At 47.0% G+C, this 57671-nt stretch carries 48 protein-coding genes and 1 pseudogene; 23 read left to right on the forward strand and 26 right to left on the reverse strand.

The annotated features are described in order from the left end of the window. Nucleotides 1-636 precede the first annotated feature (636 nt). From epsC to hypF, 14 genes are all read right to left on the reverse strand, one after another. Nucleotides 637-1524: a serine O-acetyltransferase EpsC gene (gene epsC, locus H8S65_RS14325; RefSeq protein ID WP_186930595.1), complete on the reverse strand. Its 888-nt coding sequence runs from the start codon at nt 1522-1524 to the stop codon at nt 637-639. 2 nt (nt 1525-1526) lie between these two features. Beyond that, nucleotides 1527-3728 (reverse strand): Kelch repeat-containing protein, encoded by a 2202-nt coding sequence (locus tag H8S65_RS14330; protein ID WP_186930596.1) that lies wholly within the window; start codon nt 3726-3728, stop codon nt 1527-1529. 12 nt (nt 3729-3740) lie between these two features. Next, complete coding sequence (locus tag H8S65_RS14335) at nt 3741-4688, reverse strand: hypothetical protein (protein ID WP_186930597.1); 948 nt, start codon at nt 4686-4688, stop codon at nt 3741-3743. A gap of 7 nt (nt 4689-4695) precedes the next feature. Then, entirely contained in the window at nt 4696-6480 is a 1785-nt protein-coding gene (locus tag H8S65_RS14340; RefSeq protein WP_186930598.1) for a serine/threonine protein kinase, read from the reverse strand. A 45-nt stretch (nt 6481-6525) separates the two neighbouring features. Next, nucleotides 6526-7329 (reverse strand): PP2C family protein-serine/threonine phosphatase, encoded by an 804-nt coding sequence (locus H8S65_RS14345; protein WP_186930599.1) that lies wholly within the window; start codon nt 7327-7329, stop codon nt 6526-6528. A 14-nt stretch (nt 7330-7343) separates the two neighbouring features. Further along, nucleotides 7344-7859 (reverse strand): FHA domain-containing protein, encoded by a 516-nt coding sequence (locus H8S65_RS14350; RefSeq protein WP_186930600.1) that lies wholly within the window; start codon nt 7857-7859, stop codon nt 7344-7346. Further along, nucleotides 7856-8095, reverse strand: coding sequence for a hypothetical protein (locus H8S65_RS14355; protein ID WP_186930601.1), 240 nt, complete (start codon nt 8093-8095; stop codon nt 7856-7858). Before H8S65_RS14355 ends, H8S65_RS14350 begins: the two co-directional genes overlap by 4 nt. 134 nt (nt 8096-8229) lie before the next feature. After that, nucleotides 8230-8883 (reverse strand): FHA domain-containing protein, encoded by a 654-nt coding sequence (locus tag H8S65_RS14360; protein WP_186930602.1) that lies wholly within the window; start codon nt 8881-8883, stop codon nt 8230-8232. Then, nucleotides 8880-9272 carry a LytTR family DNA-binding domain-containing protein gene (locus tag H8S65_RS14365; RefSeq protein ID WP_186930603.1) on the reverse strand — a complete coding sequence of 131 codons (393 nt, stop codon included), beginning with the start codon at nt 9270-9272 and terminating at the stop codon, nt 8880-8882. The genes H8S65_RS14360 and H8S65_RS14365 overlap by 4 nt, the downstream gene beginning before the upstream one ends. A gap of 157 nt (nt 9273-9429) precedes the next feature. Continuing rightward, the gene (gene ppdK, locus H8S65_RS14370; protein WP_186930604.1) at nt 9430-12150 is read right to left on the reverse strand and encodes a pyruvate, phosphate dikinase; all 2721 of its coding nucleotides are present in this window, start codon (nt 12148-12150) and stop codon (nt 9430-9432) included. Nucleotides 12151-12417: 267 nt separating this feature from the next. Then, a complete protein-coding gene (locus tag H8S65_RS14375) occupies nt 12418-14478 on the reverse strand; it encodes an acetate--CoA ligase family protein (protein ID WP_186930605.1) in 2061 nt (686 codons plus the stop codon). A 79-nt stretch (nt 14479-14557) separates the two neighbouring features. Then, nucleotides 14558-15334, reverse strand: a complete 777-nt coding sequence (hypB, locus tag H8S65_RS14380; protein ID WP_186930606.1) for a hydrogenase nickel incorporation protein HypB — start codon at nt 15332-15334, stop codon at nt 14558-14560. 14 nt (nt 15335-15348) lie between these two features. Beyond that, nucleotides 15349-15690 (reverse strand): hydrogenase maturation nickel metallochaperone HypA, encoded by a 342-nt coding sequence (gene hypA, locus H8S65_RS14385; protein WP_186930607.1) that lies wholly within the window; start codon nt 15688-15690, stop codon nt 15349-15351. A 162-nt stretch (nt 15691-15852) separates the two neighbouring features. Further along, nucleotides 15853-18135: a carbamoyltransferase HypF gene (gene hypF, locus H8S65_RS14390; protein ID WP_186930637.1), complete on the reverse strand. Its 2283-nt coding sequence runs from the start codon at nt 18133-18135 to the stop codon at nt 15853-15855. Nucleotides 18136-18327: 192 nt separating this feature from the next. On the opposite strand from hypF, the gene H8S65_RS14395 reads away from it, so the two are divergent. The 7 genes from H8S65_RS14395 to H8S65_RS14425 all read left to right on the forward strand — a co-directional run bounded on the left by H8S65_RS14395 (nt 18328) and on the right by H8S65_RS14425 (nt 24907). Further along, complete coding sequence (locus H8S65_RS14395; protein ID WP_186930608.1) at nt 18328-18558, forward strand: HypC/HybG/HupF family hydrogenase formation chaperone; 231 nt, start codon at nt 18328-18330, stop codon at nt 18556-18558. Nucleotides 18559-18593: 35 nt separating this feature from the next. Next, the gene (gene hypD / locus H8S65_RS14400; protein WP_186930609.1) at nt 18594-19727 is read left to right on the forward strand and encodes a hydrogenase formation protein HypD; all 1134 of its coding nucleotides are present in this window, start codon (nt 18594-18596) and stop codon (nt 19725-19727) included. Between the two features lie 9 nt (nt 19728-19736). Continuing rightward, nucleotides 19737-20777, forward strand: coding sequence for a hydrogenase expression/formation protein HypE (gene hypE, locus H8S65_RS14405; protein WP_186930610.1), 1041 nt, complete (start codon nt 19737-19739; stop codon nt 20775-20777). Nucleotides 20778-20845: 68 nt separating this feature from the next. Next, a complete protein-coding gene (locus tag H8S65_RS14410) occupies nt 20846-21943 on the forward strand; it encodes a hydrogenase small subunit (protein WP_186930611.1) in 1098 nt (365 codons plus the stop codon). Nucleotides 21944-21990: 47 nt separating this feature from the next. Next, nucleotides 21991-23712, forward strand: a complete 1722-nt coding sequence (locus H8S65_RS14415) for a nickel-dependent hydrogenase large subunit (RefSeq protein WP_186930612.1) — start codon at nt 21991-21993, stop codon at nt 23710-23712. A gap of 12 nt (nt 23713-23724) precedes the next feature. Continuing rightward, a complete protein-coding gene (cybH, locus tag H8S65_RS14420) occupies nt 23725-24465 on the forward strand; it encodes a Ni/Fe-hydrogenase, b-type cytochrome subunit (protein ID WP_186930613.1) in 741 nt (246 codons plus the stop codon). Then, complete coding sequence (locus tag H8S65_RS14425; protein WP_186930614.1) at nt 24458-24907, forward strand: hydrogenase maturation protease; 450 nt, start codon at nt 24458-24460, stop codon at nt 24905-24907. Before cybH ends, H8S65_RS14425 begins: the two co-directional genes overlap by 8 nt. A gap of 183 nt (nt 24908-25090) precedes the next feature. Here H8S65_RS14425 and H8S65_RS14430 read toward each other — a convergent pair whose 3' ends face one another. Beyond that, a complete protein-coding gene (locus H8S65_RS14430) occupies nt 25091-25591 on the reverse strand; it encodes a thioredoxin domain-containing protein (protein ID WP_186930615.1) in 501 nt (166 codons plus the stop codon). 594 nt (nt 25592-26185) lie between these two features. Between H8S65_RS14430 and H8S65_RS14435 the strand changes: the two genes are divergently transcribed. The 4 genes from H8S65_RS14435 to H8S65_RS14450 are packed head-to-tail and all read left to right on the forward strand — an operon-like array spanning nt 26186 to nt 28535. After that, nucleotides 26186-27013: an ABC transporter ATP-binding protein gene (locus tag H8S65_RS14435; RefSeq protein WP_186930616.1), complete on the forward strand. Its 828-nt coding sequence runs from the start codon at nt 26186-26188 to the stop codon at nt 27011-27013. A 13-nt stretch (nt 27014-27026) separates the two neighbouring features. After that, on the forward strand, nt 27027-27758 hold the full coding sequence (locus H8S65_RS14440) for a hypothetical protein (protein WP_186930617.1): 732 nt from the start codon (nt 27027-27029) through the stop codon (nt 27756-27758). Beyond that, complete coding sequence (locus H8S65_RS14445) at nt 27755-28144, forward strand: GntR family transcriptional regulator (RefSeq protein WP_186930618.1); 390 nt, start codon at nt 27755-27757, stop codon at nt 28142-28144. Before H8S65_RS14440 ends, H8S65_RS14445 begins: the two co-directional genes overlap by 4 nt. Then, nucleotides 28131-28535 carry a hypothetical protein gene (locus H8S65_RS14450; RefSeq protein ID WP_186930619.1) on the forward strand — a complete coding sequence of 135 codons (405 nt, stop codon included), beginning with the start codon at nt 28131-28133 and terminating at the stop codon, nt 28533-28535. The genes H8S65_RS14445 and H8S65_RS14450 overlap by 14 nt, the downstream gene beginning before the upstream one ends. 94 nt (nt 28536-28629) lie before the next feature. Here the strand turns inward: H8S65_RS14450 and H8S65_RS14455 are convergent, their stop codons facing one another. After that, nucleotides 28630-29154, reverse strand: coding sequence for a hypothetical protein (locus H8S65_RS14455; RefSeq protein ID WP_186930620.1), 525 nt, complete (start codon nt 29152-29154; stop codon nt 28630-28632). A gap of 375 nt (nt 29155-29529) precedes the next feature. Between H8S65_RS14455 and H8S65_RS14460 the strand changes: the two genes are divergently transcribed. After that, nucleotides 29530-31089, forward strand: a complete 1560-nt coding sequence (locus H8S65_RS14460) for a PAS domain-containing sensor histidine kinase (RefSeq protein WP_186930621.1) — start codon at nt 29530-29532, stop codon at nt 31087-31089. 50 nt (nt 31090-31139) lie between these two features. Then, the gene (locus H8S65_RS14465) at nt 31140-32432 is read left to right on the forward strand and encodes a BamA/TamA family outer membrane protein (RefSeq protein WP_186930622.1); all 1293 of its coding nucleotides are present in this window, start codon (nt 31140-31142) and stop codon (nt 32430-32432) included. A gap of 113 nt (nt 32433-32545) precedes the next feature. Here the strand turns inward: H8S65_RS14465 and H8S65_RS14470 are convergent, their stop codons facing one another. Next, a complete protein-coding gene (locus H8S65_RS14470; RefSeq protein WP_186930638.1) occupies nt 32546-35101 on the reverse strand; it encodes a DUF5686 and carboxypeptidase-like regulatory domain-containing protein in 2556 nt (851 codons plus the stop codon). Nucleotides 35102-35353: 252 nt separating this feature from the next. Between H8S65_RS14470 and thiD the strand changes: the two genes are divergently transcribed. The 4 genes from thiD to thiC are packed head-to-tail and all read left to right on the forward strand — an operon-like array spanning nt 35354 to nt 39245. Then, nucleotides 35354-36193 (forward strand): bifunctional hydroxymethylpyrimidine kinase/phosphomethylpyrimidine kinase, encoded by an 840-nt coding sequence (gene thiD, locus H8S65_RS14475; RefSeq protein ID WP_186930623.1) that lies wholly within the window; start codon nt 35354-35356, stop codon nt 36191-36193. Beyond that, the gene (locus H8S65_RS14480) at nt 36190-36789 is read left to right on the forward strand and encodes a thiamine phosphate synthase (RefSeq protein WP_186930624.1); all 600 of its coding nucleotides are present in this window, start codon (nt 36190-36192) and stop codon (nt 36787-36789) included. The genes thiD and H8S65_RS14480 overlap by 4 nt, the downstream gene beginning before the upstream one ends. Next, a complete protein-coding gene (locus H8S65_RS14485; protein ID WP_186930625.1) occupies nt 36780-37517 on the forward strand; it encodes a thiamine phosphate synthase in 738 nt (245 codons plus the stop codon). Before H8S65_RS14480 ends, H8S65_RS14485 begins: the two co-directional genes overlap by 10 nt. 18 nt (nt 37518-37535) lie before the next feature. Beyond that, complete coding sequence (gene thiC / locus H8S65_RS14490) at nt 37536-39245, forward strand: phosphomethylpyrimidine synthase ThiC (RefSeq protein ID WP_186930626.1); 1710 nt, start codon at nt 37536-37538, stop codon at nt 39243-39245. Nucleotides 39246-39479: 234 nt separating this feature from the next. Here thiC and H8S65_RS14495 read toward each other — a convergent pair. Together H8S65_RS14495 and H8S65_RS14500 are read right to left on the reverse strand one after the other, a co-directional pair. Next, a pseudogene (locus H8S65_RS14495) lies at nt 39480-39557 on the reverse strand (helix-turn-helix domain-containing protein); the annotation flags it as partial. 391 nt (nt 39558-39948) lie between these two features. Further along, complete coding sequence (locus H8S65_RS14500) at nt 39949-40350, reverse strand: lipocalin-like domain-containing protein (RefSeq protein WP_122298162.1); 402 nt, start codon at nt 40348-40350, stop codon at nt 39949-39951. Between the two features lie 102 nt (nt 40351-40452). Between H8S65_RS14500 and H8S65_RS14505 the strand changes: the two genes are divergently transcribed. Then, nucleotides 40453-41565 carry a glycoside hydrolase family 43 protein gene (locus H8S65_RS14505; protein ID WP_186930627.1) on the forward strand — a complete coding sequence of 371 codons (1113 nt, stop codon included), beginning with the start codon at nt 40453-40455 and terminating at the stop codon, nt 41563-41565. 75 nt (nt 41566-41640) lie between these two features. Here H8S65_RS14505 and hisB read toward each other — a convergent pair whose 3' ends face one another. From hisB to H8S65_RS14540, 7 genes are all read right to left on the reverse strand, one after another. Next, on the reverse strand, nt 41641-42768 hold the full coding sequence (gene hisB / locus H8S65_RS14510) for a bifunctional histidinol-phosphatase/imidazoleglycerol-phosphate dehydratase HisB (protein WP_046452678.1): 1128 nt from the start codon (nt 42766-42768) through the stop codon (nt 41641-41643). 5 nt (nt 42769-42773) lie between these two features. After that, nucleotides 42774-43805 carry a histidinol-phosphate transaminase gene (hisC, locus tag H8S65_RS14515; RefSeq protein ID WP_046452679.1) on the reverse strand — a complete coding sequence of 344 codons (1032 nt, stop codon included), beginning with the start codon at nt 43803-43805 and terminating at the stop codon, nt 42774-42776. Further along, nucleotides 43802-45091 (reverse strand): histidinol dehydrogenase, encoded by a 1290-nt coding sequence (hisD, locus tag H8S65_RS14520; protein WP_186930628.1) that lies wholly within the window; start codon nt 45089-45091, stop codon nt 43802-43804. Before hisD ends, hisC begins: the two co-directional genes overlap by 4 nt. 33 nt (nt 45092-45124) lie before the next feature. Beyond that, the gene (hisG, locus tag H8S65_RS14525) at nt 45125-45976 is read right to left on the reverse strand and encodes an ATP phosphoribosyltransferase (protein ID WP_046452681.1); all 852 of its coding nucleotides are present in this window, start codon (nt 45974-45976) and stop codon (nt 45125-45127) included. A 253-nt stretch (nt 45977-46229) separates the two neighbouring features. Further along, complete coding sequence (locus H8S65_RS14530; protein WP_186930629.1) at nt 46230-48776, reverse strand: M1 family aminopeptidase; 2547 nt, start codon at nt 48774-48776, stop codon at nt 46230-46232. A 16-nt stretch (nt 48777-48792) separates the two neighbouring features. Continuing rightward, entirely contained in the window at nt 48793-49248 is a 456-nt protein-coding gene (locus tag H8S65_RS14535; RefSeq protein ID WP_186930630.1) for a DUF4268 domain-containing protein, read from the reverse strand. Continuing rightward, nucleotides 49249-52110 (reverse strand): M16 family metallopeptidase, encoded by a 2862-nt coding sequence (locus H8S65_RS14540; protein WP_186930639.1) that lies wholly within the window; start codon nt 52108-52110, stop codon nt 49249-49251. Nucleotides 52111-52485: 375 nt separating this feature from the next. On the opposite strand from H8S65_RS14540, the gene H8S65_RS14545 reads away from it, so the two are divergent. The 5 genes from H8S65_RS14545 to H8S65_RS14565 all read left to right on the forward strand — a co-directional run bounded on the left by H8S65_RS14545 (nt 52486) and on the right by H8S65_RS14565 (nt 57639). Then, a complete protein-coding gene (locus H8S65_RS14545) occupies nt 52486-52752 on the forward strand; it encodes a cupin domain-containing protein (protein WP_186930631.1) in 267 nt (88 codons plus the stop codon). 19 nt (nt 52753-52771) lie between these two features. Beyond that, nucleotides 52772-53716 carry an aldo/keto reductase gene (locus H8S65_RS14550; RefSeq protein ID WP_046452684.1) on the forward strand — a complete coding sequence of 315 codons (945 nt, stop codon included), beginning with the start codon at nt 52772-52774 and terminating at the stop codon, nt 53714-53716. Nucleotides 53717-53731: 15 nt separating this feature from the next. After that, nucleotides 53732-54742: an amidohydrolase family protein gene (locus H8S65_RS14555; RefSeq protein WP_046452685.1), complete on the forward strand. Its 1011-nt coding sequence runs from the start codon at nt 53732-53734 to the stop codon at nt 54740-54742. A 185-nt stretch (nt 54743-54927) separates the two neighbouring features. Beyond that, nucleotides 54928-56097 (forward strand): mechanosensitive ion channel family protein, encoded by a 1170-nt coding sequence (locus tag H8S65_RS14560; RefSeq protein ID WP_046452686.1) that lies wholly within the window; start codon nt 54928-54930, stop codon nt 56095-56097. A gap of 276 nt (nt 56098-56373) precedes the next feature. Next, nucleotides 56374-57639 carry a mechanosensitive ion channel family protein gene (locus tag H8S65_RS14565; RefSeq protein ID WP_186930632.1) on the forward strand — a complete coding sequence of 422 codons (1266 nt, stop codon included), beginning with the start codon at nt 56374-56376 and terminating at the stop codon, nt 57637-57639. The last annotated feature ends 32 nt before the right edge of the window (nt 57640-57671 follow it).

The following is a 57671-nucleotide window of genomic DNA, read 5'->3' on the forward strand; positions in this document are numbered from 1 at the left end:
ACAAGCCTTTCGGGACAATTAAGCAGAGGTGACAAGCGAGCCAGGGTAACTGAAATAGTATTGACAAGTGAAGTCGTTTAACTACCCAAAAAATGACAAGTGATTTTAGGAATAGACATTGCTTTTATCCTTGTTTCAAAACACCTATGTTTTAATTGCAAAGCATAGACGTTTTGAATTCGAAACATATATCTTTTAAAAAAGGATGCTTTCCGATCATGAAAGGGATAATTATCTGTTTGGAAAAAGGTGCTGACTCCTTCCGGTAAAAGTATGCACCTTTTCACTGACGGGACGGTATCTTTTCCAGTATAGCCTATAGGCTGTAAAATATAGCCCTAAGGGAATATTTTACAGCTCCTGTCCCATAAAAACACATATATAAGTCGTTTTACAAAAATTGCATTCACCTTCACACACTCTGTAACTCATTAAATAACTGCCGGTTGCTGTGAACCCTGTGAAGGCAGTGATGAGTTCTTGTTTTTTCTGTTTCTTTGTAAACCACATTCACAGGGTTCACAGAAAAACGCTGTACATTAGTCATTTACAAACATTGTGAAGGTGAACCATAAAACAAAAAGATTTGTTTTCGAGAGGTATTTCCTCCTTTATGGACAGCTGCATTTGGTTCGGTTATTCACCTTCGACAGCACGCGTCTGCAATACCTTGGAGTTGGGTGGAACGCTATGGGTTAACCAGATGTTGCCGCCGATCACGGAACCGTGGCCGATTGTGATCCTTCCCAAGATAGAGGCATTGGAATAAATCGTAACCTGATCTTCGATGATCGGATGGCGCGGAACGTCCAGAGGCAACCCTTCTTCGTCCAGGGTAAAGTTCTTTGCTCCTAATGTTACGCCTTGATACAGGCGGACATGATTCCCGATAACAGCCGTCTGCCCGATCACGACACCTGTTCCATGATCGATACTGAAATACTCACCTATCTGCGCTCCCGGATGAATGTCTATTCCCGTATCCGAATGAGCCATTTCCGTTATAATACGCGGAATCACAGGCACACCGAGTTTCAGCAGTTCATGAGCTACCCGCTGATAAAGAATAGCATGTATGGCCGGATAGCAGAAAATAATCTCGCTGGGGCTTTTGGCTGCCGGATCGCCATCTAAGATTGCTTTCACATCCGTCGATAATAGGTACTTGATATGCGGAATCTTATTAATGAAAGCGATGGCTATTTCCGAAGCCCGGTCCTTGGAGTCGCAACAACGTTCGACTTCAAAGCACAGGCCGTTATAGATTTGTTCCAGCAACAGGTCATATACCTGCTCCAGATATACGCCTGTATAATATTGTATGGAATCCGTCTGTGCCTCCTGCTCCGTCCCGAAGAAACCGGGGAAAATAACCTTGCGAAGCAGGCTCATGATCTCTCGCAACGCCGTTACCGACGGCGAGGGTTTCTGGTGTAGCGGAATGTATTTATACTCCGCTAAACCTGTAGTCGATAAGAGTTCTACGTTTTTTTGAATCTCTTCTAATATCTTTGTCCTGTTCATGATTAATTATCCCATATCGGATTATACATGATAAATTTGTTGGCATAATAAAGATCCTGCCCCAAAATATAGATTATACCATTCAACATAAACATATGGTAATTGTTCATGCGATAACCCAATAAAGAACGATCCGTCCATTCACGACTTGACAAATTATATTCCCATATCTTCCCGTTATTATCAATCATGAAAAAGCTGTTTCTCTGTTCATCATAGACACCAGATGAGACGCTGCCTATTTTATCAGGAATAGATATCGGATTCCAGATTTTCAAACTATCGGAAGATTCCCAGAAACCGTTTCTTATACCACTTCCGTCTTCTCCCAATCCGGCATAAACCTTATCTCCTACAACTTGGACAATACCACCGCGCTGACGAACCGGAAATTCAGCGATTACTTCCCAAGCCCCATCCGGTGAGGACAGATCGTAGCGCAATATCTTATCCATATTGTTGATTCCATTCGATCCCCCCAGAACATACAAAGAGTCTCGATAGACGAAGCTGACGGAACCGAAACGGCCTTCCGGTAATGAATATTGGGCAGGATCCGACCAATTGTTGTCCAAATTGTATATCTGGCAATTAGTCCCTATTGTTTGTTTGTCGATACCGCCAAGAATATATGCCTGATTTCCATAAACTGTAGCACTCATTTGAGAGTAAGCATTAGGACAATCGGCCATAGAAATCCATTCATCTGACTCTATATTATATCCAAACATCTCTTTGCTGCGTTCGCCACCTAAGTCTCCCCCTACGACATAGATACGATCGTTGAGAGTAAATCCGGCAGAGAATTGCCTATTAGCTCCCGGATAAATATTTTTACTTTCAAAAATATTCGGAGTGGTAAAAGATTTAGTTTCTCCATAACCGGTCAAACCGCTTTCATTTGTAGCATAAGTTCTTGCATAATAGACTGTGGCTCCCTTTAACGAAGGCAATGCATACATGAAAAGCGTATCGTCTACAGCAACATGATTATCCTTGATACTCGGTTCCTTATTGCTTGAAGACCAACAAATACCCCACTCAACAGCAGCACTTTTACCTCCATTCTGCAACTCCCCGCCGATATGAACCGTTCCGTTGCTTTTGATCGAATCTGGAGTGATAGGGAATGTTATGATATTCGGTTTTTCGCTTTTTGTTGAAATCGTAATTTCTTCTTCACTATATACAGTGCCGAACTCATTCACGGCATAGGCGCGTGCATAATATTTCTTAGCCGATTCCAAGCCCCGGATTCTTCCTGTAAAATTGCCGTCATCTGTAATGTTCGTACAAATAACCGTATCGGCCTCTATCGTCGGCTCTTCCTCGACACTCCAGCAAAAACCATAGGCACTGACAGGCGCATCTCCTTCATTAATCAAGAAAGCAGAGAGATCGGCAGTGGTGAAAGTCGTACTATCCTTTATCAAACTCAGTTTGCCTACCAAAGGCTTGCCATCTGTAGTCCGGAAAGAATCTACATTAAAAGCAAACTCGCCAAACTGATTTTTGGCAAAAGCACGAACATAATACCAAGTCTCCGGCTCCAGATTCGTAATCTGGCAGGAGAAAGTATCGACAGTTGCCAGGTCGCTCCCCTCGTATGTGATAATTGAATCTTGATCCGAAGGTTCGATATTTCCGGTTTGCTCTTTTTTCTTGTAGTAGAAACCTAATTTTTCAATGCCGACTCCCTTGTTCTTGACTTTTCCTTTCATCCAGGCGGAAGTTGCTTTTACAGTAGTGCTATCCACGTCCAAAGTCGCAACTTCACCAATGCCGTTTATTGTCGTATACGCTCCTTCTGTTTTTGAAAATGCAGTATCTACAGCATTAATAGCATAGGCATATACATAATATTTTGTACTATCTTCCAAATTGGACATAGTAACTGTAAAATTATGGTTTTCGATTTTATCAGCTTTTGCATATCGCTTGTTGCGCATGTTATCAAGCGGTTCCGTCCCCTCTTGGGTACTCCAACAAACCCCACATTCTTTTACAGGCAGACCGTTTTCTTTCATTATCTGAGCCTTTAAGGTAATCGAAGAAGCATAAGCTTCTCCTTCCATTGAAGTCTCAGAAACCTCCGGAGCCTTTGCATTCTGCAAGCGCGTATCCATATCCGGATCTTCCACACATCCGGAAAGCACCCATAAAAATGAAACAACTGATAAAAAGATTGAGTATATGTATTTCATAAATTATCCTTATTAGAAAAATAGACCGATACCGGCATTCAAATCAACATATTTAAAATTCAGCGTATTGCACCCCGCACTTACAAATACAGGACCGAACTTTACCATTACATCCAGATCAGCAGCCAACCCGCTATAAGAATGATCCAAATTCTTCGCCCAATAGGATTTTTCTATTCTATAATCCGAATTGTCGATCGTGGTATATTCGCATAGCAATTCCCGACTGCCATATCCCAAACCTACGGATGTATATAACCAGGATGTGCATTTAACAACCAAACCAGCCGTTCCGGCATAGCTATTCACCTTCTTCTTGTTCGTGAAATGAAATGGATTATCGGGCGCAGAGCCGACATACTCATCTGTTCCCCGGCATTCACCGTCGTAGTCCTTAAAACCTAAATTGGTTTTAAAACGTACAAACCAACCCAAACGGGACTTCACGCCTCCCACTGTCAAACCATAAGGAGCCTCTATGGAATAGGCATAACCGACAAAAAACTTCATCGGTTCTTTGGGTTTGTCCGGCTTTATTTGATTGGCAGAGGGATAGAAGACAGGTTCCACCGGTTTGCGGAGTGTTTCCAGACGGTCTTGCCAGGACTTTGCCAAAGTTTCATTTTTGGAAGTTCCTATACCCTCGGTATAATAGATTATCAACTGCGAAATAGCTGTCGTATCCTTATTATTAGCCATCAGTTCCAGGCAAGCCCGGCACTTGTTCATCAGACTATGCATCGAAGGGCGCATCCGCTGGTTGGCTAACCAAATCGACGTGAGCTGCCCGATACTGTAAGGGTCGCATTGCACGACACCTTCTTCATACCACATCCTTGCATCGCTATAGTCCAGGCGTTTCATCGCCTCGTCACCTTTTCTGTTATATTCTGTTTTTTGTTGGGCCAACAAACACATCGGCAACACAACAAAAAGAGTCAAAATCCAAAGTCTCTTCATAAACACGTTAATAATACGTTGATCCTTCATTTATCAATACACCATCAGCATTATAGATATCGAACAAGCCATCCTGACGTTCGAAAGCGCGGCCATTTTCGGCAATCCCAACATTGCGGTATTTACATGGAATACGCTCGTTGGCATCCGAATCGATCGCCCCGTATAACATGGTCGATTTCTTTCGTACAATTGTAAAGTTCCCGAAAGTCTTCTTCATCTCATACTGAGCTTTCCTGTCGGCCAAGAGTTTGGCAGCTTCCTTCTCGTCACAAGAGATCAGGAGGCGTACGACTTCTTCCGTCAACTTGGTTTCTTTCGCTTTCGTGAAATCTTTCTTTGCATTCGTAAAGTCAGCTTTTCCCATCTTCTCCTTGCCGGATGCTATTAAAGCGGCATATTCCGCATCAATTTCTTCGGCAGTAGGCTGTGCTGGCTGTATTGTTATTTTATTCTCTTCAGCCGGGACCTGCTTTGTCTCCGGTTGTTTCCGGGGTTCATCAAGAACTACGGGTGTAACCTTTTGCGGAGATTCTTCTTTTTTTACCTCCGGAACGGTTGTTTCCAGAAGGGGTTGTTCAGAATCTTTCTCTTCTTCAACCGGATTAATCAACTCCGTTACATCCGGTTTCGTAGAGGTCTTGTTCCCCTGTACCAGAAAAGCGACAGCAGATCCTATGCAGGCAAATATAGCAATAACCACGGATATCAGCATCCCTTTTCTGTTTTTCTTACGGGGCTGAGAGATAATTTCTTCGTTGTTTACAATCGTACGATCTTCGTCATCCTCATTCTGAGGCGGTTGTTCACTTTGGTGTATGACCGTTGTCTCATCATCCGCTTCCTGCCCGTCTGTGTTTTGCAATCCATTCGCGGGTGTTTCTTCTTCTTCCGCAGGAAGGTCTAATACTGCCATCATTTCGGCTACCGTCTGGAAACGATCGGTCGGAATGATTTGCATTGCCTTGATTATGGCAGCTTCCGTCTTAGGCGATATATCCTTATTCAGTTCAGACGGATTCAGCAAAGGGCGCGTTGCCCGCAAAATAGATTCGGTCGGAATCTTTCCTGTCAACAGGTTATACATGGTAGCGCCCAGCGAATAGATATCCGGGCAGGGAGAAAAACTCTGTGTTCCTTCGTTATCATATTGCTCGATCGAGGCAAAGCCTTTTGACAAGGTAAGCATGGTCGTACTTGTTTCCTGTTGCTCGATGTCGTATCGCTTGCTTACGCCGAAATCGATCAGACGCGCTTTCCCTGACGAGTCGATCAGGATATTGCTGGGTTTGATATCCAAGTGAAGAATGTTCTTTTCGTGTACAAACTGGAGTGCTTCTCCAATCTGGCGAACATACCTGAGAACTTTCGTTTCCGGCAATACGCCTTCCCTGTCCATCATATACTTGAGGGAGCAGCCGGAAATATATTCCATGGCAATATAAGCCGTGTCGTTTTCTTCGAAAACTTCCAGCACATTCACTATATGGGGATGGTGGACTTCAGAAAGTATCTTGGCTTCCTTGATAAGTTTCTCCTTGAATTTATCGAAAAGAACCCTTCCCGTCTCGGAATGTACCTTGACAGCAAAAGATTCTGCTTCCCTGTAACAATAGTCTTTAAAGAAGTATTCTTTTATACAAATAGGCACCTCTGTTTGCACAGTTCCTAACGAGCCCTTCACTTCCGTATACCAGACGCCTTTGTAAGTTATACCAAAGCCGCCCTGACCAATTACATGAGTGATCCGATATTTTCCATTCTGAAGAACATGTCCGTTTGGCAAATTCATAACTATACTATGCGCAATTCTATTAATCTGCCAAAATTACGCTATTTATATAAAAGAATAAAGGAAAGAAAGAATATTTTGCTTAATTCCTGTGGAATCTAACACATTTTGTATAGGTATGATATAAAAAGAAAAGTTATCGCGTGTTTTTCCGCTGCAAGCGGACATGATTGCATTTTTAATCTCTTCCGGGTTGCCTGAATGCTTGAATATATCAGAAAGTTCCTCATTGTTAATACGTTCGAGTACACCGTCCGAACACATAAACAGATAATCACCAGCCTTGATATCGTTCAAAAGCACAACATCGGCCTCCGTCGGGTGGTCTGTCCCCTGGATGGCCCGTATGATTACATTTCGCTGCGGGTGATGCGCAGCCTCTTCACGGGTGATTTTTCCTAATTTCACCAACGAATTGACCAACGAATGGTCTTCGGTCCGGAATAAGATTTCGCCTTTCCGGAAGTGGTAAATCCGGCTGTCTCCCACATGCGCCAAGGTTATGCCGACCGAGCCTACAAAGGTCATTGTCAGAGTAGTAGCCATTCCTTTGGCTTCCGGATGAATTGCCACATAATCATCAAAACGCGCTTCGGTATAACGAATTGCTTTGTTTATAAAACCTGCACTCGGCTCACCTTCACGAAAAGTCGAGAAAAAAGTCTGGAAAGACTCGCAAGCCAACGAACTTGCAATCTCTCCTTTTTCAGCGCCACCGACACCGTCACATACCAAAAATAAGTTCTGATTGGAGTTTGCCGTCTCCGGCAGAGGAAAGATGGAATCTTCATTATTCAATCTGCCTCCTTTTTCGCTGACTGCCCAGGGTTTGCCGATCGTTATATTCATAGCATAGACTATTTTTATTCATTAAACCGGAGAACTGTGCGACCGATAATAATTTCATCATTATTATTGAGTACGACAATCTCTCCATTCTCTAAGTAATTGCTATTATATAACGTATGATTTTTACTATTATTGTCAGAAAGATAATGTTTATAGCCTCCTTTGGCATCTTTTTTCACTTCGATCCGGATATGTTCCCGGCTCATTGATTTATCAGTCGTCACAATACCGATCGTAGCAGTGGATGCATTGGATTTTCGTCCGATAATATAGACACCTTCCTGAAGGGGGAAAGTTTGCTCCGGCGTATCAGCATTTGCAATTACAGAGAGACGTCCGGTCGTCATACGAAGGGGCTGTATCAGAACCGTTTCCGATTCAGATGCGGCACTTCCTTTCTCCATAGACAGTAGAGAGACAGGAATCGGTTGTTTGCACTTCGGGCACTTGAAAGAGGTGATATCGAGGGGAATTTTCCCCTCGTCTACCTTTAACCCAACATGGCAATGTGGACATTTAACGGAAATCATAAAATAAACGATATATCAGATCCGTCAATATCGGTTGAATATGTATCCAGCATGTCTGCATCGGACAACATAACAGTGTCATCAGATAATGTAATAAAATCAGAAACATCAATACTTTCGTCAATCATTACAACATCCGACAAGTCGTTTCCCCCGTCCACATCCACGATAACAGCGTCGGTCAGCATAGCGTCGTCGCTGTCTAAAGTCACGAATGTGTAATCCTCTTCTTGCATAAAATGTTATAATTAAATTTTCTGGAAACAAAAGTAAGGAAACGGATTGACATCCAAACACAAAATAGTTCCTTATAATCAAATGTTTGGGTTTACTGTACGAAAGTATTACTTTTAGTATATGAAACGGAATCCTATTCGCTCACCCATTTAGCCTTACAGGAGGACATCGGGCATTGTTTTCTATTGCGCAATGATTCCCAGGGTATTTCACCTAAAAACGTTCCGCACTTGGGGCAAACATAGTCGATTTTGAATTGATTGGTCAAATCTTGCAGCAGCTGCGGTATCTTGGCCGACTGTTTCGCGCCCAGATAAATACCGACTGTCGGGGCGCAGATCGTGATAAAGAGGCTCAGTCCGAACAATTCCGGACTTCCTTTCCCAAGAAAACCGATCACAACCCCCACTACACCGGGAAGGGCAAACGGAAGAGACTGGAACAATCTGGTTTTAAATTGGTTAGAGGATTGTATCTTAACCTTTGCTTGAATGTAATTATCGTACACCTGCTTCAGTGCTGCAAACTCCTCGCTGTAATCATTGTTGGACTTCAAGGCTTCGGATATGTTCAACACATAATAGTCTCCCAACTTGATCGTATCGCTGGGAGTAACATGTTTCTTAACGATCTGGGAACCATTGACAAATGTCCCGTTTGTCGACCCCAAATCTTCAAGCAGCCAACATCCCCCTTCTTCACGAACCAGCTTTGCATGGTATCGGCTGACATGAGGGTCGTTTACTACAAAATCATTATCGTTTGCTTTTCCAACCTTAATGATCATTCCGTAACAACTTTTGGTTCTTCTGGTTTTAGCATTTCCTTCTCAAGCGTATCTTTCAACACCTTCAAAGGGTCTTTGGATATTACTAATTCTCTCGGTTTCCCGTCATGCGTCAGTAATAATAATTTTTGCTTAGGCAGATTTATCTGTAGGATATGATTTTTATTAATGATATGGCTTTTGCCTACACGCATCAAGATTGCGTTACAGCCTGCCACCTGTTTCTCCAATATTTCTTCAATTTTCCCTATATTAATTGCAAATGTGAATTGAATCCCGTTGGATAATAGTAATTTGGTGTAATTTCTATCTGCTTCAAAATAGAGGATCTGCCCTATTTTAATACGCAATAATTCATCTCTCGTCTTAATTATTAAATATCGCTCCATACGTAAGATATTGTTTATTCGTTCATCATCAGAAAACAAATGTACGCTATTTTGCGGGATCTAAAAAAATATCCGGACAGAAAAATTTATTTTTCACCCGGATATTCAATACAATCTGGCGGAGAAATCCTTCCCCGCCATGTATGAATCCAAATCATTAATCTTCCAAAGCCGCTTGCGCCGCCGCAATGCGTGCGATCGGAACGCGGAACGGTGAACAGGATACATAGTTCAATCCTACTTTGTGGCAGAACTTCACGGAAGAAGGTTCACCGCCATGCTCGCCGCAAATACCGCATTTCAAGTCCGGACGGATAGCACGCCCCTTTTCGGTAGCCATACGGACCAATTGTCCTACTCCATTCTGGTCGAGAACCTGGAACGGATCGACTTTCAGAATCTTCTTTTCCAGGTAAACCGGCAGGAAGGAAGCGATATCGTCGCGAGAGTAACCGAAGGTCATCTGTGTCAGGTCATTTGTCCCGAACGAGAAGAACTCGGCAGAAGAAGCAATACGGTCTGCAGTCAATGCGGCACGCGGGATTTCGATCATCGTACCGACTTTGAAGTCGATGCTGTCTCCCATTTCCTCGAACAATTGTGCAGCTGCTTTGCGGATCACTTTTTCCTGTTCCTTGAATTCGTATAAGATACCCGTCAGCGGAACCATGATTTCAGGTTTTGCTTCGATACCTTCTTTCTTCAGTTCAAGGGCAGCTCCCAATATGGCACGTGTCTGCATTTCCGTGATTTCAGGATATGTATTACCTAAACGGCAACCACGGTGTCCTAACATCGGGTTATGTTCGCAAAGCGATTCCACGCGTTTCTGAATTTCTTTGACCGATACGCCCATTGCTTCCGCCATTTCTTCCTGGCCTTTCATATCATGAGGAACGAACTCGTGCAAAGGAGGATCGAGCAGACGTACGGTTACCGGACAACCGGCCATTGCCTTGAAAATACCTTTGAAGTCTTCTTTCTGGTAAGGCAGGATCTTTGCCAGAGCATTCTTACGTCCTTCCGCATCTTCCGCCAGGATCATTTCACGCATAGCCTTGATCTTTTCACCTTCGAAGAACATATGTTCCGTGCGGCACAAACCAATACCTACGGCTCCAAAATTGCGTGCGATCGTAGCATCGTGCGGAGTATCGGCATTCGTACGGACCTGCAACTTTGTATATTTGTCAGCCAATGCCATCAGTTCGGCAAAATCACCGGACAGTTCAGCAGCCTTTGTTTCAACCTTCCCTACATAAACCGTACCGGTCGTTCCGTTGATAGAAATATAGTCGCCTTCTTTCAGCTTAACGCCATCCACTTCGACAGTCTTATTCTTATAATCGATTTCCAAAGCTCCGGCGCCGGATACGCAACATTTACCCATACCGCGGGCAACAACGGCAGCGTGTGAAGTCATACCGCCGCGGGCAGTCAGGATACCTTCGGCAACAGCCATACCCGCCAAATCTTCAGGAGATGTTTCGATGCGGACCATTACGACTTTCTTGCCGTCAGCATGCCATTTTGCAGCATCATCGGCAAAGAACACGATCTGTCCGGTAGCAGCTCCTGGGGATGCCGGCAAACCTTTCACCCAAACTTTCGCTTGTTTTTCAGCCAATTTATCGAATACCGGGTGAAGCAACTCATCCAATTTATTCGGTTCGATACGTTTCAGAGCCGTTTTCTCGTCAATCATGCCCTGATGCAACAGGTCGATCGCAATTTTAACCATTGCAGCACCGGTACGCTTTCCGTTACGGGTTTGCAGGAACCACAGTTTTCCTTCCTGTACGGTGAATTCCATATCCTGCATATCGTGATAATGGTTTTCCAGTTTCGTTTGCAGTTCGTCCAGTTGTTTATAGATTTCCGGCATGGCTTCTTCCATTGAAGGATATTTGGCTACGCGGTCTTCCTCTGAAATACCGGCACGTTCCGCCCAACGCTGCGAACCGATCTTGGTGATCTGTTGCGGTGTACGGATTCCTGCCACAACGTCTTCCCCTTGTGCATTAATCAGATATTCGCCATTGAACAGGTCTTCGCCATTACCGGCATCACGAGAGAAACATACGCCGGTAGCGGAAGTATCGCCCATATTACCGAACACCATAGCCTGCACGCTGACAGCCGTACCCCATTCGGCAGGAATACCTTCCATCTTACGATAAAGGATGGCGCGTTCGTTCATCCAGCTGTCAAACACGGCACAGATAGCGCCCCAAAGCTGTTCGTATGCAGAAGTCGGAAAATCTTTGCCGGTCTGAGCTTTGACAGCCGCTTTGAATTTAGCAACCAGCGTCTTCAGGTCTTCCACATCCAGCTCATTGTCAAGTTTAACGCCTTTGGCTTCCTTTACCTCTTCGATAATTGCTTCAAACGGATCGATATCTTCCTTGTTGGTCGGTTTCATACCCAGCACGACATCTCCGTACATCTGAACGAAACGGCGATATGAATCCCATGCAAACCGGGGATTGTTTGTCTTACGGCTCAAGCCTTCGACCACTTCATCGTTCAAACCTAAGTTCAGGATTGTGTCCATCATACCCGGCATGGAAGCGCGGGCTCCGGAACGAACGGATACCAATAACGGATTGGCTACATCTCCAAACTTTGAATTCATCAATGTTTCGATATTAGCAATCGCTTTTTCAACATCTGATTTCAACAATTCAACCACTTTGTCTTTTCCTAAATCATAGTATTCGGAACATACTTCTGTGGTAATTGTAAATCCCGGAGGAACCGGGACACCAATCAGATTCATTTCGGCAAGGTTAGCACCTTTACCACCCAGCAGATTTCTCATATCCGCTTTACCTTCGGCTTTTCCATTTCCGAACGTGTAAACTCTTTTTCTTTCCATATTCGACAGTATTTAATTTTAGATTTTAGTTTTGCTATCTCCAGATTGCAATACTGCAAATATATGCTATTTAAAGATCGCATAGATATATATGGTTAAATAATTTTAGATGTTTTACAACTATTTTTGACCATCTATGTTCGGTAAATAACTACATTTGCGTGCGGAAATTTTTAAAGCCTAAAAGAAATAGCCTGCATTCCGAAAGTTTTTTATAAGACTTTCGGAATGCAGGCTATTTAGTATCAAGATGTTATCTGAGATTTATTATTTCTCGATCCGGATACGTGCGTCTACGGCAAACAGTCCGCGCTCGGTTGCAACCAGAGGATTAATGTCCATCTCCTTGATTTCGGAAGCAAAGCGGAGCAGCGTAGACAGGCGGACTATGATATCCGCATATTGCTGTTCATCCACTCCCCGCTGGCCACGCGTACCTTTTATAATAGGATAACCGCGCAGGGAACGGATCATGGAATAAGTCTCGTCATACGACAAAGGAGACAAGCCATAAGACACGTCTTTCAGCACTTCAACAAAAATTCCTCCCAGACCGCAAAGCACGACATGCCCGAAACGGTCTTCATACTTGGCTCCCAAGAACAACTCCTGCCCTTTCAACATCGGCTGTACCATAACGGCTGTCACATCAGGCAAACGCATCATCCGTTCATATTCGAAAATCAGATGTTCTTCACTGCGGATATTCAGGGCGACGCCCCCCATATCGCTCTTATGTATAGGACCGACAACCTTAGCTACAACCGGGAACTTCACTCTCTTGGCAAAAGCTACCAGTTCGTCGCGATCGGTCGACGTGAACTCTTCCACCAACGGTATCTGGGCAGCTTTCAACAAAGTACGGACTTCTTCGGGATTCAAATAGCCGCTGCCCGGCAACCGGTCGATAATACGGCGGACTTCGGGAACATCGACACCATACAACTGGATATCCGTACTCATGGGCCTCGGCGTATTGAGCACACGCGAGAGGGCTGTTCCCAATGTCACTTCATCAGAAAAGTTCACATGTCCTTTCTTCACGAAGCTTTTCACTTCCGGACCCGCCGTTACGATAGAAGGCAATACCGGGAAAATCGGTTTCTTGCACTCTTCCATTTTCTTATGAAGCACTTCGTACGTATCGTATAGTTTTACCAATCCCGGACTGCCGAAGATAACCATCATCAGGTCGATGTCTTCAAAGCGGTTTTCACAGAAATCGATAGCGGTGGCCAGATGTTCGGGAGTACCTGTACCGATGATATCTATCGGATTGCCGACGGCGGCTCCCGGATATAACTTGGACTTTAATTCCGCAGCAAGCGGGCCGTCCAGTTTTGGCACGTTCAGGCGTCCCTTTTCCAAGGCATCCGCCAACATGACGGCAGGTCCTCCGGCGTGTGTGATAATCGCACAATTCTTGCCTTTCACCTCTTTCAAAGTAAAGATACTGGCAACAGTCGTCAATTCCTCACGGCTGAAGCAACGCACGATACCTGCTTTACGGAACAGGGCTTCCACTGCCGAATCCGAACTGGCGATCGCTCCCGTATGCGAAGAAGCGGCACGTTTGCCGACATCCGTACTTCCAGCCTTGATCGCAGCGATATGGCAACCTTTGCGGATCAGAGAAGAAGCATGATACAGGAGTTTATCGGGATTTTTGATCTGCTCGATATAAAGCATCTTTATTTTGGAGTCGAGAACCGGGTCAAAGTTGCGGTCCATATATTCGATCACTTCTTCCACACCGATCTGCTTGGAATTACCGACAGACCAGACGGAAGAAAAACGAAGTCCTTTTGTCAATGCCGATTCGATAATGAAAAGCGCCGTACCGCCTGAACTGGAAACGAAATCGACCCCGTCTGCATGAAATTCCGGGATCGGCTGGGTAAAGACGCCGTGATAGTGCATATTCATCAAACCGATGCAATTCGGGCCGATCAATGAAGCACCGGCTTCGTTAATACTCTTCAGCATCTGTTCTTCCAGTATCGCCCCTTCATGCGTTTCCTCTCCGAAACCGGCCGAAATAACGATGAACGCCTTTACATTTTTCTGTTTGGCAAGCACATCCACCGCTTCCGGGCAGGCCGGACCGGGAATAGAGATGATTGCCAGTTCCGTTTCCGGGATATCGTGCACCGAATGATAGGATTTCAGGCCCTGCACATCGTCTTCTTTGGCATTTACGACATACAGTTCGCCTTTATACTTCCCGTCCAGCAGATTACGGACCAAACGGCCACCCGGTTTATGCACATTATTGGATCCTCCCACCACTACGATGCTCTGAGGATTAATTAATTCTCGGTTAATCATGACATTTTGATTAATTTGGTTCAATGAATGGGAACAAATATAGTTTATTTCTCCGTTTATCCATCAAATCCGGGGTAATTTATTTACATTTTGCACATTCTTCCACCAGCCAATCGCACCAGACATCCATTCCCGTGCCTTTTGTTGCAGACACTTCGAATATTTGCAAGTGATGATTTACCTTCAATGCGTTATTGCGCAGCGTCTCCACATCCGTGTCCAGATAAGGCGCCAGATCGATTTTGTTGATCACGCAGATATCCGCTTCCAGGAAGATATGGGGATATTTCAACGGTTTGTCATCCCCTTCGGTAGTACTGACGATAACGACTTTCTTCGCCTCTCCCAGATCGAACATGGCGGGGCAAACGAGGTTGCCTACATTTTCCACAAACAGGAGGGAACCGTCGGAGGGATTCAGATGCTTGACGGCGTGATTCACCATATCGGCTTCCAGATGGCAACCGGTTCCGGTATTGACCTGGAAAACGGGGACGTCAAGGGCGGCAATGCGGTCGGCATCATTCGAGGTCTGCTGGTCTCCTTCGATGACGCAGATTTGCGAGGGTAATTCGCGAGCCGTACCGGAAGTCAACCGGCGTATCGTCTCTTTCAATAAGGTCGTCTTACCGGAGCCTGGCGAACTCATCAGATTCAGGCAGAAGATATGTTTCGCCTCGAAATAGCCTCTGTTACGTTCGGCCAACAGATTATTGCGCTGGAGAATATCCTGTTCCAGCGTTATTACTTTTCCTTCATCGTGATGATGGTGGTGATGTTCATGTCCGTGTTCGTGATCATGGTCATGATTGTGATCGTGATGATGATGCTCTCCGCATCCGCAAGTTCCACACATAAGCGTTTGTCTTTTTATTTTACAACAATTGATTTGATCCGAAGTTCCCGCCCCTTTGTGATATTTACCAAATAAGAACCACAATTGGGGCATGGAGAAAACAAATTCCCCACAGGAAAGACCGTTTCGCAATCGCTGCACTGTCCTTCCCCGTCTATATAGCGGCGGATGATCTTTGCTTTTTCGAGCAAAGTACCTTTCACTGCACTTTCCATCGCAAACTCCAATGTTTGCAACTCCACTCCAGCAAGACGACCTATCTCGAGTTCCACTTCTTCTATCTGCGAAGAATGATGTTCGCGAGCCTGTTGTTCGGATAGCTGAACAATACTTTGAGCGATCGATAATTCATGCATACCTGTATTTTTTATCATTACTGCCTCCTCCTATTTTCCTTCCAAGGACTTTTTTGTTTCATACCGATGAAAATAAATTTTCATGCCGGAGAAACTTTTGTTTCATGCTGGTGAAACTTTTGTTTCATGCCTGTGGAAAAGGTGGTAATTTATTATCTTTTGTCACATAAACAATTGCTGCGATGCGGCAATCGCCAGTTGCCCGACCGCTACGCCTCCGTCGTTGCAGGGAATACGTCCCGGCACAAACAGAGGAATACCTGCTTCGGCAAACATACGCTGCAACTGTTCCGTCAAACGTCTGTTCTGGAAACAACCGCCGGAGATCACGACTTTGTCCGCTCCGGTCTGCTTCCTGAACCGTTTAGCCATCTCTACCAAGAGCCATGCCAACGTATTGTGGAAGCGGGCGGATAACTCCGTCGCCGGGATTCCGACAGCAAGATCCTCCAATATTCCTTCAAATACGGGACGCATGGAAATAGACTCCCCTTCTATTAAAACAAAATAACGTCTTTGATGTTCATCGGAAGCCAATTGTTCCAACTTGACGGGAGCTTCCGCCTGATGCGTGGAGATATCGCAGACACCCAGCAAGGAGGCAATGGCATCGAACAGCCGGCCTGCACCGGATGTATAGGGCGTATTGATCCCTTTCTCCATCATTTTCAGAAGCATTTGTATCTTCGCTTCTCCTACCCGTTCCTTGAAACCGGCAGGAAAAGGTATCTCGTTTCCATAATAATGCCACAGGTAAGCAACCGCCATGCGCCAAGGCTCGGTCGAAGCCTTATCCCCTCCGGGAAGCGGTACGTATTCCAGATGCGAAAGCCGCTTATATTCCCGGCGGTCACAAAGGAAGACCTCGCCGCCCCAGGCTTTGCCGTCATCTCCTAAGCCCGTTCCATCCAGGACAAGCGCGATTACCGGCTCGTCCAACCCGTATTCCAGCATACAAGCGGCAGCGTGCGCATGATGATGCTGCACGCGCAATAACGGGAGATGAAGATCCGACGCATAGCGTTCCGCCTCACGGGAAGAAAGGTAGTCAGGATGCAGATCGCAGACTAAAAGAGATGGCCGGAAACGGAAAAGATGCTGAAAGCGTTCGAGCGACTCCTTATAGAATCGATATGTCTCCCAATTCTTGAGGTCGCCGATATACTGGCTTTGCAAGATCGTTTCTCCCTTCCCTACGGCAAACGTATTTACCTTTTCGGCTCCGAAAGCTAAGATTCCTTCAACCGGAACATCTGCAAAGAACGGTTCCGGCACATATCCCCGTGAGCGGCGTATCAGGCAAGGTTGATCGCCGCAAACTTGCAGCACCGAATCGTCCACCCGGTTATGGATATCGCGGTTATGATGGAGCAAAAGGGGAATTTTGCCGGCCAGTTGCTTTTCAGCCTCTTCCGGGGTAATGGCTATCGGGTATTCACTGAGATTGCCGCTCGTCATTACCAGTGCAGGCGTGTCTAACCGTTCAAACCAATCGAAATGGATCGGCATATAAGGAAGCATACATCCTAAAGTCTCCATCCCCGGATTGATAGACGGAGCCAATGGCCGACGTTGTTTCAGCAGCACGATCGGACGACGCCAGGAAAGCAAGGATTCTTCTTCCACCTCATTCAAGAATACATACCGGCGTATATTCTCCATATCGCGAAACAGCACGGCAAAAGGTTTGCCATCCCGCTGCTTGATCTCCCGCAGCCGGGAAACCGCCTTTTCATTTTTCGCATCGCAAATCAGGTGATAGCCACCTATTCCTTTCGCGGCAATCACTTCGCCCTCGCGAAGCAAACGGGAAGAAAGGTCGAGCAGTTCCGGATAGTCCGTAACCTTTACCTTATTATATAATGTATAGTAAGACGGTCCGCAATGATTGCAGGCAACAGGCTCAGCATGAAAACGCCGGTCGCTGACAGTCGTGTACTCCTTCCGGCAGGCCGGGCACATCGGGAAAGCCGACATGGTCGTCTGGCCTCTGTCGTAAGGCAGATCACGGATGATGGAAAAGCGAGGTCCGCAATGCGTGCAATTGATAAAAGGGTATTGCAGGCGGTGCGGTTGTGTCTTCCGGTCACGCAAGCATTCGGGGCAAACGGCAATATCGGGCGCAACCTGCGTCACTTCGTCCGATTCCGAATGGCTGGGGGTAATACGAAAGTCTGTGTATGGATTTTTTGCTTCTATCCTTTCCGAAACGGTTATCCGGTGGATGGATGCCACAACCGGATGTTCACGACGTATGCGTTCGATGAAAAGCTCCCGCTGTCCGAGAGTAAGGACGGCCCGGATGCAGACTCCGTTATTCCGGTTGTCCACTTCACCGCATATCCCCATTTCGTTGGCTATCCGATAGATAAACGGGCGGAAACCTACTCCCTGCACTAAACCCTGGACGGTCAGGATCGATATGACAACCTCCTCCTCTTTCATCTTCTTCATTTACGTTTTGACAAATGTAATCCCTTTCACAGGAATACGCAAACAAGGCGGATGGCAATTTTCTATAGCCCTTATAAATTATATCTATCTGAAAGATAAACAGAAATGTGTGATATCATACATTTCTTCAGAACATATTGCCTACTTTTGAAGTTAGATAAATATAACAAAGATTTTACTAATATGTGTCTCGCAATACCTGGAAGAATACTGAGCCTCGATGACTCCATCCCTGAGCTTAAAATGGCTAAAGTGGATTTTAGCGGAATCGTAAAAAATATATGTGTCCAATGGGTCGACGTTTCCATTGGCGACTACGTGTTGGCTCATGCCGGTATGGCCATTTCCGTTGTCAATGCGGAAGAGGCGGAAGAAACGCTGAAAGATTTAAAGCAATTGACAATTGACTGTTAAATGCGGATAAGAGCCAAACTAAATTGTCCATTGTCATGAAATACATAGACGAATACAGAGATAAAGAGCAAGTACAATCGCTCGTCCGGGCTATCCGGCAGGTGGTGACGAGGCCCTGGCATATCATGGAGATATGCGGGGGGCAGACACATGCCATCGCCCGTTATCGCCTGGAAGAGATGTTGCCGGAGGAAGTCAAGCTGTTGCATGGGCCGGGCTGTCCGGTTTGTGTCACGCCGGTCGGAATCATTGACCGCGCGATCGGGCTGGCCAAGCGGCCAGATGTCATACTGGCCTCTTTCGGTGATATGATGCGCGTACCGGGAAGCCGGGAAGACCTGTTACAGGTCAAGGCCAATGGGGCGGATATCCGTATGTTGTATTCACCTTTGGATGCCGTCAGTCTGGCAGCCGGCCATCCTGACAAGAAAGTCATATTCTTCGCGATCGGTTTTGAAACGACCGCTCCCGTACACATGATGGCTTTGAAGGAGGCCGTACGGAGGAAGTTGGAAAATTTCTACCTGCTTACCTCCCTGTTCACTGTGCCGCCTGCCATCGAGGCGATCCTCTCCGATCCTGAATCGCGTGTCGACGGCTTCCTGACAGCGGGGCATGTTTGTGCCATCACCGGAAATGAGGCGTATCATCTCCTCGCTAAGAAATATAAAACACCGATGGTCGTGACAGGATTCGAACCTGCCGACCTGCTTTTAGGCATTTACCGTTGTTTGCTTCAACTGGAAGCAGGTATATATAAGGTAGAGAATGCTTATAAACGCGCCGTACCCGAAGAAGGAAATCCGGCGGCCCGCGCCTTGATGGACGAAACACTGGAACTTTGCGACCAGGAATGGCGAGGCATCGGAGTTATTCCGCAAAGCGGATTACAACTGAAAGAGATATTTGCACGGCAAGACGCTTCACACTTTCTCCCCGTGCCTGAAGCGGTCAGTAATGCCGAGGATGAGTCGGCGTATCAAGTCCGCCCTGACAAAAAACCGTCGAGCATGGGAAGGGGACGGTGCATCGCCGGTGATATTATGCGAGGGACGAAACAAACAAAAGACTGTCCCTTCTTCGGAACGCTCTGCACGCCCGACCACCCGGTCGGCGCGCCGATGGTTTCCTCGGAAGGTGTCTGTGCGGCTTATTATAGATATAAATAGATTCAGAATATGATAACGACAAATTGCCCCATTCCTTTCTCCGGTTCCGACTGCGTGCTATTGGCACACGGTGGCGGCGGACGAATGACACATCAACTGATAAGCAGCATCTTCTATCCTGCTTTCCGCAATCCTCTGTTGGAACAGGATCATGACGGATGCGTCTTTCAGGTAGAGGCCGGACGGATGGCCTGCTCGACCGATTCGTTTGTGGTCGACCCTGTTTTTTTCCCTGGTGGAGATATAGGCGACTTAGCGGTCAATGGGACCGTAAACGACTTAGCTTGCTGCGGCGCCCGTCCGCTTTACCTGACTGCCGGCTTTATCTTGGAAGAGGGATTGCCTCTTGCCGACCTCCGGCGCATCGTCCTGTCGATGAAGGCGGCAGCCGAACGTGCCGGCGTGCAGATCGTCGCCGGCGACACGAAGGTGGTGGAACGGGGCAAATGCGACAAACTCTTCATCAATACAAGCGGTATCGGCGTCGTACCCGAAGGTGTCCGCATTGCCCCCGACAGGGCGCAACCCGGCGACGTGGTCATCTGTAGCGGACCGATCGGCGTACATGGCATCACCATCCTCTCCGCCCGTGAAAGTCTGGGTTTTGAAACAAATCTGAAAAGTGACACAGCTTCGTTAAACAATATGATTGACGGGTTGTTAAAAGATATAGAGGAAGTCCATGTCCTGCGCGATCCGACACGAGGCGGCGTAAGCGGAACGTTGAACGAAATCGCACAGGCAGCCGGTGTGGAAATCGTCCTGGATGAAGCGTCGCTACCCATTCCCGATGCCGTACGCGGCGCTTCGGAGATATTAGGTCTCGATCCGCTCTATATAGCAAACGAAGGATTGGTGCTGGTGATCCTGCCGGAAGAAAAGGCGGAACAGGCACTTGCCATCATGCGGAACTGCCCGGAAGGAAAGAATGCCGCCATCATCGGCCGTATTCCGGAAAAGGGCAATGCTTTGGTTAAAATGAAGACGTTGTATGGTAATTACAGGATTGTCGATATGCTCAGCGGCGAACAGTTGCCGAGGATATGCTGATACAGGTGCCAACCGAGGCTTCGACACCATGCCAACTAATAAATGTTAAAACATTAACAAGTTAAGATATGGAACACAAAAGACCGTCTATCTACGAAGAATGCCTGCAGAAAGGCATCTCCCGCCGGGATTTCCTGAAATTCTGTACCACTGTTGCCGCTCTGATCGGACTCGAATCCAGTGGAGTGGCACAAGTAGTAAAAGCACTGGAAACGAAGCCCCGGCTCCCTGTCATCTGGCTTCACTTGCAGGAATGCACCTGCTGTAGCGAATCGTTCATCCGCTCTTATCATCCCACGGTAGGCAACCTGCTGTTCGATAATATCTCGCTTGACTATACGGAAACGCTGATGGCCGCCTCCGGCTTCCAGGCCGAAGCCTGCAAGGAGGAGACCATGAAGAAGTATTGGGGTGAATACATCCTGATGATCGAAGGTTCTATCCCGACCAAAGACGAGGCGTATTGTTGCGTCGGCGGAAAGAGTGCCATGCAGATCGTCGAGGAGTGTGCCGAAGGGGCGAAAGCGATCATTGCGTGGGGCAACTGCGCCTCTGCCGGTTGCGTGCAGGCTGCCAATCCGAACCCCACCGGGGCAAAAGCCATCCACAAGCTGATCAAAGGGAAGCCGCTGATGAACGTGCAGGGCTGCCCTCCCATCGCCGATGTTATGACAGGCGTGATCGTCTACATGCTGACCTACGACCGTATGCCGCAACTTGACGCCCTCGGACGCCCGAAGATGTTCTATAGCCGCCGCGTGCACGACACGTGTTACCGCCGTGCCAATTTCGATGCCGGCCTGTTTGTCGAAAGTTTCGACGACGAGAACGCCAAACGGGGCTACTGCCTGTATAAGGTCGGCTGTAAAGGGCCGAACACCTATAATGCTTGCGGTATCATCAAATGGAACGAAAGCACCAGCTATCCGATCCAGAGCGGACACCCTTGCCTGGGCTGTAGTGAAGCGGGATTCTGGGATATGAGCCCCTTCTACAAGCGATTGCCCGATGTACACGGTTTCGGTATCGAAGCGACTGCCGACCAGATCGGCCTGGCTGTCGGTGCCGCCACGGTCGCCGGTATCGCCGTGCATGCCGTAGCCACCAACATCCGCAAGAAAGAGTTGATCGACAACGACGAGCCCGAAAGCAAATCGACTGTCTAATCTTCATCTCTTAATTCTTAATTATCAATTATTAATTCAAAAAAGCCATGTCAGAAAGAATAGTAGTAGACCCGCTTACCCGCATAGAAGGCCATCTGCGGATCGAAGCCGATATAGAGAACGGAAAGATTAAAGACGCCTATAGCTCCGGCACGATGGTGCGCGGAATCGAAACGATCGTGAAAGACCGCGACCCGCGTGACGCCTGGGTATTCGTAGGACGTGTATGCGGGGTGTGTACCTCCATCCATTCGCTTTGTTCCGTACGGGCGGTAGAAAACGCGTTCGATATCGTCATCCCGCCTAATGCCGAGATGGTGCGTAATATCATGACTGCCGTGCTGTATATGCACGACCATGTTGTCCATTTCTACCAGTTGCACGCGCTCGACTGGGTGGATGTCGTTTCCGCCCTTAAAGCCGATCCCGCCGAGGCTTCGCTGCTTGCGCAGAAACTCTCTCCCTGGCCAAAAAGCTCCACCGGCTATTTTACGGCACTGAAAGAACGGCTCACGAAGTTCGTGGGAAGCGGACAGTTAGGAATCTTCGCCAACGGGTACTGGGGGCATCCGGCCTATAAGCTGACTCCCGAACAGAACCTGATCGCAGTCGCCCACTATCTCGAAGCCCTCGAATGGCAAAAAGAAATCGTCAAGGTACATGCCGTATTCGGCGGTAAGAACCCGCATCCCAATTATCTGGTAGGCGGCATGCCGTGCAGTATCGACCTGAACGAAGCCAACGCGATCAACACCGAACGCCTGGACCTGGTCAAACAAAAGTTACAAGAGGCAAAGACCTTTATCGACCAGGTGTATATCCCCGACCTGCTGATGATCGCCAATGTCTACAAGGACGAATGGAGCAAGTTAGGCGGCGGTGTGAAGAACTACCTCGCCTATGGCGATTTCCCGATGTACGAATACGGGGAGACGGACAACTACAAGATGCCGCGCGGGATCGTCCTGGACCGCGACCTGTCGAAAGTGCATCCGGTCGATGCCAACTCTCCGGAAGAAATAAAAGAGTATATCTATCACTCCTGGTATAACTATACGCAGGGCGATAAAGCCGGCCTGCACCCGTACGACGGCGAAACGAACCTGAACTATACAGGTCCCCGCCCCCCTTACACGCATCTGAATGTTGAAGACAAATACAGCTGGATCAAGACGCCGCGCTGGAAAGAGGAACCGATGGAAGTCGGCCCGCTCGCCCGTATGATCGTTGCCTATGCCGCCGGCAAGGAGCCGCAAAAATCGCTGATCGACGACACGCTGAAACAACTCGACCTGCCTGCCGAAGCGCTCTTCTCCACCCTCGGACGTACAGCTGCCCGCGGGCTGGAAACGAAGCTCACGGCCGATTGGGCGCTTGAGTTTTACGACCGCCTGATCAAGAACCTCGAAAACGGCGACTCCCGTATGGTCAACCATTATATGTGGGAAAGCGAAGCGTGGCCGAAACATGCCCAAGGCGTCGGCCTGACGGAAGCGCCTCGCGGTGCTTTAGCACACTTTATCGTGATCGAGAACAACAAGGTGAAGAACTACCAGATGGTCGTACCGACTACCTGGAACGCTTCTCCACGTGACGAAATTGGCAAACTGTCCGCTTATGAATCAGCCCTGATCGGTACGCCGATACATGATCCGAAGCAGCCGTTGGAGATTCTCCGTACCATCCACTCGTTCGATCCCTGTCTGGCATGTGCCGTGCACCTGTATGACGAAGAGGGGAAATATGTGCATCAAATGGACACGTTCTAAAAAAGCAGTTCAATGAAAAGTCGTAAGAAACGTTTAAGAGAAGTATATGTATGGGAGCTTCCCGTGCGTATCTATCACTGGCTGAATGCACTTTGTATCGTGATACTCTGCATCACCGGTTTTATCATAGCCGACCCGCCCGCCATCATGACGGAGACGGAGGCAAACTTCAGCTACTGGTTCGGCACGGTACGCTTCATCCATTTCGTGGCGGCGTTCGTGTTCTTTTTCAACTTCGTGTTCCGCTTGTACTGGGGGTTCGTCGGGAACCGATACGCGCGCTGGAACAACTTCATCCCGCTGAAGAAGTCGCAATGGAAGGAGATTCTCGAAGTGATCAAGGTGGATATCCTGATGATTAAGAACAAGCCGGTGGACAGTATCGGGCATAATGCGCTGGCAAGCGTTATTTACTTCGGTACGTTCTGGGCGTTCCTGCTGCAATCCATTACCGGGTTCGGCCTGTATGCCAAGATGAGCGAGTCTGTCTTTCCGCAACTGTTCGCCTGGACTATTCCGTTGATGGGTGGCGACCTGATGGCCCGCGAGATCCATCATTTCCTGATGTGGTTCTTCATCCTTTTCGCCATCGTGCATATTTATCTGGTGTTCTACCATGATTATATCGAGCAGCGCGGTGAAACGTCCTCTATTATCGGTGGCTGGAAGTTCATCGAAGAAGAGATTGCAGACAAGGAAGAGGTAACGGAAAATGCAGAAGTAATCACTAAATCCGCCCGTAAGAATGAATAAGGATATATTGGTATTGGGTGTCGGCAACCTGCTGTTGAAGGACGAAGGAGTCGGCATCCATGTAATACGGGCCCTCGAAAAGGAGGAACTTCCTCCTAACGTCTCCCTGATGGACGGTGGTACGGGTGGCCTGCATCTGATAAGCTGGATACAGGATTATAACCGGATCATCATGGTCGACGCAACGCTCGACCACAATCCTCCGGGAACGATCCGCCTGATCCGTCCCCGCTATGCGACGGACTTTCCGCCCCTGATGAGTGCGCATGAAGTCGGCCTTCGCGACATGATCGAAGCCATGATATTGACGGAGAAGCTGCCGGACATACAACTGATCGTTGTCTCTGCCGAAGACATCAGCGAGGTCGGAATGGAACTGACCCCTGCGGTCGAAGCGGCTGTCCCGGAAGTGGTGGAAATGGTCAAACAAATCATACAATGATTCTATCATAAATGTTCTATTGAGGGACTTACCTGTCACGCGGGACAAAAGGCCTGCCAGGTATCAGTTTACTGTACATGTTTCGTGTGTTTTTAGTTTAGTAATCCAATAAGGAACAAATATGCAAAAAAAAGAGCTGCCCCCTTTGACAGGAACAGCTCTTTTTTGCTAATAATCTAATGATTAACTCTTCTTCAATACCTTAGTCAGCTCTTGCGGGGTTACATTGGCGGCGATAATAACACCCTTGTCGTCGATCAGGAAGTTGCGGAATCCCTTCTGCAGGTTATACTTCCCGAATAGTTCTGACTTTCTGCCAAGTTCTTCATGAAATTGCTTTGTGCCTTCCAGTTTGTCGGCTTTTACCGTTTCGGTAAAAATGGATTCTTTCTCGTCCAAAGAGATCGAATACATCGCAATCTTGTCTGAACTCAACTTGTTGACTTCATTCCATAATTGAACGTTACGGGCCCGCGATTCAGCATCGTAAGCTGCCCAGAAATTCAGCAATGTGTAACGTCCTGAATGATTTTGGAAACTGAAATTGCTTTCGTTTCCTAAAGACTCTATTCTCGGAGCAAGGTCGCCAGGGTTAATACCGACTGTCGGCTTTGCGTTTTTAGTCCCGGCAGACACTGCAAGCAGCGCAACCGCAACAAAGAGAACATAAGCTCTTACTTTCATATCATCATTTTTATGTTAAACTTAATCGGAGCATTATTTTGAAAATTCCTCTCCGACTCCTGATTTTCAGGAAGTAAACAAGGGCTTCACCTTCGCTAAGGAATCGCTTTCTTGTTCTTAACGGTTGCAAATATACGGGCAAAAGCCCTTTTCTGCCAAATGATATAACACTTTTCTGCCAAAAAGCAAGATTTTTTATATGTTTTATTGCACCAATAGAACGAAAACAGTATGTTTTGCAGCATATCATTAATCTTATTTCACATATACTCGTCGATCGACTCAGCCAAAACTTATTGTCTTATTGTCTCTTTTTTCAAAATACCCGGTAGTCTAAATCGAAACTCATACCCATAAAAATCGAATTTATAGGGCATATATTTACAATTGCATGCGCGGATAATATTTATTAATAATTTTATACATATTATAATGCTGATTATCAAGAATGTATAATATAGCCCTTAAAAGAGGGGGATATTGTATTTTTTTTCTTCTTACCCTAAAAATAAATACCTTTTTCTCTTGCTTATTCCATAATTTGCTCTACATTTGCAGTGTACTAATAAACTAATACACTAAAGAAGCAAATCTATGATTACAATTAAAGACGCAAGTCTCAGCTACAAACGCAATAATCCTGTCATCGACAGGATTGACCTGGATATCCAACCGGGTTGCATCTATGGTCTGTTAGGAAAAAACGGCGAAGGAAAGACCACGCTGTTGAACGTCCTGAGCGGACAGCTTTTCCTAAACGAAGGGACATGCCACGTATTCGGTGAAGATCCGGCTAAACGGAATGCAGGATTGCTGCAAAAGCTGTTTCTGTTGCCGGAGGAAATCAATATGCCGGATGTGACGGCCATGCAGTATATCCGGATGTATGCACCTTTCTACCCTACTTTCAGCCATGATATTCTGAAAGCCTGTTTCGAATCGTTTGAAGTCGACTTCTCCGCCCGTCTCAAAAAAATGTCACAAGGCCAGCGGAAAAAGATCGCGATCACATTGGCCCTTGCCGTTCACACCCCGCTCCTGTTGATGGACGAACCGACCAACGGATTGGATATCCCTTCCAAAGATGTGTTCAGGAAGCTATTGGCCTCTTTTACGAACGAGGAACAGACGGTTATCATTTCGACTCATCAGGTGCGTGACCTGGAAAGCCTGATCGATGCGGTTCTTATTCTGGATAATAAAAAAATCATTCTGAATAGCAGATTGAACGAGATCAGCCGTAAACTCTTTTTCCGCCTTACGAACCCTGAAGAAGATGTTTTGTACCGGAACCAGACTCCGTTCGGCCTCATGGGAGTCGGCGAAAATACCGATGGCGAGGAAACTCCTGTTTCACTGGAACTCTTGTTTAATGCAGCAACCCTGCATCCTCAAGAAATTAAAAGAATATTCAACCGATAAATCATTTACAGCCATGAACGATAAAATTAGTTTACAACGAATCAAATTACTGCTGCGTGCAGACTGGATAGAACACAGAACGCAAGTGTCTTTTGTCATCGGCTCTTTCCTTGCGGCCTTTATTGTTTTCTTTCTGATCACTTTGCAAGGAGATGCGACAACAAAAGAATTTATCAGGAAACAGTATTTCTTTTATGGACTGGGCTTATTCGGGTCTTTCATTTATTATTGCCGCTATATCGGGGCGAAGGTGCACGAACCCAAAGGGTTGTTTCTGACTCTTCCTGCCAATACAATGGAGAAATTTAGTGCATTCTTGTTGGAAGGATTCATTTTGATTGCCGTTTTCCATCTTTTGTTATGGCCGGCATTATACGTCATATCTCTGACAGTACCCGGCTATTCCGTCATAAGTTTTTTCGATATAATGAGAACGTTCAAAATCTCTTTGCCGATTATCGCTTTTTTATCTTCACTTGTCTTCCTTTCCTACATTACTTTTCGGAAACATGCTTTTCCGGCGGTCATTCTCGCCTATACATTATTATTAGGAGGCACGATATTTATGATCAAAAAAATTGTGATCGAGGCATTAGGTTCACAACAAGGAGTATTTACGGAAATGACACCAATGTATTATACGGTGAACTTCCTGGTCCGATACCACGTAATCGCTTTTGTGGCAGCAACTCTCGGCATACTTTATATTGCTTATCTCAAACTAAAAGAAAAGGAATTAAGATGAACTATAATACTAATCAATCCATATTTGTCCAGATAGCCGAACGTATTTGCGACCGGGTGTTGAGCGGTGATTACCAGGCAGACGCCCGCATCCCCTCGGTCCGCGAACTGGCTGTTGAAATGGAGGTGAACCCCAATACCGTCATGCGCTCGTACGAACGTTTGCAAGCTAACGGAATCATCTACAATAAAAGAGGCATAGGCTATTTCATCTCGCCCGATGCAGAAAAAGAAATACGACGGATGCGGCATAACCAGTTTGTGGAAGAAGTCCTCCCGTCAGTCTTCAAAGAAATGCACCTGTTGGGTGTCGATCTGGAAGAACTGGCAAACGCTTACAATCAATATTCAACAACAATAAATTCCGATAATCATGAAAAGAAGTAATATATTATTAATCCTGCTTTTTGCTCTCCTGTATGTGATCCCTTTTTTAGTATGGATGTACTTCGTTTATGCCGGAGACAAATCTTATACCGGCATATCCGATAAATACCAAGTAGTCAAAATAGACAACCCGGATCTTACAGCCAATCAGGTAGCCATAGACACTCAAAGGGCATCTGCCTTCCCGAAACGAGAGATGCTGGAAACTTCGAGACGAAGCTACCTGTATTATAAAGGTAATAAACAATATCTGCCCGAAGTCTCTGTCTATGGCGACACGATCCGAATCGGCAAAGCACAGGATGCAAAAGATAAAGACCTTACATTAAACATCCATATGGCCAAACTTAAAACCGTTCTGCTGAACGGACAAGTGATCTGGGAGAAATAAAAATCCAATTGCTAATTATCAAACAACAGCGAAGACTTTCCCTGTCCGATGGGGAAAGTCTTCGCTGTTAATATTCAGTATCGGTCTTTCGGATTTATTTATCACTGTAAGGCGAAGGCATCGGCATACCTTCCTTTATATATTCGTCATATACAACAGTCGGATGATCCTGCGGAGATGTGACATTATATTCTTCTTTGAAGTTATCGCGACGGAAGTTCTTCAGTTTCAGATTTTCCGAACTGTAAGTACGCAAGGTTTGCCTTTTATTCCCGGTTAGGGAACTTTCCACTACTTCCGAATCCAAAATATTCATTTTCGGAGTGAGGGACGGCAAAAGCTTCTGTTCGAGTAAACCGCGATAGGCCCCGATGTATTCACACCATACAGCATTTCCACGCGTAAAAATACGATAGGTATAATTGGACCATGCTGTCCGGATGTGGATTTCATGTTGCCAGATTTCAATACAGGCTTCTGAATCGTAGTTCGGGTCCTTGATCGTTACCCGCTCCAATCCATGCATCTTTTCCAGGATTTTCGTTTGCCATTTGTCTGAATGCATTATTTCAGCAATAATCTCAGGCAATCTTTCCTTAATTTCAAACTGAATCTTCATCTTCGTGTGCCTGCCAGTCAGGACTTCTTAAGGTTGCCAGGTTCTGTTATTAATACAATATCTCTAAATCAACAACAATAAATACACGTGGTTTGTTTACAAAACAATCGTTTTTTGTACATATCTCGTGCATCTTTGTTTCACAATATAATACTATGCCATCATTTCGCGGCAGATTGACCACATATAAACGTCTATTTGTAACTTTCGTAAAGATAATAGTAAAATATCATTTATCAAAGAGAATTCCTTTTTTTTGATGCCCTATTTTTATTTGTAACCCGCATATCGGAATTGGATTTTAAATATTATCTTTGCGATAGATAATAATAACAAATATTTTAGCGTATCAGGGTAAGAGTATAATGTTTGCTTATGGAATTCATACTAATCATAGAGACGATAATCTGTGTCATTCTTCTATTGCTTTTGGTCAGAAGTAACAGAAAGCAGACCTCATATAAAGCCAGGGAAGCTAAAATTATAGATTCCCAGCAATTTTGCCTGAACATATTGGATAATCTCCCTTTTCCCGTATTTGTCAAGGACATCAATGACGATTTCAGATATAAACTTTGGAACAAAGAAGCCGAAAAGAAATCAGGGACAAAGCGGGAAGATATTTTGGGACGCTCCGATTTTGATATATACGGCGAAGAACGCGGTCGCAAGTATCGCCAAATAGATGAGCAACTGGTAAAGAACAAAGTCGAATACCAAGCAGAAGACGATTATATTACGCCTGACGGAACAGTACACAATACGATCGTAAACAAGTCTGTTATAACATTGGGAAATAATCACTGGCTTTTGGTTGTCCGCTGGGATATCACACAGATAAAAGAATATGAGAAAGAACTGATCCAGGCTAAAGAAGAACTGGAAAATGCAATAAAAAACCAAAATCTGGTACTGAACAGCATCAATTTCGGACTCGTGTTTGTCGATAAAAACTATGTCGTCCAATGGGAATCGACAGCCAACTTGCATGAGATCGCCAAAGGAAGGCATTATAGTGCCGGAAAAGTTTGTTATCAGACAGTGATGGGACGTGAAGCACCTTGTTTGCAGTGTGCTTTAAGTAAAGCGATAGAAACAGGGAAACCGGTACGCCACGAGTTAACCGAAAAAGACACGGTTATCGAAATCAGCGCCATCCCGGTTTATGCAAACACCGGAGAAATACAAGGCGGTCTGATGAAGATCGAAGATATCTCGGATAAAAAACGTATCGAGCGTCTGCAATACGAAGTAAAGAAGGCTGATGAAGCCAACCGTTTGAAATCGGCCTTTTTAGCAAATATGAGCCATGAGATCCGTACACCTTTGAATGCTATCATAGGCTTCTCCAACCTACTGATCGAGACAGACGATCCTGAAGAAAAAAAGGAGTTTGTCCATATCATCACCTCTAACAACGAGCTGTTGCTACAACTGATAAACGATATTATCGATATGTCCAAAATAGAATCCGGAACCCTCGATTTCACCTATTCCGACACGGATATCAATCAGTTGCTGGAAGATATTTGTCAGCAAATGAAAATGAGAAACACAAGGCCGGAATCTGTTAAAATCGAATTCGTACAAAGGCAATCCGAATGTATTATCAATACGGATAGTAACCGTATCATGCAAGTCATGATCAATTTCATAACCAATGCCATGAAATTTACCGAACAGGGCAGCATCACCTTCGGTTATGAAAAAACTGAAAAAGACATCTGCTTTTTTGTTAAAGATACTGGAATCGGAATACCGTCAGACAAGAAAGACCAGATATTCGACCGCTTCGTCAAATTGAACACTTTCGCGCAAGGAACAGGGCTTGGACTGTCCATATGCGTCATGATTGTTGAAAAATTCGGAGGTACAATCGGCGTAGATTCCCAGGAAGGTGAAGGGTCGACCTTTTGGTTCCGTTTGCCCCTCTGAAATAAATCCGATTTTTTTTATACTTTTGCCTTCATTAATAGGATTAGTCAATGCTTAAATATTTTGTTGTATTTGCGGGAGCCTCTTTGTTTGCTATTTCTTTGCCGGCAAAGGCTCAGGAGCAACGCGATATTGTTGCGCTCTCCTCTGAAGAAATAACGACTCCTTCAGATACCGTGCCTCGAAAGGAGGCTGTCATCGTAGACGGAGTGAAATTGAACGAAAAGCAGTTGAAACGCTACTACCGTCAATTGCGTAAAGATTCCATCCGGGCTCACAAAAATATATGGTGGTCCGTACTGGGTGGCCCTTCATATACGCCGGAAGCTTCGTTTGGTGTGGGCGGTGCTGTCCTTGCCAGCTTCCGGATGAATAAACAGGACACGATTTCCCAACGCTCTTTCCTGCCTGCCGGTTTGAATTTGTCTATAAACGGGACCATTGTCGTCGCAGGCGCCGGAACGTTTTTCTTCAATGAGAACCGTTTCCGTATCTATATGAATTATGGTTACCGGAACGAACCTTCACACTATTACGGGAAAGGATTTGAAAAGGCGGAGAATCTCGAAAGGGGCGATTCTACTACCCGGTTTCATCGAAGCTATTTTCAATTGTATCCGCGATTTGTATGGGAAGTCCGTCCGCATTTCTATTTAGGCGGCTTGTTTGATCTGAACTACACAAAAGTTTCGGATGTTAATCCGGTAATGAAAAATGATCCCTATTACCAGAAATTCAAAAGCAAAGATTCGGATGAATGCAAATATTTCAACGTCGGTATCGGCGGGCTTATCCAATATGACACTCGCGACGATGTGGCGACACCTACGCGCGGTATGTTGTTAGGAGCCAATTTCAAACTGTTCGGTAAATATTTAGGAGGTGCTTATAACTACGAGATTATCGAGCTTGAATACCGACAATTTAAAAACGTATTCCGTCCGCGTAGTACACTTGCCTGGATCGCCAAAAGTCAAATCGGTTTAGGGGACGTTCCTTTTACGGAACTCCCGACTTTCGGTTCTCCTTTCGACCTTCGCGGTTATTATATGGGCAAGTACCGGGATAAGTCGATGGCTTACGGAATCGTTGAATATCGTCATATGTTCGGCTCCCCGGCTAAATACAAAAGCGGGAACTTCTGGGCAAAATGCGGTTTTGTAGCATGGGTTGGAACCGGAACGATCGGGGAAACTCCTTTTGACTGGAATAAATGGAAACTCAACTTCGGAGCCGGCCTTCGCTTTCAGATGCAGCCGGGAAAGAATTTCAGACTGGATATAGGCAAAGAACCCGGACAGCCGGGCATGCAGGTCTATATGAATATGACAGAGGCTTTTTAAGAAGGAAGATAAATCCAACTTTCTAATAGACATAATTTAGGCACGGATTACAGGAAAGAAAATAAGTTGATCCGTGTAAATCCGTAAAATCCGTACCTCAAAAAATCGTGATGTCAGAATGACATTCGCATCATAAAGCGAACACCTTTCGTCTGGATACCCGGATGATCGCGATAGTTCAAACGCCAGACATAATCAAGACGAAGGAACTTAAAGATGTTTTCAATGCCGACACTGGCTTCCATATAGGGAGCTTTACCAAACGTGTACGAACCGTCAGGGAAAAGATACAGGCCGTCTCCCCCATTCATCGGGTTGTTTTTCGCCGTCAGATGTCCCCACATCCCACGGAAACAAAATACCTCTCTCCATTTCAACTTCTTGACAAGCGGCAGGCGGTTCAGCAAGTTTCCGTTCATGTAGTACGTCAAATCCCAAGAGGCATATTCGTCGCTGATGAACTCCATCGCGTTCATATTCGTATAAGATTCCGGCTGGATCGTATAAGAAAGATTGGCATTCGGCAGGATCAACAAAGGATATGGAACCTTGTTCCATACTTTCCCCGCTTTCGTGATTAGATCGATATAGCCGAAAGCCGAGAACCAGAAACGCTTCTGAATACCGATATCCGTACGGTGATAATCGTACGACGAACCCAGCAAATCTTTCTTTGCCATTACATGGCTGAAGTTGAAGATCAGCGCATCGAAAGTAATCGGATAGCGAAGGTTACGCGTCTGGTAGAACTTTTCATCTTTGGCATAACGGAACTTCAATTCCAGTTCTGTCATATCATAACTCTTAACCGGGCTGATGATACCATCCGGCCCGATCCGGTCGAACACGGCATATTCGGTTGCATATTCACGACGGTTACGGATGACAGCCCCATAAGCCAGACCATTATAATGTTCGTGATAGTAGGTCAGTTCGGCTTGCCGCAGATAAGTGGCCCGCGTATCTTTCTGGCGTTTCCAGGCCAGGAACATATTATCCTTGCTGGCATACATATATTGCTGTCCTAACTGGTTGATATCGTACATATATTCCAGGCGGATCGAGTTTAGCGGGAACTCCTTGCGGTATTCTTTACGATCATTGAATGAGTACTCGACAAGAGCATCATATTTCAGCTTTTCGTCTTTTGTTCCATACGCCATATATCCGTCAAAGAACAGGTTCTTGCTAAACGCCGTCGTCGTTGTCCCTCCCACACGGAAACGGGCCCCTTCGATCGCATTACCACTGATTGCCGTATTCATGGGGCCGAACTCGAACTTGCTTTTCAGCGGGTCCTTATTAGTCGGGATATAGCCGGACACAAGAACCGATACAACTTTTTCCGTTATATAAAAGATCGGAACAGAACGGAATTTAGCCATCAGCTTTTCGACCGAGTTCGGATTCTTCTTTATCGCCTCTTCCGGGCGGTTGCTTGTCCAGAAATCCTCCGATTGCTGATAGGCGTCCTTCAGCGTGATGACAGGTGCGCTCTCCTTAAACACAAGCGCCCGTTCGGCATCGGGTTCATCGAAAGAATGGTTGCTGTAGATATTCAGTCGCCGCGCATACATGCCTTTTGATTTCTCGCTCAATTTGAAGTTGACATTGATGTCGTCCTTCGTAATGATCCGGGTACTGTCGGGCGTACGTTCGAATGTTTGCTCGATCGTCATTCCGGAAACGAAGTTCAGGTTGATGTCTTTAGGAACATTCAGAATTGCCTTCTGTACAAAGAATGTGGAATCGAGCGTAACAAACAGATGGCCGGTGAAACCGAATGTCTCCGAGTTGAAAGGGACAAACCCTAAATCCACACATTTCTGTCCGTTCACATTTAATGTATCGAGCAGATAATATTTGTAATAATTCGGTCCGATAGTAGACAACGGACTGACAAACCGCTGTAAAAACAAAGGGATATCATTCTTGAAAATATCGACTTCCCGGAAAACCTCGTTCAAAAACTGCTGGATACCATCACGCGAGAATATTTCATCCACACCGGATGATTTGTTCCCTTTTACAATACGTTTCTCCGACTTCGGCTCTTTACGGTAATAGATAGATTCCACCTTTTCCTTTTCCGATACCGGAAGGATAGTCGTACCGATATCAAGCGTATCGACAAAATCGATCAAGAAATCGAATTTGCCCGGTTTTCCGTTCTTTTTGGGTTTGGGATGATAATCGTTCATCGCAAAGACCATCTTCTCATATTGATCGTATTGGAAATAATCGTGGTTACGCGGATCATTGCTTTCCCGTGAGGCAATAACCTGCTTTACGAACTTAACGGCCGGATTCTCTTTTTTGCTGTATTTCTCTTTCTTGGGCTTTACGACGACTTCATTCAAAGTAATTCCGTTCGGAGCCAATTTTATTTTCAGATTATTCGTTTTACCCGGAACAACCTTCACTTCTTTCGTATCGTACCCTAAGTAAGATACTTCCAGATTTTTGACATCGGTCGATGCGGAGAATGAAAAGTTACCATCCCCGTCAGTTGCCGTTCCTATTGTCGTCCCTTTAAATATAAGAGAAACGTAGGGTAACCCCTCCCCCGTAATCGAATCGGTTACAATTCCTTTTATGATCGTATTCTGTCCGTTTGCTATCCATACCGTAAACAAGGATGCCAGCAAAAAAACAATCTTCTTCCCCATCACAATTTCTTATCCTTTTATTTTTACTTTATCCCTAAATAAACCGCTGCAAAAGTATAACAGATTCTTTTTACAGAGTGTTCCAAAACACGCACATTATATTCCAATTACAAAAAATCTTCCTACCTTTGCCTCCCGAAAGGGGTGCCATACTGTTAACGGGCTGAGATTATACCCTCGCGAACCTGATGCGGGTAATGCCGCCGTAGGAAAAGAACAGACAAGGCTTTTTCCCTCCTTTTGTATGTAGACATGAAAATAAACACGACGTTTCGCTATCCGGTGGCACTTACTATTGCCGGTTCAGACAGTGGCGGTGGTGCCGGTATACAAGCGGATCTGAAAACATTTTCGGCTTTAGGAGTCTTCGGGGCTTCTGCCATCACATCGGTCACGGCCCAGAACACACAGGGGGTAAGAGGAATACAAGCTATTTCTCCGGAGATCGTCGAAGGGCAAATCAATGCCGTATTCGAGGACCTGACAGTCGATGCCGTTAAGATCGGGATGCTGCATAACCGGGAAGCTGCCCGGATCGTAGCCTGCTCGATCGACCGTTTTTGCCCGTCAAAAATTATTCTCGATCCGGTTATGATCTCGACAAGCGGCAGCAAACTGATAGAAGATGAAACCATCGAAGTCATTGTGAAAGAACTTTTTCACCGCGTCACACTGATTACACCGAATATCGACGAAGCAGTTTTTCTTTCCGGTATGCCGATACGCAACGAGGAAGAAATGGAAATTGCCGCACAAAAATTGTTGGCTTTGGGATGCCGTTCCGTACTGATGAAAGGCGGGCATCTGGAAGGTAAAGAAATGGCCGATATCTTGTTCACACGCGATGAAGCCCCGCTCCGACTGACAGTACCGACTGTTGATACTCAAAACACACATGGTACAGGTTGTACGCTCTCGTCCGCCATCGCCGCCTATATGGCCTTAGGGAAAAAGTTACCCGATGCCGTACGTTCGGCAAAAGATTATATAACGGCAGCCCTTAAGACCGGGGCCGATGTAAAGACCGGGCATGGACACGGGCCTCTCGATCATTTCTTCGATCCCGTTCCCCTCATAAAAATAGAAGTATGAAAAAGCTGATCGTTATTACTGCACCCCGCTTTTTCCAGGGAGAAGCGTCCATCCTTTCACATCTGTTTAATGAAGGAATGCAACGTCTTCATCTGCGTAAACCGGATAGCGATGCAAATGAATTGCGCAAATTGCTGGATCGGATTCCGGATATCTACTATCCGAAAGTCGTGCTTCATGACTGTTTCGGGCTGGCGGTGGAATATGGCCTGGGAGGCGTACACCTGAACAAACGCAACAGCCACGCTCCGGACGGTTTTGCAGGCACAATCAGCCGCTCATGCCATTCGATCGGGGAACTTGGACAGTTCCGGGGACTCGACTATCTATTTCTAAGTCCTATTTTTCAAAGCATATCCAAAGAAGGTTATGGGAATGGCTTCGAGACGGAAACACTCAGGCAGGCTTCCGATGCCGGGATCATCAATAACAAAGTCATAGCCTTAGGAGGCATAGACCTGACGACTCTTCCACTTCTACGTCCTTTCCGCTTCGGTGGAGTTGCCGTATTGGGAGCACTTTGGGGAAATCACCCTTCGGCGGATAAAGAGGATTCTATAATCACACAATATAAAAAGCTACAAGCATGGAATTAGATGATTTTTTATATACAAGTGCAGGCAGAGGAAGGTATGCCTGTTTTACCGGTACTAACCGGTTGATGTTCATCACACATCGTACGGACAAATACACAGAGCTGGATGAGGTCAAAATGGTGACTAAAGGCGGTTGTACCTGGGTCCAACTCCGCATGAAAGATAATTTGAACTTGGAAGTCGCCAAAGCTGTCTCGCATTTTACCCTGTTCGACTGCGACACAGATTGCGCCTGCTGCCTGGACGACGATCTGGAAATGGCCTTCAAAGCCGGCATCCACTGCGTCCATTTAGGTAAAAACGACATACCGGTTTCCGAAGCCTGGTGCCGCATCATCGAGAAAGGACAAGAAGACCTCTTCCTTGTGGGAGCAACGGCCAACACGTTCGAAGATATCCTGAGAGCAGACCGGGAAGGAGCTTCCTACATCGGCCTGGGTCCCTACCGCTATACCGAGACAAAAAAGAACCTGAGCCCTGTGTTGGGATTGGAAGGGTATCGAAAAATCATGGATCAATGTAGAGAAGCTGGTCTCGAAATTCCTATCTTTGCCATCGGAGGGATCGAGTTTGAAGACATCGCCCCCCTGATGGAAACAGGAATAGAAGGCATCGCCGTTTCCGGAGCGATCATCAATGCCGAAGATCCGGTCGAAGAGACACGCCGTTTCATACGGGAGATCAACAAGCATAAACCGGACCCTTGCAGAGACGATTCAGAAATATAAAAAATAAATAATATAACTATGGCAAGTAAAAACAGAATACGCATCATGTATCCTTCATCGGAAAAGATCTACGTACCCGGCAAGATACATAAAATAAACGTGGGTATGCGGAAGATCAAAATACTGGATTCCGTCACGCGTGATGAGAACGGAGAGTTGGTTTACAAGAAGAATAATCCCGTCATCGTGTATGATACCAGCGGACCATATTCGGATCCGAAAATCCCGGTCAATACGCAAAACGGCATCCCCCGTATTCGTGAATCCTGGTACGCAGGACGCAAAGACCTGATTCGCCTGGAAGAACTGACTTCCGATTATGGGCGGCAACGCCTGGCTGACTCCTCGCTGGATCACATCCGTTTCCCGAAACATCACCTGCCCTATCGTGCCAAAACAGGTAAAAACATCACCCAGCTGTATTATGCAAAACGGCGCATCATCACTCCGGAAATGGAGTATGTCGCCATCCGCGAAAACCAGCAGATCGAGGCGTTAGGGTTGAAATCATATATCACACCCGAATTTGTCCGCAAAGAAATTGCTGCCGGGCGTGCCATCATTCCGGCAAACATCAACCACCCCGAAGCCGAACCGATGATTATCGGGCGGAAGTTCCTGGTGAAGATCAACACCAACATCGGCAACTCCGCCCTCTCGTCCGGCATCGACGAAGAGATCGAAAAGGCCGTATGGAGTTGCAAATGGGGAGGTGATACCTTGATGGACCTTTCGACGGGAGACAATATCCATGAAACCCGCGAATGGATCATCCGTAACTGTCCGGTGCCGATGGGGACAGTTCCCATCTATCAGGCTCTGGAAAAAGTGAACGGAAAGATAGAAGACCTGAGTTGGGAAACCTACCGTGACACATTGATCGAACAGGCTGAACAGGGAGTTGACTATTTCACCATCCACGCCGGCTTGCTTAAAAAGCATATCGAACTGACACAGACGCGTTTGACCGGCATTGTCTCACGCGGTGGTTCAATCATGGCCAAGTGGATGCAAATACATAATGAAGAGAATTTCCTATATACTCATTTCGCCGAGATCTGCGAGATATTGAAAATGTATGACATTGCCGTTTCGATCGGTGACGGACTTCGTCCGGGTTCCATCTACGATGCGAACGATGCCGCCCAGTTTGCCGAACTGCATACGATGGGCGAGCTGACACAGGTCGCTTGGGACCAGTTCGTGCAGGTCATCATCGAAGGTCCGGGCCATGTCCCGATGAATAAGATTCAGGAGAACATGAAGGAACAGCAATATGCTTGCCATAATGCCCCGTTCTACACTTTAGGCCCGCTGACAACGGATATTGCTCCAGGCTACGACCATATCACATCGGCTATCGGAGCCGCCCAGATTGCCTGGCACGGCACGGCGATGATCTGTTACGTCACTCCGAAGGAACATCTCGGACTCCCCGACAAAGAAGATGTCCGAACCGGAGTCGTGGCCTATAAGATTGCCGCGCATGCCGCCGACCTGGCAAAAGGGCATCCTGGCGCACAGGTCCGTGACAATGCCTTGAGCAAAGCCCGCTTCGAATTCCGTTGGAAAGACCAGTTCAACCTGTCTCTCGATCCGGAACGCGCCCTGCAATACTACAAGGACAGCGCCGTGACAGACGGCGAATATTGCACGATGTGCGGCCCGAACTTCTGCGCCATGCGGTTGAGCAAGGATTTGCATAAGGAGAAGTGCGATCGCCTTTAAAAAGATTTGAAGTATCCAAATGCTGATTTGTCAGATGTGACCATACGATAGATCTAAAAACAACTATCATACCATCATGTTTATTGTATATGACTTGAATATCATAACATACAAACATGATGGTTCCCTTTTCAACTATCATGCAACTATCATAAATCAGCTGTTTAACCATCATTTTAGCCGTTTTACTCAAAATAGATTACCGGAGTCGGCTTTTTTCTCTTTTCTTTAAAGTCATACCCCTAAGACTATATTTGCATCGATATTCAGCTTCCGGCTGATCTCACGAGCGACTTTCAAAGTCGGCTTGCATCTTTCCTGTAAGGCTACCGTCTCTTTTGGGAAGGAGACGGCAACTCTTTCGGAAGGAATGCTTGTCGCTTTTCAAAATCAAGGTATAGTTTTTTTCGGAATAGTCTATACCCTTTTTACCTGTACCCTATAGCTTTTTACCGGATAGGTCATAGGCTGTTTTTTACGGGACGGTAGCCATAAAATATGGTACGTAAAGTATTTTTTTTAAATCAGCATTCACCTTCACACGGCTTGTAACCGTTTAAATTACAGCATTTTGCTGTGAACCCTAATGTGAAAGCGGTTTTTTTGCAGGTAAGCGTCTCCAGAGTTCACAGCCTTCACATCAAGTCGCTACAGGATAGGCATTTACAGGGAGTGTGAATGTGAACCCTGATACAAAAAAACATTAGAACTTCCGGAACGTATACGTTTTCCCCTCGCGGCTTAAGATCAGTTGCTTGGATTCCAATTTATCGATTGTATAAGTTTGTTTGGAAGAATCCCAGTCGGTATAAGGCAGGAATTTACTGATCGGCCTCGGATCATTCTCTAATTCCAGCAGCAATGTTTTTTCACCTTCCAACGTGTTGTAGCCATATTGATGGCGGAAAGAATCGATTTCCGTAACGTACACCTGGTACATAAACAAAGAATGTTCAAAATTAAAATAAACCGTGTCGACATTCTGCACGTCACCGCTTGCTTCTACCTTCTGTAATTGCCATTTGCCGAACAACTTGGATTCTGTGTCCTTGCTGCACGAGACGAACAGGATCACACAAAACGCTATCAATATATTTCTAACCATACTCTTTTTTCTGCTTAAATCGGACATCAAAGGAAAGGAAATAATTTCAATTTTGTATATTTGTCGTCATTTATTATGTGTTTTTAATTTTACAGACATTCTATGAGACAAATGAAACAATTTGTAATACTGCTTTCAGCAGTATTCACTTTTTCTTCCTGCGTACACAAGGCGCAGAAGGAACAACAGGAAAAAAGTATCGTGCATACCAATCCCCTCCCCGTACAGTTTGGTGATCCGTATGTATTGCTGGCTTCGGACGGCATATACTATATGTATGGAACAGGCGGAGGCGCCGTCGACGGCTTCAGTGTGTATTCCTCTCCCGACATGGTAAACTGGAAAGCCGAAGGACAGGTATTCCGAGGGAACGTCCCGGGATCATGGGGAGTCGCCAACTTCTGGGCTCCGGAGGTGTATGAACGCAATGGCAAGTTCTATATGCTGTACAGTGCCGACTGGAAAGAAAATCCGACTAACGAACTGGAAAATTTCCGTATCGGAGTGGCCGTTGCAGACAAACCGACAGGACCCTTCAAAGAATTATCAGACAAACCTTTGTTTGATCCGGGTTATCCGGTTATCGACGGGAACCTGATCGACGACGAGGATGGACGGACCTATATGTATTTCTCCCGTTGTTGCTACAAACATCCGGTGGAAAGCGAAATTGCCGAACAGGCTAAAAAAAATGGGAAATTCGACGAGATAGAAGAAAGCTGGATATACGGCATCGAGGTAAAACCGGATTTGACAGAGGTGATCGGCGAACCGGTCCTGCTGCTCAGACCGCCTGTAAAACTGGACGACACGCAATCCGAATGGGAAAGCCGCTCCGTTACTTCCGGTGAGATTAACCGCCGTTGGACGGAAGGGCCCTACACGATGAAAAAGGGAGATACCTACTATATGATGTATTCGGCCAATTATTATAAAGGCAAGAATTATGCTGTCGGCTATGCGACTTCAAAAAGTCCGCTCGGTCCGTTTGTCAAATCGAACGACAATCCGGTACTTCAAAAGAATGTGGAACGGGGAGGTATCGTTACCGGTACGGGGCACAACAGCGTGACCTGGTCGAAAGACGGCAAGCAGATGTATTGTGTTTATCATGGTTACACCCAGAAAACAGGAAACGAGCGGGTCGTCTTTATCGACAAGATGGGAATCGATGAGAACGGCAAGCTCTATGTGGAAGGACCGACCGCGGAATAAATTAAAAATTAAGAATTAAGAATTAAAAAATATCATCGACCGTAATTTTTTAATTTTTAATTCTTAATTTTTAATTCACAAAGTTCCTTTCGTGCTCGGCAGTTCAAACCTGTAAATATCGCGGCGGATAGCCATCTTGATGGAACGGGCCAAAGCCTTGAAGATTCCTTCTATCTTATGATGCTCGTTTGTGCCTTCCGCTTTAATGTTCAGGTTCATGCGGGCGGCATCGCTCAGGCTTTTAAAGAAATGCAAGAACATTTCGGTCGGCATATCCCCTACTTTCTCACGGTGAAAGGCTGCATCCCAGACTAACCAGGGACGTCCGCCGAAATCAAGCGCCACACTGCACAGACAATCGTCCATCGGCAGGCAGTAACCGTAGCGTTCGATCCCCCTCTTATCGCCCAAAGCCTTTAACAAAGCTTCTCCAAGCGCAATAGCCGTATCTTCTATCGTATGATGTTCGTCTACTTCCAGATCCCCTTTTACCCGTACCGTCAAATCGATACCCGAATGTTTTCCGATCTGGTCGAGCATGTGGTCGAAGAAACCGAGACCGGTGGAAATCTCCGTCCGCCCATGTCCGTCCAGGTTCACTTCCACAAAAATATCCGTCTCCCTTGTCGTACGTCGAACAGTGGCCCGGCGTTCTCCGGCAAAAAGATATTCCGTAATCCGGTCCCAATCGTCCGTAATCAGGACGGGAGAAATAGCCGGATTCTCCGTGAGCAACCGTCGAGCCTCGCCGTCATCCGGACGAAGCCATATCCCTTTTGCCCCTAAATTGACTGCCAGCTGCATATCCGTCAGCCGGTCACCTATCACATAGCTATTTGCCAGATCATATTCGCCGGACAGATAATTGCCCAACATGCCTGTGCGAGGTTTCCGGTTCGGAGAGTTTTCTTCCGGAAAAGAACGGTCGATCAGGATATCGTCGAAACGGATTCCCTCGCCTTCCAATGTCTTCAACATCTTGTTATGTGCCGGCCAGAAAGTATCTTCCGGAAAAGAATCCGTACCTAAACCGTCCTGGTTCGTCACCATCACAAACTCGAAATCCAGTTGCTTACGGATAAAGTACAGGTTACGGAATACCTTCGGATAAAACTCCAGCTTTTCCAGACTGTCCAGCTGATAATCCACCGGCGGTTCTATCACAATCGTTCCGTCCCTGTCTATGAATAAGGCTCTTTTCATATTTTCTACATCCTTTTAAGCGCTTCGAGCAAAGCATCGTTTTCACCCGGCTTGCCGACTGTAATGCGAAGGCAGCCGTTACACATGGTCACGTTTGTCCGGTTGCGGACGATGATACCCTGTCTAACCAGATTCTTATAGACCGTATCGGCATTCGTCACTTCGACCAGGATAAAGTTTGCATCCGTAGGATAAATCTTGCGCACGCAGTTCAACTCCGGCAGTGCGGTCTGCAAACGAATCCGTTCGGAAAGGATCGAACGAAGCTGGTCTTCCATCCGTTCCTTGTTTTCAAGTACATACAAGGCGCGTTCCTGAGTCAGCAGATTAACATTGTACGGATATTTGATCTTATTGAGGATCGCAATGATTTCGGGAGAAGCAAAAGCCATCCCCAATCGGATTCCGGCAGCCCCCCATGCTTTCGACATGGTCTGCAAGACGATCAGGTTCGGGAATTTGTCCAACTCGCCTAAGAATGAAGGTTCGATGGAGAAGTCGACATAAGCCTCGTCTATCACAACGATTCCCTGGAACGTGTTCAATACTTTATAAAGACGGTCACGGCTCAGGTTATTTCCCGTCGGGTTGTTGGGTGAACACAGGAATATCACCTTCACCCAGTCGTTTGCTGCCTCCAAAAGGCTGTCGGTATCGAGGTCGAACTTCCGGTCTAACTTGATCTTCCGGAACTCTACGTTATTGACATTGGCTGCTACTTCATACATCCCGTAGGAAGGGTCGATGCTTACGATGCTGTCGATAGACGGTTCGCAAAACGCACGGATAATCAGATCGATCGGTTCGTCACTTCCGTTCCCCAGGAAGATAGACTCGCGTTTCACCCCTTTGAGTTCCGCAATCTTCTTTTTCAGTTCCCATTGCAAGGGATCGGGATAGCGGTTGTACGGTCTGTTAAACGGGTTCTCGTTTGCATCCAGGAAAACGGAGGCATTGCCCTGAAACTCATCTCTGGCGGACGAGTAGGGCTTCATGTTCCAGACATTGGGTCTGACTAAATCTTTTAAGTCTTTCATAATGTGTTCAATCTGATTGTTACTGCATTCTTGTGCGCATCCAACTGCTCGTTGGCCGCCATTGCCTGAATCGTCCCGCCCAACTGCTTGATGCCGTCGGCCGTGATCTCCTGGAACGTGATCTTTTTGATAAAACTGTCCAGGTTCACGCCACTGTAGGCTTTTGCATATCCGTTGGTCGGTAACGTATGGTTCGTACCGGAAGCATAGTCGCCTGCGCTTTCCGGCGTATAGGGCCCCATAAAGACACTGCCTGCATTCTCGATCTGCCCGGCAATATCAGCATAATCGGTCGTCTGGATAATCAGATGTTCCGGAGCGTACAGGTTGGTGAAGTCGATCACTTCCTGTTTATCCTTCAGCACGATAAGACGGCTGTGGCCCAACGATTTTTCCGTGATCTCCTTACGGGGCAACCGGTCCAGTTGTTCCCGGATCGCTTGCATGACCGGTTCGACGATGCTTTCGGATGCCGTCACCAGCATGGCCTGGCTGTCTACTCCATGTTCTGCCTGGGAAAGGAAATCGGCGGCGATAAAGGCAGGATTGGCCGATTCGTCCGCTATCACTTCCACTTCGGAAGGACCGGCAGGCATGTCGATGGCCACCTCTTTCAGGCTGACCAACTGTTTGGCTGCCGTCACATACTGGTTACCGGGCCCGAATATCTTATATACCTTCGGAACCGATTCCGTTCCGTAAGCCATCGCCGCTATGGCCTGAATGCCTCCAGCCTTGAATATCTTGCTAACTCCTGCCGTTTCCGCGGCAAACAGGATTGCGGGGTGTACCTTTCCTTCCCTGTCGGGAGGCGTACAAAGCACGATTTCCTTACAACCGGCAATACGGGCCGGGACAGCCAACATCAGGACGGTAGAGAAAAGAGGAGCCGTTCCACCCGGAATGTACAAACCTACCTTTTCTATAGCTACCGCTTTCTGCCAGCAGGTGACGCCCGGTGTCGTCTCCACCTTCTTTCCTGTAAAACACTGTGAAGCGTGGAATATCTCTATGTTATTCTTTGCCTGACGAATAGCCTGCTTCAGGTCTTCGGGCACAAGCTCCTTAGCTTCCGCTAATTCCTGTTCGGAAACCTGCAATCCTTTGAAAGTTGCAGGATCTATTTTGTCGAACTTCTCCTCATACCGGATAACGGCGGCATCTCCTCCTTTCCGGACTTCATCCAGCACCGTGCGAACCGTATCGAACAGTGTCGTGACATCCAGCGCCGGACGCAGGGCCAATGAGGCCCATTCTTCTCTTGACGGATATTTGATTACTTCCACTTTCTAAATTGATAATTAAAAATCAAAAAATGTTTACAAAATCATTTTCTCAATCGGTATCACCAATATACCTTCTGCTCCCAACGATTTCAGTTTACCGATGATTTCCCAGAAATGTTTCTCCGCTATGACAGACTGGACAGACACCCAGTTCTCGTCGGCAAGCGGCGTGATGGTCGGGCTCTTCATACCCGGCAGCACTTCTATGATCTCGTTCATCTTGTCTTTCGGAGCGTTCAGCAATACATATTTCTTGCCTTCCGCAACCTGGATCGCCTCGAAACGGAACAACAGTTCATCCAGGATAGCCTGTTTTTCATCCGACAGGTTGTTGTTGGCAATCAACAGGGCTTCGCTCTGCATGATGACTTCCACCTCTTTGAGCTGATTGCTCACCAATGTGCTGCCGGAGCTGACAATATCGAAAATCGCATCCGCGAGGCCGATACCCGGCGCAATTTCCACAGATCCGCTGATTACGTGAAGGTCTGCTTTCACTCCCTTTTTGGCCAGATAAGCCTTCAGTATTTCCGGATAAGAAGTAGCGATCGTCTTTCCGGCGAACCATTCCACCCCCTGGTAATCTTCATCTTTCGGAATGGCGAGTGAAAGGCGGCATTTGCTGAATCCCAAACGTTTGATCAGCTTCGCCTCCTGTCCTTTCTCTACATATTCGTTTTCGCCTACGATACCTATGTCGGCAACGCCATTGGCAACTGATTGCGGGATATCGTCGTCGCGAAGGAATAAGACTTCTACAGGAAACCCTTTTGCCGACAACAGCAAAATACGTTTTCCCCTGTTCAGTTTGATACCGGCTTCTTCCAAGAGAAGCATTGTTTCATCGTAAAGACGACCTTTAGATTGTACTGCGATTCGTAACATGTTTATTTTGTTTATATATATTATTCCAAAAACAAAATAAGGCCCACCGTAAACGGCAAGCCTTATTCATTTATATCATATGTTCCTACATACCACACAGCCCACCGAACTATTGCCCGTTGTAATGATGATGGTGGAGATGCAGAACTGTACTTTTCATTTGTTATTATTTTTACGCTGCAAAGTTACAATAATAATTGAATTGGCAAATAAAACTTACAAAAGATTAGCTAAGCAGGGCAATTTTTTTCTCTCAATCGTGCAACCTGTACAAATGATCCGCCTGCTGACGGATTTTATTTGAAAGCAGGACCGGATAGTCCGGGTGGGTGGCAAAGAAATCGTCCACCTCCTTCTTAGCTTCCGGCGAAGTATGTCCGCTCAGCAAAGCCCGTACCCAGTCGCGCGGGAAAAAGATATCCCCCGTACGCTGCACTTCCTGCAAGACTTCCAGAGCCGGACGGATATAACCGACCGCTTCTTTCTGGCGCAACTGGCAGTTCAGGTTCGACAAGGCAGCCGAAGCCCACGGTTCGACACGGCGGTTCCCGGCTACGAGCAGGGATGCAAATACACTGTCGCGTACTTCCTTTCGGGGAGAGACGGATGGCGAGATGAACGCATATTGCCGTTTACGGTCTGGGTTGGTGATCCGGGCTTGCTGGGTTGCTACAATTTCATCGGCTTTGTCAGGCATTTGGATTGCCAGGCCGTACGACAGGCTGATATAATCGTTTTCGCTCAGCGAACAACCGGCAGGCGCTTTCCCGTCTTTCCAGAGCGCGTACAGTCTTCCGACCGCTTCCGGCGAACGGGCAATGGAGCGATACTGACGGAACGCCTGCAAACGTCTCTGGGGTTGTTCTGCCGTTGTCACGATTCGCCAAAGCACCTGTTCCAGTTTCTTCGGATCAGAGGGATATAAACGCTGGCAATTGCCGATATATCCGAGGGCTACCGAGAACAACAGGGAATTATTTTCCCCCGGCAGATAATCCAACATGGCTTCCATATAGGATTCCGAAGAGATCGTCCGGTTCAATAAATTCTCATACAGTGTAATTAACAAGGAACCTCTCAACACTTCGTCCTTGCAAACGGGAAGATAGGCCAAACAAGCCTTTGTATCTTTTTCAAGCAGACGGAAGAAACCATATCCTTTGCCGTCGGCATTGGGAATGACGAAGCTGCCTTCGCCTGCCTGCCTTTTCAAATCCACAAACTTCAACCTCTCGTCTTTTGCAAATGTAGCTTGCACTTCCTCAGTCTCCCCATCCGGATGAACGATAAGAAAAGACAAATCCTGTTCCCACAGAAGTCCGCGACCTAATGGGTCAGACTGTTCGACATACAATTTTTTACCTGCCTCGCAAGAGATTTCAGGCATACCCTTTTCATTCACCCAGACATGGCTCCAGGCAGACAGGTCGTCGTCCGTATATGTGTCCAAGATACCGATCAGCCCTTCCCAGGTCGCATTCCCGTAAGCATACGTTTTCAGATATTCCCGGATTCCTTTCCGGAAAGGCTCCTTCCCCATTTTCTTCACCAGCATTTCCAGGATAACCGGAGACTTATCATAGATGATATTGCCGTACATCAAGCCTGCATCCCGCATATTCTCCAGTTGCTGCTTTACCGGATTGGCGCCTGCGGTACGGTCTTCGGAATAGGCCGCCGGGATATAATCGAGCATGAAGTTCAGGGAATGGTTCACCTCCGGAAACAGAGGCTCGATCATCCGGGAGGCATAATAATTGGCAAAGACCTCTTTTGTCCAGACATCATTGAACCATTCCATCGTCACGAAGTCCCCGAACCACATATGCGAGGTCTCGTGCGCAATCAGGGAACTGCGTCCTAAACGCTCGTTCAATGTCGGGTTCTCGTTCAGGAACATCCGCCCGTCCGTATATAAAGTCGCTCCCGTATGTTCCATTCCGCCGAACTGGAATCCCGGCATAATGATCAGGTCGTATTTGGCAAAGGGGTACGGTATCTGGGTATATTCCTCCTGCCATTCGAGTGCATCGAACACTTCGGAGGCAATATCGGGGCACTGTGCCACCTTCTTCGGATCGGTCTCGCGATGGTAGATCGAAATATTCCGCCCGTCGCGCGAATAAGTTTCCCGTGTCAGCTTACCGGCGACGAAAGAGAAAAGATAGGTACTGAGCGGTTCCGTTTCCCGGAAATAAACCCGCCTGCGTCCGGTGACGGAAGTCGAATCCACCTGCTCGATCGCCCCGTTAGCGACAGCCTGCCAGGAGGACGGAACTTCCAACGACAGGGTGAAAACCGATTTCATATCCGGCTGGTCGAAACAAGGGAAGAGCGTACGCGCCCGGTCAGGGACCAGCAACGTATATAGGAATTCATCCCGGCGGTTCAGCGACTGGTCGTTTGCCGTAAATTCGACGGTTACGCGATTCTCTCCGTTTGCCACGTCTTTTGCGCCGATCACGATATGTTCGTCCTTAACTGTATAAGGGACTTTCCTGCCATTCAACAAAACCGAGGCAACCTGTTCCGGTTCTCCCCGGAAGTCTATGATAACCGGCTGCTTTTCCCGGACGGCAAGCGTTATTTCCGCTGTGCCTGTGACGGCCTCTTCGCGCGATTCCGGGATGGAGAAAAAGAGGTTGTAACGAACCCCCTCGAAATGTTCTTTCCTGAACTGAGCCAATTCCCGGCTGACTCCCGGTTGCAACAGCACCGCATCCGGCGCAGGATTACCGCAAGCTGTCAACAAACCGATAGCCGCCACTCCTATAAGTTGTTTTATATTTTCAGTATTCATTGTAATTAAAATCTTTTTATTCCCTCAAATACTCTGCGATGGACATGAAGTTCCGTTCCAACAGATACATTTGGCTTGCCATAAAGGAGAAAAACTCGCCCCAGTCCTGACGGCGGTGAAAATCGATCCCGGATTTGGAGGTGTAAATACGGGCTACCTGCTTTCCGGTATCACGCACAAAACAAATGTCCCAGATCAACCCCTCCAGAAAATCCATTTCCAGCGTATCCTTATACCACGTCAGGCGTTCGAACATTTCCAGCCGGGCTTCTTCGCCCCTATGGTTCACTTCGAGGATGACAAAAGCGCCATCTCTTGTTGCATCGAATTTGAGTTCGACTCCTTTCACCTTCGTATCATACAAAGTCCACATTTTCTTGCGTCCTCTCAGATACGGCTGTACTTCACAAAATGAGGCGAAACTTTCCCAAAATTCAAGTTTCAGGTTCTTGAGCTCGTCTTTACTATACATTTATTTATATATGTCTTTCTTTTTCACTTTTACTATCGTACCGTATTCGGCCAGCTTGTTCATATCGATACGTTTCCGGTTTCCGGCAATCACGTAAACGACCGGGCGGCCACTGATCTGCTCCTGATAGAAGCGGGAAATATCCTGCATATCCATCGTTGCGATATCCCGCAGGAATTCTTCAGCCGGATCACGGTCGAAACCTTCCATACGCGCACTTGCCACTTTCTCGGACAGGTTACGGAAAGGCGGATAATCGTTATTGATGCGGTTGGCCAACATCTGTTTGATCGCCTCCACCCTTTCCGGCTTCAACGGCATTTCCCGGATCAGCGAATCCAGTACGCCCAACGCATCCAGCGTCTTGTCGCTCTGGGTGGACAGCATTGCCGTAAAAGATCCGGCAGTCCCCTTATGCGCATGGTTCGGCAACTGATAACGACCGCTTGTCCGGTATGCAAAAGAGCGGAACTCCCTAATCTCCTGGAACATCAGCGACGACATATCGCCCCCGAAGTAGACGGAGAACAGCCGGGAGGCATGGCGGGAAGCCTTGTCATCGACTGGATCGCCCTTGACATAGCTGTAAACGATGCTCTGCGTCATATCCGGCATATCGATAAAAAAGACTGTCGGCTTGTCGTATTGCTTCAACTCGCGGTAATAGGGAGAATTGGAGGCTACGGTCGTCCGCTCCAACGGGATATGCCGGCGAATCGTCCCGATCACCTTCTCCACAGGCAATGTGCCGCAGTAGTGAAGGTCGCACTGTACGTTCCGTACCTTATCATAGACCGCCAACAGATCTTTGCCCTTCAGCTTCTTGATCTGTGAGAGTGAAAGCTTGCGCAGGTAACGGGACTGGTCGCCGTACTTCACCTGTTCTAACAAAGCCGATGCCACATTGTCGCCCGACTTGAAAAAGGCTTTTTCCGAGACTTTGGCATCGTCCACAATCTGACGGAGCTTCTTGTCGTCTGCCTTTGCATGGCGGATGAAGTCGCCCACAAGTTCCATCGTCTCGTCGATATGGTTATCGAAACCGGTCACCTTCATGACAAAAGCATCGGGCGTCACATCGAAAGCAAGCGTGCTCCCGATCGATTGCAAGCGGCTGCGGAACTGCTCGAAGGGCAAAGAATCGGTTCCTAACAATTGCAGGTAGTTGATGAGCTGCATCAACTCCGGTTGCTCCAATGCACCGATTCCATAGGAGATATTGAAGGTGAAAATATCGTTCAGCGGATTAGGAGTCGTGTATAACGTCACCAAAGGAGCCAGCTTCGACGTCTTCACATCCTTTTCGAAATCGATGATACGAGGCGCTACTTGCTGTTCCGGTATCTTCTCCAACTGTTCGGCATAGGAAGAGGAAGCGTCTGCATGCCGGGGGACGACCGGGGAAAAAGCCGGTTTCGGCAGATTGTCCTTCGGATATTTCCCCGTGCTCTTGGTTACGCACAGATAGTTATTGCTGAAATATTTTTGGGCGACACGCACGACATCCTCTTTCGTGATAGACTCGATCCGCGCCACCTCGTTCAGGTAATCGTCCCAACTCTTTCCCTGCGAGAACAGATTCATCATGACCGTCGCACGCGAGTCGATATTCTCCAATGCGGAAGCATACTGCCGTTTCTGTTCCAGTTTCAGGCTGTTGAACACTTCGTCGCTAAAGTCTCCGTTCTTCACCCGGTTGATCTCGTTCCAGACCATCTTCTCGGCCGAACTGTACGACTGGATCAACAATTTCGGCATAATGGCGACCGCGAGGATCCCCGCCTCATTCATGCTTTCGTTGATGGCAAGGGCTCCCATCAGCTTATGTTCCACCATCAGTTTGTCCAGATAGCCCGTACCGTTGGCGTTGTTCAGCAGGTTGACCGCTATATTCAAGGCAACCTGGTCCTCATGGTTGGCCGAAACACCCCGGAAACCCAGCCCCATCGCTTTAATAAAGGGGATCGGGAACTTCACCTTCATTTTCTCCCGTCCGTTGAACGGCGGTAGCATCACCTTCTCCGGCTTCGGAACGTTGCCCGAACGGATGCGTGAAAAGGTCTTTTCCAGGACAGGCATAACCTGCTGCGTATCAAAATCGCCGCTAAGGATCAGCGCCATATTGGATGCCACATAATAGTCCTCGAAAAACTTGCGCATCTCCGTCAGCCGCGGATTCTTGAGGTTCTTCGTGCTGCCGATAATCGGATAGGCATAGGGGTGAGGCCCGAAATAACGAGCCATCAACGTGTCCATCACCTGGCCGCCGATGAAGTCACCGTACATGTTCTTCTCCTCATAAACCGTTTCCAGTTCGCTTTGGAAAAGACGAAAGACGGGGTTAATCAGGCGTTCGCTGTTGATCTCCGCCCATTGGACCATATATTGCGGGGAAAACGTATTGAAATAGATCGTAGCATCGTATGAGGTCGCCGCATTCAGGCCGGAACCCCCGAACCGGCTGATCAGCCGGTTGAACTCATTGGGTATGACATATTCGGAAGAGCGGATGCTCAGTTCGTTGATCTCCTTTTGCAGGCGGGCACGTACCGCAACATCTTCCGTCATGGCCAGTTCGTCGTATTTCATGGCGATGGAGTCCAGCAAGACCTTCTCCGACTCGTAATCGAGTGTCCCGATACGTTCTGTTCCCTTAAACATCATGTGCTCGAAATAATGGGCGATACCTGTGTCCGGACAATCCTTCGACCCCGCTTTCACGACGACGGCGCCGAAAACCTTCGGCTGGCTGTGATCTTCGTTCAGCCAAACGGTCAGTCCGTTTTCCAGTTTATATTCTTTTACTTTGAGAGCGCCCAATTCCTCTGCTTGCGATTGATAAGAACAACATGCGAATACCATCATCACTACTTTTAAATTCACGGTCATGCTACAGATTTGTAATATCAGCGTCAAAGATAAGAATAAAAAACGAGAGATTGAGCGGATGAGCGCAAGAAGGTTGTAAACAAGTGACTTAAAGGAAAGCAAGCTCTACAAGAAATAATTTCGAATACTCGAAAATCAGTAAAAACGGTACAAATTCCCTCTTTATCGTTACGTCCGCTTTTATTAGGATATGATAATTTTGCATCATCAAAATAAGAGAAACATGGCTGCCCGTGTCCCAACATGGCTTGAAGACATCGAAGCCTCAAATGTAACAGAAACTCACGATAAATAATATAACAACATGGTAAAAGCAATTTTTAACAAGATGAATGCAAAAACAATCTTATGTACATTTATAATTCTCTTTTTCATGCACCCGCAGATAATGGCGCAAACCGAGACAAAAGCCGATTATCCCGATATTATCAGGAGGAAGGCTCGCCGAAGCGCATCATCAAAAAAGGGGATGTAATCGTATCGCCCGTCGATGTCCGTCATTGGAACGGGGCTACACCCGACAAACCGTTGGTCTGCCTCACCGTAACCGAACACTCTGTCGACGGTCATGTTGTACAACTGCGTGCTGTAACGGAAGAAGAGTATAAACAATAAATCAAGGAGGAACATACAAATGAAGAATCAATCATCTATCGTATTGGGAACATGGTCATGGGGCACAGGAGCCGTAGGCGGCGACCAGGTATTCGGCAACCACGTAGGCGTGGAAGAACTGAAGCCCGTATTTGACGAAGCCATGAAGAACGGGCTGAATCTTTGGGATTCCGCCGTCGTCTATGGCATGGGTGCATCGGAAAACGTGCTTGCGGCATTTACCAAAACATGCTGCCGCGAGGAGGTGAAAATCTCCACGAAGTTCACACCTCAAATCGCGAGCGATACGGAAAATCCCGTAGCCGATATGCTTGCCGGAAGCCTCGCGCGCTTCGATACGGACTACATCGACATCTACTGGGTTCATAACCCTGCGGATGTGGAACGCTGGACGCCCTACATGGCGGCATTGGTAAAGAGCGGAAAAGTGAAGCACATCGGCGTGTCCAACCATAACCTCGCCCAAATCAAGCGTGCTGAAGAAATCCTTTCGGCGGAAGGTATACACATATCGGCAGTACAGAACCATTACAGCCTGCTCTATCGCTCGTCGGAACGAGCCGGCATTTTGGATTATTGTCGGGAGAACGGTATCGACTTCTGGTCATACATGGTATTGGAGCAAGGCGCACTCTCCGGCAAGTATGACACGCAACATCCCCTTCCCAAAGGCAGTCAGCGTGGCGATACCTACAACCCGATGTTGCCGCAGATCGAGAAACTCGTGGCGGCCATGCGCACCGTAGGCGACCGATACGGCATTTCGCCCGCTCAGGTGGCATTGGCATGGGCAATAGCCAAAGGCACGACACCCATTATCGGTGTAACCAAAGTGACACAAGTGCAGGAAGCGGCACAAGCGGCAAGTATCGTTCTGACCGAAGAAGAAATCCGCACACTGGAAGCCAGTGCCGAAAGTTCAGGAGTAGATACACGCGGCTCTTGGGAAATGCCGATGATTTAAGAGAGGAGGTAGATAATGAAGCGACTAATTTTCATCCTATCGTTTATGTTCACTTTCTTTAAGGTAACGGCGCAACAAGCCATCGATGTACATTGCCACAACGTATTGCCTGAATTTAAGGCGCTGCTCGACCGGCACGGTGCAGCGTTGGAAGAAACCTTCCCGCTGCCCGACTGGGATGTCTCCTCTCATTTGGAATTTATGGAAAAGGCAGGCATCCGGACAAGCCTGCTCTCCATGCCCGCTCCGCAACCCTATTTCGGCGATACGGAGGAGTGCCACAAAGCAGTGCGTCACTACAACGAAGCCTGTGCCAAACTGAAAACGGACTATCCCGGCAAGTTCCTTTTCTGCGCTTCGCTACCTCTGCCCGATGTGGATGCAGCCATCGAAGAGGCTATTTACGCACTTGATAAGCTCGGTGCGGACGGCATCAAGCTGGCGACCAACAGCCGGGGACAGTATGTAGGCGACGAAGCACTCGATCCGCTGATGGAGGTGTTGAACAAGCGTAAGGCAATCATCATCTTGCACCCGCATAAGCCGTCTCCGGTGAACAACGGCATCATTGCCACCACGCCGCTTGCCGTTTACGAGTACCCGTCCGAAACTACCCGCACGGTTATCAACATGATAGCCCGCAATGTTCCGGCGCGTTATCCCGACCTTAAGATTGTTGTGCCGCACTGCGGCTCGTTCCTGCCGTTGGCTATTCCCCGCATGAAAGGCCTCCTTCCGGTAATGCAGATGAAAGGCTATATGCAGCCTGTCTATTGGGAAGCCAACCTCTCTCGTTTTTATTACGACCTTGCCGGAAGTGCAACACCCGAAGTGGTGAAATCTCTGCTGACCATCACCACTCCCGACCATTTGCTTTATGGCTCCGACTATCCCTATCAACCTGCCGAGGTACTGACCGAAAATCTGAAACGCTTGCAGGCTTGGATGGCGGAGGACAGGGAGCTTACACCACATTTGAAAAGCATTATGGCAGGAAATGCAGCAGCATTGTTCAACAACAAATAAAATTCTCTTAATCATGTAGCAATAGAAAAGAACAACACACCGGAAATGTGTACCAAGCAGCCGATGCAGTCCGACAGTACATCAGCTCATTTTCAAAAATACAAGCAGGGAATGTTGCACTTTGCGATTGATCGGATAAACCAAACGGACATTTAATTGTTATCCCAATAAAAAGCCAATACGATATGATAAACTTAGGCAGTTGGATGAACGGCATCCTGATCGGTTGGGGCGTAGACCCTAAAATTGCAAATACATTCGACGAAATGATTATCGCCGCCTTCTTGGTCATACTGGCGATCGGGCTGGATTACCTGTGCCAGGCGATCTTTGTCGGCAGTATGAAGAAGCTGGCGCAGCATACGCATTACCAGTGGGACTCGTTGCTTCTCAAACGTAAAGTCGTCCACCACTTGGTCCACACGATACCGGGCATCCTGGTCTATGCCCTGTTGCCTCTGGCGTTTATACGGGGGAAAGGTTTGTTGCTTTTATCCCAGAAAATATGTGCCGTGTATATCGTGTTCGCTTTGTTGCTGGCGATAAACGGTTTTATTCTGGTGTTCTTGGATATGTACAATATGCGGCAGGTGAATAAGAACCGCCCGATCAAAGGGTTCATGCAGGTGCTTCAGGTCTTGCTGTTCTTTATCGGCGGGATCGTCATCATCGCCATCCTGATCGGGAAATCGCCGGCCAGCCTGTTTGCCGGATTGGGCGCTTCGGCGGCGATCCTGATGTTGGTATTCAAAGATACGATCTTAGGATTCGTGGCGGGCATACAACTTTCCGCCAACGATATGCTGCGGCCGGGCGACTGGATCACGGTTCCCGGCTCGAACGCGAACGGTATCGTGCAGGAGATCACGCTGAACACGGTCAAGATTCAGAATTTCGATAATACCATTTCCACCATCCCGCCTTATACGTTGGTAAACGCTTCGTTCCAGAACTGGCGGGGAATGGTCGAATCGGGCGGTCGCCGTGTGATGAAGTCCATCTTTCTCGACCTCAATACCATCAAATTTTGTACGCCGGACATGCTCGACACGTTCCGCAAGGAGATCCCATTGCTTGCCGACTATAAGCCGGACGAAGGCGTGACGCCTACCAATTCGCAGATGTTCCGTGTCTATGTGGAGAAATACCTGACAAGCCTCCCGGTCGTCAATACCGACCTCGATCTAATCATCAGCCAGTTGCAATCGACTGAATATGGTGTGCCTATCCAGATATATTTCTTCTCCCGCAATAAAGTATGGAAAGAATACGAGCGTATCCAGTCGGATATCTTCGACCATTTCTTCGCGATGGTCCCTAAGTTCGATTTAAAGGTTTATCAATATTCGGATTAAGGATCGTGATAAAACAGACCTTATTGTCAAATTTGTAAAAATACCCATTGGTCCAAATCGAAACACACGGGCATGAAAATCGATTTTCATACCCGTGAAAATAAAATTTCCCGCAAGGGTAATATTTTTTAACAAACTTATATTTTCGCAATCGCCTATATCTCAGGATGATGACCTTTTTGTCGCTTTTTATGGGGATTATTGTATTTTTATTAGGTAGTTTTGTATACAAATTCAAGGTTATCGCAGGTACACTTGATTAATCATTTAAAGAATATGCACGCAATACAAGAATGGATTAACAATCATCTGATCGAATGGGGAATTATCAGTAGTTCGGCAAATGAACTGGACAATGCGATCGTCCTGCTGCTGATCATTGTCGCAACGGTCGGTATCGACTACGCTTGCCGCTATATCTTCCTGAATATGTTTAAACGGCTTGCGAAGAGAACCCGCAACCAGTGGGACGACTTGATCGTCGAGCGCAAGATTATCAACAAGCTGATGCACATGATTCCTGCCATCCTGGTGTATGTGTTGCTGCCGTTGGCTTTTCCGGTCGATGAGACGCCTAAGATACTGGGAATCCTGCAAATGATATGCAAGATTTATATCATTGCCGTTTCGCTTCGTTTTATCAGTGCCTCCCTGAACGTCGTACATGAAATATACAACCGGAAGGAATCGCTCAAGAACAAGCCGCTGAAAGGCTTCATCCAGTTATTGCAGGTAGCCGTTTTCTTTATCGGTTTTATACTGATCATCAGTATTCTGATCGGTAAGTCGCCGACGACGCTGTTCGCCGGACTGGGTGCTTCCGCCGCAATCCTGATGCTGGTGTTCAAAGATACGATCTTAGGATTCGTGGCCGGCATACAGCTTTCCGCCAACGACATGCTGCGTCCGGGCGACTGGATCACGATGGAGAAATATGGGGCGAACGGGACGGTTATCGAAGTCACGCTGAACGCCGTCAAAGTCAAGAACTTCGACAATACGATTACGACGATTCCCCCTTATGCCCTGGTGAGCGATGCTTTCCAAAACTGGCGCGGGATGTCGGAATCTCCCGGACGACGGATCAAGCGTTCTATCAATATCGATATGAACAGCGTGAGCTTCTGCACGCCGGAGATGTTGGCTAAATTCCGGAAAATATCCTTACTGACAGACTATATCGACGAGAAAGAAAAAGAACTGAACGCCTATAACGAAGAGCACCGGATCGACGGTTCCATCCGTGTAAACGGCCGGCGGCAAACGAATATCGGCGTATTTCGCGCCTACCTGGTCAATTACCTGAAAAGTCTCCCGGAGGTCAGCAAGGAACTGACCTGCATGGTCCGCCAGTTGCAACCGACGGAAACCGGTATTCCGATCGAACTCTATTTCTTCTCCTCCGTAAAAGACTGGGTTCCCTACGAAGGCATTCAATCCGACGTATTCGACCATGTTTTGGCCGTAATCCCGGAATTCGGGCTCAGCGTCTTCCAGAACGTCTCCGGCAGTGATTTGAGGAGCCTGAAAATAGTGCAATAACAAAAAAAAGCGTCACCCGCCATAGGGTAACG

The sequence above is a fragment of the Parabacteroides hominis genome (assembly GCF_014287585.1).
Lineage (GTDB): Bacteria > Bacteroidota > Bacteroidia > Bacteroidales > Tannerellaceae > Parabacteroides > Parabacteroides hominis.

Excerpts from the sequence above, each read along its gene's own strand:
- thiD (WP_186930623.1), top strand. The coding sequence starts at position 35,354 with ATGAAAATAAACACGACGTTTCGCTATCCGGTGGCACTTACTATTGCC.
- H8S65_RS14445 (WP_186930618.1), top strand. The coding sequence starts at position 27,755 with ATGAACTATAATACTAATCAATCCATATTTGTCCAGATAGCCGAACGT.
- H8S65_RS14425 (WP_186930614.1), top strand. The coding sequence starts at position 24,458 with ATGAATAAGGATATATTGGTATTGGGTGTCGGCAACCTGCTGTTGAAG.
- H8S65_RS14565 (WP_186930632.1), top strand. The coding sequence starts at position 56,374 with ATGCACGCAATACAAGAATGGATTAACAATCATCTGATCGAATGGGGA.
- H8S65_RS14535 (WP_186930630.1), bottom strand. The coding sequence starts at position 49,248 with ATGTATAGTAAAGACGAGCTCAAGAACCTGAAACTTGAATTTTGGGAA.
- H8S65_RS14395 (WP_186930608.1), top strand. The coding sequence starts at position 18,328 with ATGTGTCTCGCAATACCTGGAAGAATACTGAGCCTCGATGACTCCATC.
- H8S65_RS14470 (WP_186930638.1), bottom strand. The coding sequence starts at position 35,101 with ATGGGGAAGAAGATTGTTTTTTTGCTGGCATCCTTGTTTACGGTATGG.
- H8S65_RS14360 (WP_186930602.1), bottom strand. The coding sequence starts at position 8,883 with ATGATCATTAAGGTTGGAAAAGCAAACGATAATGATTTTGTAGTAAAC.
- epsC (WP_186930595.1), bottom strand. The coding sequence starts at position 1,524 with ATGAACAGGACAAAGATATTAGAAGAGATTCAAAAAAACGTAGAACTC.
- H8S65_RS14330 (WP_186930596.1), bottom strand. The coding sequence starts at position 3,728 with ATGAAATACATATACTCAATCTTTTTATCAGTTGTTTCATTTTTATGG.
- H8S65_RS14560 (WP_046452686.1), top strand. The coding sequence starts at position 54,928 with ATGATAAACTTAGGCAGTTGGATGAACGGCATCCTGATCGGTTGGGGC.
- H8S65_RS14500 (WP_122298162.1), bottom strand. The coding sequence starts at position 40,350 with ATGGTTAGAAATATATTGATAGCGTTTTGTGTGATCCTGTTCGTCTCG.
- H8S65_RS14530 (WP_186930629.1), bottom strand. The coding sequence starts at position 48,776 with ATGAATACTGAAAATATAAAACAACTTATAGGAGTGGCGGCTATCGGT.
- H8S65_RS14350 (WP_186930600.1), bottom strand. The coding sequence starts at position 7,859 with ATGATTTCCGTTAAATGTCCACATTGCCATGTTGGGTTAAAGGTAGAC.
- H8S65_RS14365 (WP_186930603.1), bottom strand. The coding sequence starts at position 9,272 with ATGGAGCGATATTTAATAATTAAGACGAGAGATGAATTATTGCGTATT.
- hypD (WP_186930609.1), top strand. The coding sequence starts at position 18,594 with ATGAAATACATAGACGAATACAGAGATAAAGAGCAAGTACAATCGCTC.
- hisB (WP_046452678.1), bottom strand. The coding sequence starts at position 42,768 with ATGAAAAGAGCCTTATTCATAGACAGGGACGGAACGATTGTGATAGAA.
- H8S65_RS14440 (WP_186930617.1), top strand. The coding sequence starts at position 27,027 with ATGAACGATAAAATTAGTTTACAACGAATCAAATTACTGCTGCGTGCA.
- H8S65_RS14460 (WP_186930621.1), top strand. The coding sequence starts at position 29,530 with ATGGAATTCATACTAATCATAGAGACGATAATCTGTGTCATTCTTCTA.
- thiC (WP_186930626.1), top strand. The coding sequence starts at position 37,536 with ATGGCAAGTAAAAACAGAATACGCATCATGTATCCTTCATCGGAAAAG.
- H8S65_RS14545 (WP_186930631.1), top strand. The coding sequence starts at position 52,486 with ATGTACATTTATAATTCTCTTTTTCATGCACCCGCAGATAATGGCGCA.
- H8S65_RS14340 (WP_186930598.1), bottom strand. The coding sequence starts at position 6,480 with ATGAATTTGCCAAACGGACATGTTCTTCAGAATGGAAAATATCGGATC.
- H8S65_RS14345 (WP_186930599.1), bottom strand. The coding sequence starts at position 7,329 with ATGAATATAACGATCGGCAAACCCTGGGCAGTCAGCGAAAAAGGAGGC.
- H8S65_RS14335 (WP_186930597.1), bottom strand. The coding sequence starts at position 4,688 with ATGAAGAGACTTTGGATTTTGACTCTTTTTGTTGTGTTGCCGATGTGT.
- hypA (WP_186930607.1), bottom strand. The coding sequence starts at position 15,690 with ATGCATGAATTATCGATCGCTCAAAGTATTGTTCAGCTATCCGAACAA.
- ppdK (WP_186930604.1), bottom strand. The coding sequence starts at position 12,150 with ATGGAAAGAAAAAGAGTTTACACGTTCGGAAATGGAAAAGCCGAAGGT.
- H8S65_RS14540 (WP_186930639.1), bottom strand. The coding sequence starts at position 52,110 with ATGGTATTCGCATGTTGTTCTTATCAATCGCAAGCAGAGGAATTGGGC.
- H8S65_RS14430 (WP_186930615.1), bottom strand. The coding sequence starts at position 25,591 with ATGAAAGTAAGAGCTTATGTTCTCTTTGTTGCGGTTGCGCTGCTTGCA.
- H8S65_RS14485 (WP_186930625.1), top strand. The coding sequence starts at position 36,780 with ATGGAATTAGATGATTTTTTATATACAAGTGCAGGCAGAGGAAGGTAT.
- cybH (WP_186930613.1), top strand. The coding sequence starts at position 23,725 with ATGAAAAGTCGTAAGAAACGTTTAAGAGAAGTATATGTATGGGAGCTT.
- hisG (WP_046452681.1), bottom strand. The coding sequence starts at position 45,976 with ATGTTACGAATCGCAGTACAATCTAAAGGTCGTCTTTACGATGAAACA.
- H8S65_RS14415 (WP_186930612.1), top strand. The coding sequence starts at position 21,991 with ATGTCAGAAAGAATAGTAGTAGACCCGCTTACCCGCATAGAAGGCCAT.
- H8S65_RS14455 (WP_186930620.1), bottom strand. The coding sequence starts at position 29,154 with ATGAAGATTCAGTTTGAAATTAAGGAAAGATTGCCTGAGATTATTGCT.
- H8S65_RS14355 (WP_186930601.1), bottom strand. The coding sequence starts at position 8,095 with ATGCAAGAAGAGGATTACACATTCGTGACTTTAGACAGCGACGACGCT.
- hypB (WP_186930606.1), bottom strand. The coding sequence starts at position 15,334 with ATGTGTGGAACTTGCGGATGCGGAGAGCATCATCATCACGATCACAAT.
- H8S65_RS14550 (WP_046452684.1), top strand. The coding sequence starts at position 52,772 with ATGAAGAATCAATCATCTATCGTATTGGGAACATGGTCATGGGGCACA.
- hypF (WP_186930637.1), bottom strand. The coding sequence starts at position 18,135 with ATGAAAGAGGAGGAGGTTGTCATATCGATCCTGACCGTCCAGGGTTTA.
- H8S65_RS14410 (WP_186930611.1), top strand. The coding sequence starts at position 20,846 with ATGGAACACAAAAGACCGTCTATCTACGAAGAATGCCTGCAGAAAGGC.
- H8S65_RS14555 (WP_046452685.1), top strand. The coding sequence starts at position 53,732 with ATGAAGCGACTAATTTTCATCCTATCGTTTATGTTCACTTTCTTTAAG.
- hypE (WP_186930610.1), top strand. The coding sequence starts at position 19,737 with ATGATAACGACAAATTGCCCCATTCCTTTCTCCGGTTCCGACTGCGTG.
- H8S65_RS14435 (WP_186930616.1), top strand. The coding sequence starts at position 26,186 with ATGATTACAATTAAAGACGCAAGTCTCAGCTACAAACGCAATAATCCT.
- H8S65_RS14505 (WP_186930627.1), top strand. The coding sequence starts at position 40,453 with ATGAGACAAATGAAACAATTTGTAATACTGCTTTCAGCAGTATTCACT.
- H8S65_RS14450 (WP_186930619.1), top strand. The coding sequence starts at position 28,131 with ATGAAAAGAAGTAATATATTATTAATCCTGCTTTTTGCTCTCCTGTAT.
- H8S65_RS14375 (WP_186930605.1), bottom strand. The coding sequence starts at position 14,478 with ATGATTAACCGAGAATTAATTAATCCTCAGAGCATCGTAGTGGTGGGA.
- H8S65_RS14465 (WP_186930622.1), top strand. The coding sequence starts at position 31,140 with ATGCTTAAATATTTTGTTGTATTTGCGGGAGCCTCTTTGTTTGCTATT.
- hisC (WP_046452679.1), bottom strand. The coding sequence starts at position 43,805 with ATGAAAGACTTAAAAGATTTAGTCAGACCCAATGTCTGGAACATGAAG.
- H8S65_RS14480 (WP_186930624.1), top strand. The coding sequence starts at position 36,190 with ATGAAAAAGCTGATCGTTATTACTGCACCCCGCTTTTTCCAGGGAGAA.